The organism is Fervidobacterium riparium (assembly GCF_025370035.1).
GTDB classification, from domain to species: Bacteria; Thermotogota; Thermotogae; order Thermotogales; family Fervidobacteriaceae; genus Fervidobacterium; species Fervidobacterium gondwanense.
Window position 1 is genome coordinate 2,164,558 of record NZ_CP009277.1, and the last position, 57,671, is coordinate 2,222,228.

The 57,671-nt window shown below is 41.7% G+C and carries 56 protein-coding genes (2 of these 56 only partly in view); 11 read left to right on the forward strand and 45 right to left on the reverse strand.

Features of this window, described 5'->3' with window-relative positions:
- Both IB67_RS10285 and IB67_RS10290 read left to right on the forward strand, forming a co-directional pair.
- Window positions 1-1,149, forward strand: partial view of an FHA domain-containing protein gene (locus tag IB67_RS10285; RefSeq protein WP_072761045.1) — the 3' portion only. Its footprint begins 318 nt before the window's first position; only the last 1,149 of its 1,467 coding nucleotides appear in the window; the start codon falls outside the window, past its left edge; it ends in the stop codon at window positions 1,147-1,149.
- A gap of 27 nt (window positions 1,150-1,176) precedes the next feature.
- On the forward strand, window positions 1,177-1,872 hold the full coding sequence (locus IB67_RS10290) for a hypothetical protein (RefSeq protein WP_498875315.1): 696 nt from the start codon (window positions 1,177-1,179) through the stop codon (window positions 1,870-1,872).
- Here IB67_RS10290 and IB67_RS10295 read toward each other — a convergent pair.
- From IB67_RS10295 to IB67_RS10305, 3 genes are all read right to left on the reverse strand, one after another.
- Window positions 1,865-2,614 carry a transposase gene (locus tag IB67_RS10295; protein ID WP_498875164.1) on the reverse strand — a complete coding sequence of 250 codons (750 nt, stop codon included), beginning with the start codon at window positions 2,612-2,614 and terminating at the stop codon, window positions 1,865-1,867. The two genes, IB67_RS10290 and IB67_RS10295, sit on opposite strands and share 8 nt — an antisense overlap.
- Window positions 2,615-2,903: 289 nt before the next feature.
- A complete protein-coding gene (locus IB67_RS10300) occupies window positions 2,904-4,457 on the reverse strand; it encodes a hypothetical protein (RefSeq protein WP_178137730.1) in 1,554 nt (517 codons plus the stop codon).
- Entirely contained in the window at window positions 4,438-5,046 is a 609-nt protein-coding gene (locus tag IB67_RS10305) for a BTB/POZ domain-containing protein (RefSeq protein WP_072757312.1), read from the reverse strand. Before IB67_RS10305 ends, IB67_RS10300 begins: the two co-directional genes overlap by 20 nt.
- A gap of 115 nt (window positions 5,047-5,161) precedes the next feature.
- Here IB67_RS10305 and IB67_RS10310 point away from each other — a divergent pair, with 115 nt between their 5' ends.
- Window positions 5,162-6,040, forward strand: a complete 879-nt coding sequence (locus tag IB67_RS10310; RefSeq protein ID WP_072757313.1) for an Hsp33 family molecular chaperone HslO — start codon at window positions 5,162-5,164, stop codon at window positions 6,038-6,040.
- Here the strand turns inward: IB67_RS10310 and IB67_RS10315 are convergent.
- From IB67_RS10315 to leuS, 31 genes are read right to left on the reverse strand one after another with little or no spacing between them, the layout of a single operon-like run.
- On the reverse strand, window positions 6,026-7,816 hold the full coding sequence (locus tag IB67_RS10315) for a polysaccharide biosynthesis protein (protein ID WP_245789408.1): 1,791 nt from the start codon (window positions 7,814-7,816) through the stop codon (window positions 6,026-6,028). The two genes, IB67_RS10310 and IB67_RS10315, sit on opposite strands and share 15 nt — an antisense overlap.
- Window positions 7,813-9,084, reverse strand: a complete 1,272-nt coding sequence (gene murA, locus IB67_RS10320; protein WP_072757315.1) for a UDP-N-acetylglucosamine 1-carboxyvinyltransferase — start codon at window positions 9,082-9,084, stop codon at window positions 7,813-7,815. Before murA ends, IB67_RS10315 begins: the two co-directional genes overlap by 4 nt.
- A 26-nt stretch (window positions 9,085-9,110) precedes the next feature.
- Complete coding sequence (locus tag IB67_RS10325) at window positions 9,111-9,692, reverse strand: diguanylate cyclase domain-containing protein (RefSeq protein ID WP_072757316.1); 582 nt, start codon at window positions 9,690-9,692, stop codon at window positions 9,111-9,113.
- Between the two features lie 12 nt (window positions 9,693-9,704).
- Window positions 9,705-10,340, reverse strand: coding sequence for a hypothetical protein (locus tag IB67_RS10330; RefSeq protein ID WP_072757317.1), 636 nt, complete (start codon window positions 10,338-10,340; stop codon window positions 9,705-9,707).
- The gene (locus tag IB67_RS10335) at window positions 10,337-11,350 is read right to left on the reverse strand and encodes a rod shape-determining protein (RefSeq protein ID WP_072757836.1); all 1,014 of its coding nucleotides are present in this window, start codon (window positions 11,348-11,350) and stop codon (window positions 10,337-10,339) included. The genes IB67_RS10330 and IB67_RS10335 overlap by 4 nt, the downstream gene beginning before the upstream one ends.
- Complete coding sequence (gene alaS / locus IB67_RS10340; RefSeq protein WP_143145230.1) at window positions 11,350-13,950, reverse strand: alanine--tRNA ligase; 2,601 nt, start codon at window positions 13,948-13,950, stop codon at window positions 11,350-11,352. Before alaS ends, IB67_RS10335 begins: the two co-directional genes overlap by 1 nt.
- 53 nt (window positions 13,951-14,003) lie before the next feature.
- Window positions 14,004-14,852, reverse strand: coding sequence for a phosphatidate cytidylyltransferase (locus tag IB67_RS10345; protein WP_072757318.1), 849 nt, complete (start codon window positions 14,850-14,852; stop codon window positions 14,004-14,006).
- Complete coding sequence (gene uppS / locus IB67_RS10350) at window positions 14,845-15,537, reverse strand: polyprenyl diphosphate synthase (RefSeq protein ID WP_072757319.1); 693 nt, start codon at window positions 15,535-15,537, stop codon at window positions 14,845-14,847. Before uppS ends, IB67_RS10345 begins: the two co-directional genes overlap by 8 nt.
- On the reverse strand, window positions 15,537-16,091 hold the full coding sequence (gene frr, locus IB67_RS10355) for a ribosome recycling factor (protein ID WP_072757320.1): 555 nt from the start codon (window positions 16,089-16,091) through the stop codon (window positions 15,537-15,539). Before frr ends, uppS begins: the two co-directional genes overlap by 1 nt.
- 29 nt (window positions 16,092-16,120) lie before the next feature.
- Window positions 16,121-17,104 (reverse strand): 2-C-methyl-D-erythritol 2,4-cyclodiphosphate synthase, encoded by a 984-nt coding sequence (locus tag IB67_RS10360; protein WP_072757321.1) that lies wholly within the window; start codon window positions 17,102-17,104, stop codon window positions 16,121-16,123.
- A 41-nt stretch (window positions 17,105-17,145) separates the two neighbouring features.
- Complete coding sequence (locus tag IB67_RS10365) at window positions 17,146-18,129, reverse strand: DUF4899 domain-containing protein (RefSeq protein ID WP_072757322.1); 984 nt, start codon at window positions 18,127-18,129, stop codon at window positions 17,146-17,148.
- Window positions 18,130-18,180: 51 nt separating this feature from the next.
- On the reverse strand, window positions 18,181-19,428 hold the full coding sequence (locus tag IB67_RS10370) for a glucose-1-phosphate adenylyltransferase (protein WP_072757323.1): 1,248 nt from the start codon (window positions 19,426-19,428) through the stop codon (window positions 18,181-18,183).
- A 15-nt stretch (window positions 19,429-19,443) separates the two neighbouring features.
- On the reverse strand, window positions 19,444-20,559 hold the full coding sequence (glgD, locus tag IB67_RS10375; protein WP_339746943.1) for a glucose-1-phosphate adenylyltransferase subunit GlgD: 1,116 nt from the start codon (window positions 20,557-20,559) through the stop codon (window positions 19,444-19,446).
- Window positions 20,560-20,600: 41 nt separating this feature from the next.
- Window positions 20,601-21,350, reverse strand: coding sequence for a deoxyribose-phosphate aldolase (deoC, locus tag IB67_RS10380; RefSeq protein ID WP_072757325.1), 750 nt, complete (start codon window positions 21,348-21,350; stop codon window positions 20,601-20,603).
- A 4-nt stretch (window positions 21,351-21,354) separates the two neighbouring features.
- A complete protein-coding gene (locus tag IB67_RS10385; protein ID WP_072757327.1) occupies window positions 21,355-22,059 on the reverse strand; it encodes an MjaI family restriction endonuclease in 705 nt (234 codons plus the stop codon).
- The gene (locus IB67_RS10390) at window positions 22,007-23,323 is read right to left on the reverse strand and encodes a DNA methyltransferase (RefSeq protein ID WP_072757329.1); all 1,317 of its coding nucleotides are present in this window, start codon (window positions 23,321-23,323) and stop codon (window positions 22,007-22,009) included. Before IB67_RS10390 ends, IB67_RS10385 begins: the two co-directional genes overlap by 53 nt.
- Window positions 23,324-23,373: 50 nt before the next feature.
- Window positions 23,374-23,817 carry an SsrA-binding protein SmpB gene (smpB, locus tag IB67_RS10395; protein ID WP_072757330.1) on the reverse strand — a complete coding sequence of 148 codons (444 nt, stop codon included), beginning with the start codon at window positions 23,815-23,817 and terminating at the stop codon, window positions 23,374-23,376.
- Entirely contained in the window at window positions 23,814-24,245 is a 432-nt protein-coding gene (locus IB67_RS10400) for a YraN family protein (protein ID WP_084634283.1), read from the reverse strand. The genes smpB and IB67_RS10400 overlap by 4 nt, the downstream gene beginning before the upstream one ends.
- On the reverse strand, window positions 24,178-24,462 hold the full coding sequence (gene gatC, locus IB67_RS10405; protein WP_072757332.1) for an Asp-tRNA(Asn)/Glu-tRNA(Gln) amidotransferase subunit GatC: 285 nt from the start codon (window positions 24,460-24,462) through the stop codon (window positions 24,178-24,180). Before gatC ends, IB67_RS10400 begins: the two co-directional genes overlap by 68 nt.
- Window positions 24,446-24,691 carry a carbon storage regulator CsrA gene (gene csrA / locus IB67_RS10410; RefSeq protein ID WP_072757334.1) on the reverse strand — a complete coding sequence of 82 codons (246 nt, stop codon included), beginning with the start codon at window positions 24,689-24,691 and terminating at the stop codon, window positions 24,446-24,448. Before csrA ends, gatC begins: the two co-directional genes overlap by 17 nt.
- A 38-nt stretch (window positions 24,692-24,729) precedes the next feature.
- Complete coding sequence (gene fliW / locus IB67_RS10415) at window positions 24,730-25,182, reverse strand: flagellar assembly protein FliW (protein WP_072757336.1); 453 nt, start codon at window positions 25,180-25,182, stop codon at window positions 24,730-24,732.
- 30 nt (window positions 25,183-25,212) lie between these two features.
- Window positions 25,213-25,983 (reverse strand): alpha/beta hydrolase, encoded by a 771-nt coding sequence (locus tag IB67_RS10420; protein WP_072757338.1) that lies wholly within the window; start codon window positions 25,981-25,983, stop codon window positions 25,213-25,215.
- Between the two features lie 35 nt (window positions 25,984-26,018).
- On the reverse strand, window positions 26,019-26,477 hold the full coding sequence (locus tag IB67_RS10425; RefSeq protein WP_072757340.1) for a SoxR reducing system RseC family protein: 459 nt from the start codon (window positions 26,475-26,477) through the stop codon (window positions 26,019-26,021).
- 35 nt (window positions 26,478-26,512) lie between these two features.
- A complete protein-coding gene (locus IB67_RS10430; protein ID WP_498875516.1) occupies window positions 26,513-28,123 on the reverse strand; it encodes a DAK2 domain-containing protein in 1,611 nt (536 codons plus the stop codon).
- Window positions 28,124-28,140: 17 nt separating this feature from the next.
- On the reverse strand, window positions 28,141-28,470 hold the full coding sequence (locus IB67_RS10435; protein ID WP_072757342.1) for an Asp23/Gls24 family envelope stress response protein: 330 nt from the start codon (window positions 28,468-28,470) through the stop codon (window positions 28,141-28,143).
- Window positions 28,467-30,332 carry a 1-deoxy-D-xylulose-5-phosphate synthase gene (dxs, locus tag IB67_RS10440; RefSeq protein ID WP_498875517.1) on the reverse strand — a complete coding sequence of 622 codons (1,866 nt, stop codon included), beginning with the start codon at window positions 30,330-30,332 and terminating at the stop codon, window positions 28,467-28,469. Before dxs ends, IB67_RS10435 begins: the two co-directional genes overlap by 4 nt.
- Before the next feature lie 42 nt (window positions 30,333-30,374).
- Window positions 30,375-31,652 (reverse strand): serine--tRNA ligase, encoded by a 1,278-nt coding sequence (gene serS / locus IB67_RS10445; RefSeq protein WP_072757344.1) that lies wholly within the window; start codon window positions 31,650-31,652, stop codon window positions 30,375-30,377.
- A 5-nt stretch (window positions 31,653-31,657) separates the two neighbouring features.
- Window positions 31,658-32,704, reverse strand: coding sequence for an S-methyl-5-thioribose-1-phosphate isomerase (mtnA, locus tag IB67_RS10450; protein WP_072757346.1), 1,047 nt, complete (start codon window positions 32,702-32,704; stop codon window positions 31,658-31,660).
- Between the two features lie 33 nt (window positions 32,705-32,737).
- On the reverse strand, window positions 32,738-33,799 hold the full coding sequence (locus IB67_RS10455) for a potassium channel family protein (protein ID WP_084634285.1): 1,062 nt from the start codon (window positions 33,797-33,799) through the stop codon (window positions 32,738-32,740).
- Window positions 33,800-33,839: 40 nt separating this feature from the next.
- Window positions 33,840-34,838: a peptidyl-prolyl cis-trans isomerase gene (locus tag IB67_RS10460; protein ID WP_072757348.1), complete on the reverse strand. Its 999-nt coding sequence runs from the start codon at window positions 34,836-34,838 to the stop codon at window positions 33,840-33,842.
- A 42-nt stretch (window positions 34,839-34,880) separates the two neighbouring features.
- Window positions 34,881-37,337, reverse strand: coding sequence for a leucine--tRNA ligase (gene leuS / locus IB67_RS10465; protein WP_072757350.1), 2,457 nt, complete (start codon window positions 37,335-37,337; stop codon window positions 34,881-34,883).
- Window positions 37,338-37,695: 358 nt separating this feature from the next.
- On the opposite strand from leuS, the gene mgtE reads away from it, so the two are divergent.
- The 8 genes from mgtE to IB67_RS10505 are packed head-to-tail and all read left to right on the forward strand — an operon-like array spanning window position 37,696 to window position 46,199.
- Window positions 37,696-39,042: a magnesium transporter gene (mgtE, locus tag IB67_RS10470; RefSeq protein ID WP_072757352.1), complete on the forward strand. Its 1,347-nt coding sequence runs from the start codon at window positions 37,696-37,698 to the stop codon at window positions 39,040-39,042.
- Between the two features lie 30 nt (window positions 39,043-39,072).
- The gene (locus tag IB67_RS10475) at window positions 39,073-39,423 is read left to right on the forward strand and encodes a hypothetical protein (RefSeq protein WP_072757355.1); all 351 of its coding nucleotides are present in this window, start codon (window positions 39,073-39,075) and stop codon (window positions 39,421-39,423) included.
- A 3-nt stretch (window positions 39,424-39,426) separates the two neighbouring features.
- Window positions 39,427-42,204, forward strand: coding sequence for an excinuclease ABC subunit UvrA (gene uvrA, locus IB67_RS10480; RefSeq protein WP_072757357.1), 2,778 nt, complete (start codon window positions 39,427-39,429; stop codon window positions 42,202-42,204).
- On the forward strand, window positions 42,201-42,788 hold the full coding sequence (gene rdgB / locus IB67_RS10485; protein WP_072757359.1) for an RdgB/HAM1 family non-canonical purine NTP pyrophosphatase: 588 nt from the start codon (window positions 42,201-42,203) through the stop codon (window positions 42,786-42,788). The genes uvrA and rdgB overlap by 4 nt, the downstream gene beginning before the upstream one ends.
- Complete coding sequence (hutI, locus tag IB67_RS10490) at window positions 42,781-43,971, forward strand: imidazolonepropionase (RefSeq protein ID WP_498875316.1); 1,191 nt, start codon at window positions 42,781-42,783, stop codon at window positions 43,969-43,971. The genes rdgB and hutI overlap by 8 nt, the downstream gene beginning before the upstream one ends.
- Window positions 43,968-44,372 carry a NusG domain II-containing protein gene (locus IB67_RS10495; RefSeq protein WP_245789413.1) on the forward strand — a complete coding sequence of 135 codons (405 nt, stop codon included), beginning with the start codon at window positions 43,968-43,970 and terminating at the stop codon, window positions 44,370-44,372. The genes hutI and IB67_RS10495 overlap by 4 nt, the downstream gene beginning before the upstream one ends.
- 11 nt (window positions 44,373-44,383) lie before the next feature.
- Window positions 44,384-44,845 (forward strand): Gx transporter family protein, encoded by a 462-nt coding sequence (locus IB67_RS10500; protein WP_072757360.1) that lies wholly within the window; start codon window positions 44,384-44,386, stop codon window positions 44,843-44,845.
- A 40-nt stretch (window positions 44,846-44,885) separates the two neighbouring features.
- Window positions 44,886-46,199, forward strand: a complete 1,314-nt coding sequence (locus IB67_RS10505) for a GH1 family beta-glucosidase (protein ID WP_084634305.1) — start codon at window positions 44,886-44,888, stop codon at window positions 46,197-46,199.
- Window positions 46,200-46,243: 44 nt separating this feature from the next.
- On the opposite strand, the gene fliY is transcribed toward IB67_RS10505, so the two are convergent.
- From fliY to fusA, 11 genes are all read right to left on the reverse strand, one after another.
- Window positions 46,244-47,317 (reverse strand): flagellar motor switch phosphatase FliY, encoded by a 1,074-nt coding sequence (fliY, locus tag IB67_RS10510; protein ID WP_072757363.1) that lies wholly within the window; start codon window positions 47,315-47,317, stop codon window positions 46,244-46,246.
- Complete coding sequence (fliM, locus tag IB67_RS10515; protein ID WP_072757365.1) at window positions 47,314-48,303, reverse strand: flagellar motor switch protein FliM; 990 nt, start codon at window positions 48,301-48,303, stop codon at window positions 47,314-47,316. Before fliM ends, fliY begins: the two co-directional genes overlap by 4 nt.
- A gap of 43 nt (window positions 48,304-48,346) precedes the next feature.
- A complete protein-coding gene (locus IB67_RS10520) occupies window positions 48,347-48,871 on the reverse strand; it encodes a flagellar basal body-associated FliL family protein (protein WP_072757367.1) in 525 nt (174 codons plus the stop codon).
- 19 nt (window positions 48,872-48,890) lie between these two features.
- A complete protein-coding gene (locus IB67_RS10525; RefSeq protein WP_072757369.1) occupies window positions 48,891-49,763 on the reverse strand; it encodes an OmpA/MotB family protein in 873 nt (290 codons plus the stop codon).
- Window positions 49,763-50,551: a motility protein A gene (locus tag IB67_RS10530; RefSeq protein ID WP_072757371.1), complete on the reverse strand. Its 789-nt coding sequence runs from the start codon at window positions 50,549-50,551 to the stop codon at window positions 49,763-49,765. Before IB67_RS10530 ends, IB67_RS10525 begins: the two co-directional genes overlap by 1 nt.
- Window positions 50,551-50,754, reverse strand: a complete 204-nt coding sequence (locus IB67_RS10535) for a flagellar FlbD family protein (protein ID WP_072757373.1) — start codon at window positions 50,752-50,754, stop codon at window positions 50,551-50,553. Before IB67_RS10535 ends, IB67_RS10530 begins: the two co-directional genes overlap by 1 nt.
- 36 nt (window positions 50,755-50,790) lie before the next feature.
- A complete protein-coding gene (locus tag IB67_RS10540) occupies window positions 50,791-53,100 on the reverse strand; it encodes a flagellar hook-basal body complex protein (RefSeq protein WP_072757375.1) in 2,310 nt (769 codons plus the stop codon).
- A gap of 12 nt (window positions 53,101-53,112) precedes the next feature.
- Window positions 53,113-53,769 carry a flagellar hook assembly protein FlgD gene (locus IB67_RS10545; RefSeq protein WP_084634286.1) on the reverse strand — a complete coding sequence of 219 codons (657 nt, stop codon included), beginning with the start codon at window positions 53,767-53,769 and terminating at the stop codon, window positions 53,113-53,115.
- Window positions 53,741-56,494, reverse strand: a complete 2,754-nt coding sequence (locus IB67_RS10550; RefSeq protein ID WP_498875317.1) for a flagellar hook-length control protein FliK — start codon at window positions 56,492-56,494, stop codon at window positions 53,741-53,743. Before IB67_RS10550 ends, IB67_RS10545 begins: the two co-directional genes overlap by 29 nt.
- A complete protein-coding gene (locus IB67_RS10555) occupies window positions 56,491-57,432 on the reverse strand; it encodes a hypothetical protein (RefSeq protein ID WP_072757379.1) in 942 nt (313 codons plus the stop codon). The genes IB67_RS10550 and IB67_RS10555 overlap by 4 nt, the downstream gene beginning before the upstream one ends.
- A gap of 111 nt (window positions 57,433-57,543) precedes the next feature.
- A protein-coding gene (gene fusA, locus IB67_RS10560; protein WP_072757380.1) for an elongation factor G crosses the window boundary here: on the reverse strand, window positions 57,544-57,671 show its end. Its footprint extends 1,930 nt past the window's final position; 128 of the gene's 2,058 nt are visible here — the last part of the coding sequence; its start codon lies off the right edge, out of view — the gene reads right to left on this strand; the stop codon is at window positions 57,544-57,546.

Sequence of the window (57,671 nt, forward strand, 5' to 3'; positions counted from 1 at the left end):
GTAAAGGAGTTCTTTAAAGGTAAATTTTCAACAGTAAATTTCTATGACTATTTCAAAAGGGGGTATATGTACGAAGGTGGTGAACCTTCTAATACCAAAGACGAAATTTCAGATGTCGAATGGTATGCTGCTAAGAATACAAAGGTCGCTTATAAAAAGTTCCTTGATAGAGTTGTGAAACAGATTTTCGATTTCCAAGAGTATCTTTTCAGAAGGGGACTTATCCACGTTGGCATTTGTCCTTTTCATTTTTCTCTTGGTGTTGACTATGCAATAAAATTCTTTGGCGAAAGATACATCGTACGTCACAAGAATGGTGTAATCGATGACCCTGCAATTAGAGATGAGAGATATGGTTCGTTAGTCATTCCTGTTCATACTCCAGCAAAGCTGAGGAGATACTTAGAAGGTGAGGATGTCGAAGTTGGAGCTATCGAAGTATTCGCTTACCAGCTCGGAGTTCTGATTTTCAACACGCTTACAAGTTTTCGATACAATGGTAAAGAACTCAGTGAAGAACTAATTATGAAAGCTGATTTTGATATTGGTAGAAATGCAGCTGAGAGATTTAAGGATTTAATTTTGTCACTGACAAGTGAGGAGATTTTAAAAGCTTTAGATGTCTCGGATTTTGATTCACTTCGTAATGTTTTTTATGACAATCTCCACGAGTTGTTTGAACCATCTCTTGTAAGCAATATTGGGAATTCTGAATGGAAGGGAGATGAGATGATGCAAAGAGAATATATTTCGGATGATTTGTTTGAAAATCTTTTTGAAACTAAGCAAAATGCTGAAAAGAAAACTTTAACTGTAAGGGTGTATATCAATAAGGCATTGGTTATAGAAAAAATGTTTGGATATGATGAAGTCATAATTGGTAGAGCTAATCTTCTTAATTCGGTTGATGTTGATTTGTCAAAGCATGATCCAGACAAAATTGTTTCGAGAAAGGCCTTGAGAATTGAAAGAGATGTTGATGGATATTATGTAGTAAACACTTCGCACAACACTGTGGTGTATATAGCAGGTAACGGAAATAACAGAGTACAAGGTTTATTGAAGACAGATGAAAGAGTCAAGGTAAATGGGGTTATAAGGTTGGTGATAGAAGGAAAATTCGGCATTGAAATCGTCGAAATGGTATAAAGTCATCCGGAAAGAGTGGTGGTATACATGAAATTGAAACTCCTTGATACAAAAAGTTGGGAACTGGTCTCTGGAAATTCAGGAAATCAGCATTTAGTCAGAATAAATAAAGCTGCAAGGAGTTATAAGTTTTTCTTACTCAAAAATAAGAGAATTGACAATGTTAATTTCATTGGAATGGTTCCGATAGTTTCATCAGAAGAAGAGATTTTCTACAAAAGAAGGGTTATCGAAAGAAGTATTCGGATTTCAAATGAAGTGAAGATGGTGGAATTACCAGAGGTTATAGATTGCTTTGATGTGTTGACCTCAAGCGGATTCAAATTACCGATGGTTGTTACTGAATACATTAATGGAAGAAGTCTTATTGATTGTGTTGAGACGAATGGCTTGAATGGATACGAAGGCACGAATTGGAAAGATTATATCAATTTGCAAAGGTTATCTAGAATTCTCAAGAAATTGGTCAAAATCCAGGAACACTTTATGGAATATAACTTAGCACATATAGGCTTTTTCCCAGAGCACTTAATCTTGCAAGTAGATGATACTGTTCGAATAACAAGTTTTCGTTCGATAGTGGGGACAGAAGGTCAATACGTAACAGATAAGGCAATTCTTGAAGTTGAAAAATATGGCCCGTTATATCGCGAAGGGATTTCAGGAAGTATAATCTTCAATTATCAAATGAATAACACCCTGGCCAATGTAAAATCTAAGTGAACAGAACTGTGTATAGCTTCGGTTGTTTCTTCAGCATCCCTATCAAGTATGTTAACTCCTGCCCAATTAACCTTATCGTTAACTTCGTAAACAACGTCGCTTTGTTTATCTTCTCTATCACTAATCCCAGTTTCAACCTTTCAAAATAGTACTCTATCTCCCACCTCTTCCTGTATATCGCCCTCATCAGCTCACTTTTCATGAATTCTTCACCAGCTTTTCCCCTCGGCCTGATTATCTTTTCTCCTTCCCCTTCTGCCCTGAACTTTTTAACGTGATATCCCCTGTCTCCTATTATTAAACTACCTTTGCACCCTTTCGTCATTTCTATCCCTACGTCCCATTCTCGCCTCTCACTTACCTCGAAGTCCACTACTACTTTCTCTTTGCTGTTGTACAACGCATGCAATCTCTCTTTCTTATTTCTCAACTCGCTCGAATCTATCGCAAGTATGCTCCCTGCTACCTTCTTCATTATTCCTGATATCTTCGCTTTGTCTATATATTTCATCCGATACGTTAACGTCTGCCGAGTTGGTAACTTGTATGGATAATAGATATTCCCTCTCTTGACTTCATCGTAGAACTCCCTCACATACTGACATTTCGTCAAACACATTGCAATGATGACTCTTAATATGTCTAAATCCGAATATTTCCTCGTAAACATCCTCCTTGACCTCTTAAAGACAATTTTCGCAATAGCTTCTAATGATTTTTCTGGTATAATAACTTTGATCACGGGGAACTGTGCCTCCTTTCGTATTGATTGGTGTTCGGTACAATTTTGGCACGGTTCCCCCTTTTTGTTAACTCTCTTTTTTTATTTGTTAACTCATCCCTCCAATTTCACATCCCACTTTGGCCAGGGTCGAATTTCTTTAAAATTATACCACAAAAGTTTACCATTTGTAAAGTGTTTTTTCGAAAGGATTGAAAGTGGCTTAAATGTTACAATGTTACGAAAACAGATAAAAAACCGGGTAGTTTCACACCACCCGGTTGTTATCTAGATATTATTTTGTATTTCTTCAGAAATTATAGCTGACTTGTGCGGAGAGGAAGTATTTTTCAAAGTCGATTGTCTTGTACAAGAGCGTAATGTTTTTCCAATTCGCTTTCACGCTGAAAATGTTGTAAGTTCTTTCCCCAGCTTTTTCAGGAGTGGTTGCACCCGATTCTGAAACATTCCCAGCCCAGCTGTCCCAGAACCATTTCCATCTAATCGTACCGTTGTCGTCAACAAGGCCTTTTGTAAGCATGTTATACACAACTTCAAAGCTTAAATCCTGGATTTTTCCATTAAGCCCTGCGGAGAACATCTTCGCATCAGGTCCGTAGGTGAAACCGAGTGGGTAATCGAACATGAACCTGCCACCGAGATTGTTTTCAAGATCGAAGTGTCTTACGTTGATTCTGAGGTATGGCAAATAGTTCGTTACGTACATCCACTCTCCTATTTCATCGTACTCAGCCCAAATGGAAAATTCACCGAAATCGTATTGAGCACCTATGTTGTAAGATGAAGCACCGGGTTTGTAACCGGAGCCAGTTTCGGTAGGACCCACGACGTCATCTAAAACGTATTCTCCGTAAATTTTCAGTGAGTTCCACAAAATCGAAAAGTCCAAGCTCCCTGTCACGTTCCTGTAACCTTCGCCGTATGTGTTGTGGAAGATAAGTATTGGATTTATATCTATCAGATCAAGATGCTTTCCACCTACAACGTTTAGTTCACCCAGACCAAATCGTGTTTTCACATCTCCAACATTGCCGTAAAAATCAAACCTGTGTGCGATTATGTACTTCGACGGTTCGTAGAAATATCTTCCAGATGTGTGCTGGTCTGAGTAGTTCCTCTGAATATCATATTCTTGGTTCGAAAGGAGCGGATAAGAGGCTATAGCGTGGAACGTATAAATCATCGTTGGGAATTTGATCGTGAATGTCAAGTTGTCCTGATATGTCGTCGGTGAGATGTGGACAGGATATTTCGCATCTCCCCATTTGAGCGGGAATCTTCCGATTGAAAGGTAGAGATTATCGTTCGAGTAATAAATGTAACCCATTCGTGGAAAGTTCAGATCAACCGAGAGCTTTGAGATGTCGAGTGGATTTAGTGGATTGAACGGTACATTTGTGTGGTCTGATAGGGTAACGAGCTTGTTTGTGTATTCCTTTTCGAACGGCAGTTCGAGATACAGTGCGAAATCTCCAACTTTGTAGTCCAAAATTATGTTTATGAACGGTGGAATATCTTCTGATAAGTAGAACACGTTCTCAGCTGGATTGGCAGGAACACCCCACCAACCAGAGTACTTTGTCACAATCGAGCTCGACCAGTCGGCTGTGTAGAGTGCGAAGTTGATTTCAGTCTTTACGATTTCTTTTGTGCTTTGTTGGTTATCTAGATTTAGCCAATTGGCAGGAACAGGAAGTGAGCCGTAAGATGTTCCAATATTAGTATCGTAGATTAGATTTGCAAGAGATGTTTGAAAGAACAATAAAATTAACAAAAAAGCTGTGCACTTTTTAGTGCACAGTTTTATTCTTTGATTTGTCATTTTACAATCTTCTAAATGCATCGAGAACCGCCTCCGCAACTGCGCGTTCGTAATTTCCTTCAATTACAGCTGTACCTATAATGCCTTCTTCAATGTTGTTGTACTGTTTAGTGATGTGGACAAGTATGTATTTTTTGCCAACGAAGTACACTTCGGCGACATCGTCAAACGAGAGTGCAAAGTCATGGATTTCAGAAAGCGCATTTAAGACAGCATTGCCTATAATCCTCGGGATGTTGCGAGATGTCTTTGGACCTGAGAATTCGCCGTAGAATTCTTCTTCGCCATGTTCTATGGTCACGTTTACCCGTATGTTTCGCTCGTCTATGTTTTCTATTTTTAAGTTTGCTATCTGGTACGGTAGGATTTTTTGGGTCTTGACATCTGCTTCAACTTGTGCGATCGATATGATCTTTCTATCAAGTCTTATGCCCGTACTTGCAAGGACAACTGTCTCAATGTCTCTGACGAGCTGTTTGGGACTCTTGTCGCTTGTTGTGATGACGTGAATTTCATGGAGTGTCGAGTTGTCTCCCACAACTTTGACAGCCTTCACGCCAGGCACTTTCGATATCAGCTCTTCTACTTTTATGGCATCTAAGGTAGGCATACAATCCCCCCATTTTCACCCTTTACCATGTTAATTATACCACAATTTCCTTAGTGCAATACTAATGGTATAATTTTATGAAAATGATTGAAAAATATTTCAGGGAGGTAGTCGTATGGGGAAACTAATCCACGGGACAGCTTACAGCGGAATGCTAAGGTTTTCATTGATAGATTCTAAGGATATTGTCCAAACGTCTAAAGAGAAGCACGGCCTTTCCTATCTGCCGACCGTTGTTCTCGGACGGTTCATAACAGCATCAGGTCTGGTCGTGCCTTGGCTCGGTGAACGCGAGTCGATTACTTTTGTGTTGTCAGGAGATGGACCTGCGGGCAATGTTGTCGCACAATCGAATGCCGCAGGTCATGTGAGAGGATATATATCAAACACGAATTTTGAGTTGCAGCCGAATGAGATTGGTAAGTTCGATGTTAGACAAGCTGTTGGAAATGGCGAATTAACAGTTGTGCGAGATGTTGGGTTGAAGACACCGTACGTTTCAAAAGTACCAATAATCTCTGGCGAGATCGCAGAGGATGTGGCGTATTACTATACAAAATCTGAACAGATCCCTTCAGCATTTGCACTCGGTGTGCTGATGGACGCTTCCGGTGTCGTTCACGCAGGTGGGCTCGCGATACAGATATTGGACAGAAATCTACCGGAAGATGTAATTTCAGGTATAGAGAAAAGGTTGAATGGGTTTTCAATCAGTCATGAGCTTGAAAAGGCGAGTTTGGAAGATATAGCGAGATATGTTATAGGCGACGAAGGGCTACTCTTCGAAGAGAAAAACGTTGTGTTTAAGTGCTCGTGCAGTAGGGAGAAGGCCTACGAAGCGCTCAAGTTATTCGAGTTAGGTGATTTGTATGAGTTGTTAGCCGAAGGTAGAGCAGAGATCACGTGTAAGTGGTGCTCTGAAAGGTACGAGTTTGGATCAGATGACATTAAGGATGCAATCGAGCTGAAAAAATCAATATCAAAACAGGAGTGATTTTATTAGTTCAAGCGCTGAGTGCTCTTCTCCCTGGGTCCAAAGCTCCATCGCTCGATTGACCATTTCTTCTATTTCTGCATCTTTCACTTTCAGGTTATTGTATCTCACCCTCGAAATCTTTGGGTGATGTGTAGGTTCCGGAGTTTCATAGTCGTAAAATAGTTCTTCTTCAAGCTTTTCACCGGGCACGGCTCCTGTGTAGGTAATTTGTATGTCCGGCTTGCCCATGAGTTTTGCGAGGGTTTTCGCGACGTTCTCCACTGGTATTTGTTCTCCCATGTCGAGTACGTAGAGTTCTTTTTTATTCGCGTATGCCCCCGCCTGGATGACGAGTGAGACCGCTTCCGGAATACTCATCCAGTAGCGTTTCATCTTTGGATCAGTGATCGTGATAGGCCCACCTTTTTCGATCTGTTTTTTGAATTTCCAAAGGACACTGCCGCGACTACCAATCACGTTACCAAATCTGACAATTGAAAATCGTGTTGGACAGTCATTACTGATTGATAGAAGGTAGAGCTCTGCAATTCTCTTGCTCAAGCCCATATAGGATGTTGGGTTGACAGCTTTGTCAGTTGATATGAACACTAGTCGCTCTACACCGTATTTGCAAGAGAGCTTGGCTAGATTTATAGTTCCGATTACGTTCACTCTAAGCGCTTCATAGAGGTTATTTTGCATGAAGAAGACGTGCTTGTGCGCGGCGGCATGGAAGATTATTTCCGGATGGTTGGTTGATATAATGTGCTCGACGAATTTCGAGTCGGTCACATCTGCGATTATCGGGATGATTTCTACATTTTGGTTTCTTTCCCTCAGTTCGTTGTATATTTCATATATGCTGTTTTCGCCCCTGCCAAGTATGAGTAGTCTTTTCGGTGCAAAGTTTATAACTTGCCTTGCAATTTCTGAACCGATGCTCCCGCCTGCGCCGGTTATAAGCACAACTTTTCCGGAGATGTAGTCGCTTATCGATGACAAGTCAACTTTCACAGGCTCTCTACCGATGATGTCTTGTATCGATAGTTCTCTCAAATCTTCTATCGTTGGTTCTCTTGTCAAAAATTCCGAGATCGAAGGGAATGTCTTGACCTTCACCCTGCTCGTATCTACTTTTTCAGAGATCCGCGCAAGGACTTCTTTTGAAGCGGAAGGAATAGCTATCAGTATTTCATCAAGTTCAAGTTCAGCAATGTATTTGTCGAGCTCATCTATTCTACCGACAACTTGCACGTTCGCTATGGTCTTGTTTATCTTAGCTGGGTCATCGTCGAAGAACACAACAACGTTGCCGTAATTCGTTCTTTTGATTTCGTTGAGTAAAATAACTCCAGCATCGCCGGCTCCGACGATTCCTATTCTTTTGCCTGAAGATTTTCTGATGCTTAAAAGGTATTGGTACATCGTTCTTGCACTGAAGAGTAAAAAGTAACTACCGAGGAACGTGAGCATTCCAACAGACCTCGGCAGTACTGCGATTCTTGTAAAATGCAAAAACAGTATCGTCGATGCGTAGCCTATGAATAAGCCACGAAGAAGTTTAAGAAATTCGATAGGCTGTGCGTAGCGCCAAACAATTTTGTATGTGCCGTTTAGTAGGTTCGCCACGGCTGTTATGCCAATTAGCACAAAAACACCGGCTGCGTATTTTCGCATCTCTTGAAAATCCCATCCGAACCTCACAAAGAGGGCGGTAACACCAGAAAGGATTAAGAGAAGAGTGTCTATCAGAAAGAGCCAGGAATTTCTTCCTAAAGTGAGTTTATATTTCAAATCTCTGGGACACCTCCGGGGACGTATCTTAGTTTACCTCCGATTTTGCTGAATTTTTCAACAACATGCTCGTATCCTCTGAATATGTGTTCTACTTGTGTTACCTCTGTTGTCCCCTCTGCTGCCAAGCCTGCAATGACAAGGGCGGCAGTTGCCCTTAAGTCAGTACCCATTACTGTTGTGCCTTCGAGCTTCTCAACACCGTTAATGAATACCGTGTTCTCCATTATCTTCATGTCAGCACCCATTCTAACAAGTTCCCCAACATGCGCGAAGCGAGTTTTGAATACGTTCTCCGTAACTGTGCTCGTACCTTGTGCCAAAGCAAGATAAACAATTATCTGTGGCTGTAAATCTGTTGGGAAGCCGGGATAAGGCAGGACGTTTATGTCGCACGATTTCCATCTGTGCCAGGATTTCAGCTCTACAAAATTTGAGCCCTTCTTAACAATAGCACCCGTTCGTTCAAGTACGAACCAGAGTGCGTCGAGGTGTGATGGTTCAACGTCTGTTATCACACCTTCGCCACCTGTCGCAAGGAAGGCGATAGCGTACGTTCCCGCTTCTATCCTATCTGGAATCACTGTGTGCTCACATCCGTGGAGTTTGCGAACACCTTCCACAACTATCCTGCTCGTGCCTGCACCAGTTACCTTCGCACCCATTTTATTTAATAAATCTTGCAGATCGTTTATTTCGGGTTCCATTGCAGCGTTCTCGATTATCGTAATTCCAGGCAGTAGTGCAGCTGTGCTCATCACGTGTTCTGTTGCCCCTACGCTCGGGAATGGTAGATAAACGGTCACTTCCTCAGGTTTTGTTCCTCGTTTTGCCAATATTTCGCCATGATCGTACGTTACGTCGAACCCAATTCGTTTTAGACCCTCGATGTGGAAATCTACCGGGCGAACACCAATCGCACAACCACCGGGAAGCGGTGTGCTTGCTTCACCCATCATTACAGCGATTGGACCAAGCACGTTAAAAGATGCGCGCATCTTGCGCACAAGGTCATATGAAACGTGGGTGTGCAGTATAGGACCTGAGATTCTGATAGTGTTAGTATCCTTTTCAAAGATTACTTTTTTGCCAACCGTTCTGAGTATATCTACCATCGTCTCTATGTCAGCAAGGACTGGAACTTTATGGAGAACTACTTCTTCTTCCGTCAATAACGTGGCAGCCAAAAGTGGCAATGCGGAATTCTTAGCCCCAGATATCTTAACTTCACCACTAAGAACGGATTTTTCGGTGATTATCGAACCCATCGTCTTTTTTTCTCCTCTCCGAAAATCTATTCAACTGTTCTGACCAGTTCTTCAAGATTAGTCGAGTCGTCTGGATAGCTTGCAAATTTTATTGTTACATCGATATTATGTAGCGCCATAGCGTTTTCGATTCTTTCTCTAACCTTTTCAGCTTGTTCTTTTGTTATTTCTGTGAGCAATACCATGAACTGGTTTTCCGCGTACCTTCCAACGCTGTCAAGTGGCACCCTGACAAGCTCCTTGAGTAATTTCCCTATTCTCAAGAGAGTGTGTTCTTTCTCCATCTGGTCCATTTTCTCAAAGTTGTTGATGGTTATCGTCACGAGGGCATATCCGAAGTTCTCTTCAAATGCTTTCTGGTGATAATACGAGATGAGTTTTAAAAGGTGCTCCTGCGAGTACACCCTTGTAAGTGGGTCTATCATTCGTTTTGTTCCGACGTCTTTAATGAAATCGTCGAAAACTTCGAACTGTTTTTTCATAATCGAGGAATACTCATTCAAAAGTATCTCAAGTTCTGACTCCCGCATTTTTAATCTCGTCACTTCATCTTCGAGCTCCATGACTTTTCTGAGAAGTTCTTCTCTGCTTAATTCTTCGTAACCCATCTTCAGTCCCCCTCACTTTTGAGGATTTTCCTCACTACCTGTGTAATCTTCCAGCAAGATTACTTTACTTCTTATTTTTGGTATATTTATTAAAAATTCGCCCTCCTTGAATACACCTAAGTTGATCCCACGTTCTTTGAGCAACTTTCCGTATGGCATATATTCGGAAAGATAAACCATGCCTGAAAGTTTATCGACATCGATTGTTGGGTCTGGTATCGTTATTCTGTATTTCTTGTAATACCCAACTACGCTGAGGTCCGTCGCTGATATTGTGACAGGGAACTCGCTCTCCCACCATTTCGTCACATACCCAACTTGTCCCGTCTTTTCAACAAAGCCTATCAACTTGCCTTCCTCGTTGATTATTATACCTCTTTTTTTCAAATTGCGAACGTACAGCCCTCTGAGTTCCACGCTTAACACATCTAATAACTCTGGCTTTTTATTTTCAAATATCGTTATGTATTGAACTGTTACGTTTTTTTCAAAATAGTTTTCGAGACTTGTCTTCGCGATATAAAGCGGATATGCTGCATTTGAAAATACTGAATGTAGCAATTTTGCTATTCCGTTGTCTGTAAAAACATCAAGAAAGAATATTGTAAGAATAATTATGAACGTTAACGTCAGTTGATTAATCTTCATTCTGCAGTTTTCAACCTCGCCAGTATGTCGATTTTGTCAAGCACCATTCCGGCACCTTTCGCAACGCACGTCATCGGGTCTTCAGCCTGGTAAACTTTGATTCCTGTTTCTTTGGACAACAGATCTGTTATGCCTCTTAAAAGTGAGCCACCACCAGCTACAACGATTCCTCTTTCCGTTATGTCCGCAACGAGTTCTGGAGGCGTATTTTCAAGCGTAACTTTCGCAGTCTCAACTATCTGCATCGCTGTCGGTCTTATCGCTTCACGTATTTCACCACCAGTGAGTATGAGGCGCTTTGGAAGTCCACTTGAAAGTTCTATTCCAACAACTTCCGTTTGGAGTTCATCAAATTCTTTTAGTGGATAGACATTACCTATTTCTATCTTAACGCGCTCTGCTGTCCTCACTCCAATCGAAACTCTGTATATCTCCCTGACGTACTGTATTATCGCTTCGTCGAATTCGTCGCCCGCAATCCTTGTTGAGGTTGACGTGACTATTGAGCCGAGCGATATGACGGCTGCTTCTGTTGTTCCACCACCTATGTCTATAACCATGTTTCCCTGAGGTTCTTCAACCGGTAAACCCGCACCAAGTGCTGTTGCCATCGGCTCTTCTATCAAAAACACCTTCTTCGCGCCGGCTTCTTTTCCAGCAGTAAGCAATGCTCTGCTTTCAACTTCCGTAACGCCGACTGGAACGCCGATGACTACCCTTGGTCTGAAGAAAGAGAATTTTTCCTGTGCTTTGTTTATGAAGTACGTAAGCATCGCAAGTGCAACGTCGTAATCTGCGATAACTCCGTCTTTTAACGGCCTTATCGCTTGTATGTAACTCGGCGTTTTTCCAAGCATCTTCTTAGCTTCGACGCCAACTTTTATTATCTCATTCGTTTCTACGTTGATCGATATGACGGAAGGTTCGTTTATTACAATCCCCTTCCCCCTTACGTACACGAGCGTGTTCGCCGTGCCAAGGTCTATTCCGAGATCAGACCTGCCAAACATCATTGCACTTCCCTTCTGATTATTTTTTCAAACAATTCAAGTGCTTCAGGTATCTTTTCCTGCAACTTTCCGCCTGCTTGTGCAAATGTTGGACTTCCACCACCACCGCCGCCAAGGACCTTTGCAACAGCTTTGGCTATGTTACCTGCGTTGTATGTGCTTGTCAGTTCTTTTGGTACTTTGATTGTGAAGACGATTTTTCCTTCAAGTTTGGATATGAGCAGGACGATACCCTTTATCCTTTCAGAGACATCGTCAGTCAGGTCTTTCAGCACTTCAGGCTCGACGGAATCAAAGACAAACGATAGGTAATTGATTCCTTCGAAGCTCTTTGAACTGCTGGCTATCGTTTCCGGGTTTATGAGCTTTATTTTGAGGCTTGCAAGTTCCTTTTCGAGAGCTTTCTTTTCTTCTATTATCTTTTCGACTTTTACACTTATTTCGCTCATCGGCACTTCAAGGCGTTCTTTCAAGCTTTCCAAAATCGATTCGCGATTTCTCAAGTATTCGAGCGAGTTCATTCCAGTTATCGCTTCTATTCTCCTCACACCGGCACTAACCGCACTTTCGGAAATTATTTTGAAAAGTCCAATCTCTCCCGTGTTTCTAACGTGCGTACCTCCGCAGAGCTCTTCGCTGAAGTCTGCCACTTTTACGACCCTGACGAAATCTCCGTATTTTTCTTCGAAGAGAGCCATCGCACCTTCTTTAACCGCTTCGTCGTAGCTCTTCACTTCAGTGACAACCGGAATGGCTTGCAGAATTACTTCGTTTACCATATCTTCTATTTGTTTGATTTCTTCTTTTGTCAGTGCCTGGTAGTGAGTAAAGTCGAATCTCAATCTTTCCGGTTCAACAAGAGAACCTGCTTGGCGCACGTGTGTTCCCAATACCTTCCTAAGTGCTGCGTGCAACAAGTGGGTTGCAGTGTGGTTTCGCATTGTCCATCTTCTTTTTTCATCAACAGCGGAAAGTATCTTTTCTCCTACCTTTATCTTACCATACAGTTTACCTTTGTGGACAATTATACCCTCAACTGGATTGTACACGTATTCAACTTCAAATCTTCCGTTTGACCAATTTATAGTGCCCCTGTCTGCAACTTGTCCACCTTTTTCTGCGTAGAATGGTGTTATGTCAAGAACTAACTCACATTCCATGCCTTCTGTTTCGAGTTCTTCGACAAATTCGTTGTCCTTCTTGATCTTCAGGACAGTGCTTTCAGACTCCATCGTGTCGTATCCGACGAATACTGTTTCTAAATCAAGCGTTTCGTACCCCGTTTTTTGAGCAAATTCCACTTCGCCCTGGGCTTTTCTTGACCTTTCGCGTTGCTGCTGTAAGTATTTCTCAAACCCTGCCTCGTCGAGCTCGTAGTTGTTCTCCTGTGCGATGTCTCTGAGTATATCTATTGGAAAGCCGTATGTGTCGTAGAGCTTAAACGCGTCCTCAGCTGAAATCTTTCCGCTTGCAGAGACTATTTTCTGCACTAATTCAAGACCTCTCGAAAGGTTTGTAATGAACTTCTGCTCTTCCGCCTTAATGATCGTTTCTACAAAGCTCTGCTTCTCAACAATCTCAGGATAGACGTGCCCCATCTTTTTCACTACGCTGTCGACTATTTTGTAAAGGAATGGCTCTTTTGCACCGAGAAGTGCGCCGTGCCTGAGCGCTCTTCTAAGCACCCTTCTAAGTACGTAACCTCTTCCTTCGTTTGAAGGAAGCACTCCGTCTCCTATCATGAACGTGACTGCTCTGACATGGTCGGCGATAACCCTTATCGATACGTCTTTTTTCGGATCTTCTTTGTATTTTACGTTTAGCACGTTTTGGATGGTGTCAATTATAGGCTTGAAGAGGTCAGTATCGAAGTTCCACAGTACGCCCTGCATCATTGCGCTGATACGTTCAAGTCCAGCGCCGGTGTCTATGTTCTTTCTCGGTAACGGATGTAATTTGCCCTCTTCGTCTTGGTAAAATTCGGTAAAGACGAGGTTCCAAATTTCAATGAATCTGCCATCGGTGTTTCCCGGATTCGGTGTTCCGCCATCTTTCACGGGAACTTCTATACCTGTGTCATAGTGTATCTCAGAGCAAGGACCACAAGGACCGGTTGGACCAGCAGGTCCCCAGAAGTTGTCTTCTTTACCCATCCTAATTATTTTGTATTCCGGCACACCTATGCTCTTCCAGATTTCGAACGATTCGTCATCGTATTCGTATATGGTAACCCACAATTTTTCTTCCGGCATTTCAAGGACTTTAGTGACGAATTCCCAAGCCCATGCGATAGCTTCTTTTTTGAAGTAATCACCAAATGAGAAGTTTCCAAGCATCTCAAAGAACGTGTGGTGCCTCGGTGTGCGCCCAACGTTCTCTATGTCGTTAGTCCTAACACATTTCTGGCATGTTGTGACTCTCGGATATATCGGGTCGACTTTTCCCCAAAATATAGGTTTGAACGGTACCATACCTGCAACTGTGAACATGAGCTGCGGGTCGTCTGGAATGAGCGAAGCACTCGGGAGTCTCTTATGGCCTTTGGTTTCAAAAAATTTCAGATACGCTTCTCTAATCTCATCGCTAGTCATGTATTTCACAAAACTACACCTCCGCAATTATCTTGTATTATCATTTTCACTCGTCTTAGATTTTAGTAAAAAAACTTAAATAAGATATAGAGAATTGGTGTCATGAAGAGTAATCCATCGATTCTGTCGAGCATTCCGCCGTGTCCTGGCATCAGGTTGCCCATGTGCTTGACATTGTAGTGGCGTTTTATGGACGATTCGAATATGTCACCAAATGTATCCATAATGCCCGTTGTGATTGCAATTACGACAGCAAAAATCGGAGTTATGTGCATGTTCGATTTGAAGAGGCTGTTAGCAACGAATTGGTAAATCAGTATGTAAACAAACGTTCCGAAGATTCCTCCGTAGAATCCTTCCCAGCTTTTGTTTGGGCTATAGTAACTTCCGAATTTGTGCTTTCCCATAGTCATGCCAAACGCGTAAGCAAAACTATCGTATGTCCAAGAAAGCGTTAGCGTAAGCAGTGCTATAGCAGCTCCATATACATCGTACAGCGGGATAAAAAACGAAAGCAAAAAGCTTATGTATACAAGCGCCACTGAGTAAGCAAAATAAACTTCGGTTATTATCTCCCTATCTCTAACTTTGCTGAGTGCAACGATTATTCCTACCATGAATATAACGGAAAGTAATTCCATCGGGTATTTTCTAAAAGCTACGCCGTAGAGTATAGGATACGTTGTAACGATAGCAGAGTACGTTATCGCGAGCCAGCTGTTTATTCTTTTGATAGTCGTAAAAAAGAATTCACTCGAGCTTATTAAGACAATCGCAGCGACGAGTCCAACTAAGCTCTGGTACGAGACAAAGCAAAATACGACAAACGGTGCAACTATTAGAGCACTTATAATTCTTTGAATAGTCTCTTTCTTTAAAGAGCTGTTTTTCTTGCTCTCCACTTTACCCATTCCCCCTGATACCCCCAAATCTGCGTTCGCGCTTTCTGTAGGATTCTATGGCCCTGTCAAGCTCTTCTTCGCTAAATTCAGGCCAAAGCAAATTGGAAAAGTATAGCTCACTGTAGGCAATCTGCCAGATTAAGAAGTTGCTTATCCTCATTTCACCCGAAGTGCGCACAACAAGGTCCGGGTCTGGAACATCCGGTGCGTAGAGGTAGTTTTTGAAATTTTCTTCGCTGATTTCAGCTTTTTCTTCGAATATCTTTTTCACAGCATCGACTATCTCAGTCCTGCCGCCGTAGTTCAACGCCATGATTACTTGTATTTTTGTGTTATCTTTTGTCTTTTCTTCATACTCAATGCACTTTTCTCTAACGATGTCCGGAAGTCCGTCGAGCCGTCCAATGAATCTGAGCCTCACGTTTTCTTTCGACATGCGCTCGTAAAACTCACCTATTTTTTCAACAAGAAGTCCTAAGATGAATTCAACTTCTTTCGGCGGGCGTTTCCAATTCTCCGTTGAAAATGCATAAAACGTGGTGTATTTTACACCACGTGCTGCACACCATCTAACAACTTCTTCTATTTTGTAAGCTCCCACGTAATGGCCGTAGGTTCTCGGTTTGCCCTGTTTCTGCGCCCAACGGCCATTACCGTCCATTATGAACGCTATATGGGTTAATGGCTTGTCCATCAGAATTCCATAATCTCCTTTTCTTTCTTTTCAAAGAGTTTATCGAGCTCGGCTATGTATCTATCAGTCAAATTCTGAATCTCTTTTTCTAATCTTTTTTCATCATCTTCCGATATCTTTCCATCCTTTTTGTCGTCTTTCACATCTTTTAGTACATCACGTCTTATGTTCCTTATCGCTATCTTGCCCTCTTCTACTATTTCTTTTGCCTTCTTTACCCACTTTTGTCTCTGTTCGGTTGTTGGTGTTGGGAAGTTGATTCTCACAACCGTTCCATCGTTTACAGGTGTCAATCCGAGGTCGCTTGCAAGTATCGCTTTTTCAATGGCAGACAACAGGTTTCTCTCCCAAGGTTTAACTATGAGTTGGCGTTCTTCTGCCGTTACTTGGGCAACCTGGAGAACAGGCGTTGGTACTCCGTAGTAGTCTATTTTTATTTCTTCAAGAACTGCAGGCGTTGCCCTTCCAGTTCTTAAATGCTTTAGCTCTTCTGCGATTTTTTCGACGGATTTTTTCATCTTCTCTTCAGTTGACTTTATGTAGCTATTTACCATCTCCCACACCTCCATCGTTTTTGCAATTTTTATGATATCTTATCCACATTGCTCACGCAGATCGCAGTTATTCCTTTCATCTGCGATTCAGGGTATACGTCGTTTCCGCTCTTGAACTTCACAGACACAGGACATCGGAGTATATCTTCAAGTTTTTGAGATATATCCTTTCTGTAGTTTTTCAGTCTTATCGGTGAAATTATAACACAATCCACTGAAGATGGAAAGAATCCGCTTTTGTTAATCGTTCTTACAACTATATCGAGCATCTCTATACTGCTGCGTCCCCTGTTCTCGTCATTTTCTGGGAATATAGACCCGATGTCGCTTTTCAGCGTTACTCCAACAAGACTGTCTATTATGGCGTGAGAGAGAACATCGGCATCGGAATGCCCTTGGAGTCCCAAGTTCGAGTCTATTTCAACACCGCCGATGATGAGTTTCCTCCCCTCAACGAGTGGATGTGTGTCCCAGCCGATTCCACCCATATTTTCGTAGTCACAGAATTTTGAAAATCGCCTCAGTTTCGGGTGCACCGGTCTTTCTTCTGTAAAATTAAAACGAGCGAAGATATCGCTATCCAACGCATCGACTATTATTTTTCTGTAACGGCTTGATTTAATGTACTTATAAAGTAGCCACTCTTTTAATTCCCCCGCTAACGAAACTATGTACAGATCATCTATAGCAAAATCCATCAGCAGTCTTTGGATGATGTAGATCATCTTCGATCCAACTGGAACAATTTTGAAACCAAGAACGTTAAACCAGCGCTGGTATCCGTGTCGAAATTCAGCTTTTGTGGCATATAGAAGAACCCCTTTGACGTCACCATCACTCTCCAACACGATGCAGTTGCGCTTAATAAAAGGTGGTACATCCATGTCAAATGCCTTCTTTATATATTTCTGAGCATTCGAACCAAAAAGTTCATCGTAGAATTCTTTCTTTTCTTCGTAGACGAGGCTTACAACTTGTTTTATGTTATTTTCATTCAGCTGTGTTTTCCTCAATGTCTTCCACCCCGTAGTTCAAGTTATTTTTGCGCTGAACTTTATTTCATAAACAAGTATATGATTATCAGCAGTGCTCCAGTAACGAGGAGTGTGGTCATGAAAGATATTAGAAGCTCCGAACCGGTTGTTGGTGGTATCTCAACTTTTATAGACCTTGGAACCTTTTCAATATGCTCTTTTTGTTCAGTCTGCTGCCTTCTCTTTTTGATAAAATAAGTTTCATCACTGAGAATCTTAAGTGCTGGACTGATAAGAGCTTTAGCAATTAATCCTTCTGAAAGTTCCACTTTTACTAAGTAAAGGCTCCCGCCGCCTACTCTCACAAGTTCTTTGCTAAGAAGCGTTGCTTCAATTGAAAATTTGTCAGAATCGAAGTTTGGATAGAGCTCCCTCAGCTTTTTTTCGTATTTTCCGGGGTTTAAAATGACGACAGGAATTTTATCACCTATGTCAAACTGGACAATTGAAGTTCCGTTAATTGGGTCTATTACGGGAAATGCTTCTGGCAGATCCACTACATCCGCTCTTGTGTAAACCTTTACAACATTTTCATCAGAAAAATCTTCCTGCATGCTGAGAAACGTGTATGCAGAATATTCTTCAAGAAACATACCTTGAGCCCGTACGTCAACTTCCATCTTCGGGCTCCATTCTTCGAGCAGATCAGATATTATGACCTTCATAACTTCTGTATCCGACTCCTTCACGGCAGTCGAGAACTCAATACCAAGTGGAATTTTCCCCCTCCTGTTCAGCATGTTGTTAAGGTACGCTAAGAATGCGATAGTTACATCGTGCCCACCCGGTATTGCTTTTATCTCTTGTTTGGCTTTTTCGAGCTTTTCCTTAAATTCTCTAAGGTCTTCATTCAGTGTGATGCTGTCGATTATATTTGAATAACGCAAAGGAACAACCAAGAAATCAAAATCGGGTGCGCTGTTCGTTTTTCCAAAAAAATATCCAACTATGTCTTCTGCTGTTCCTTTACTTCGAGCACGAACTTTTATAAAATAAAGATCCACCTACTATTCCTCCCAGCAAGATTGCAAAGTATATTAAACATATCAAAGAAATTAAATGTAGTATCCGCCACTCTCTATCTGCGTTCCTTTCGGTACTATCCGGTCGTTGCCAATCACAACGTTCTTACCGAAGACACATTCTTCCTCCACAACGGTGTCCATTCCGATAACTGTTATGTGTGAATCGTAGACCTTTTTGTCGTATTTGCTCTCGGCAAATTCACCTATGCCTATCTTGCAACCGTTTTTGATTATGGTATTTTCCGCCACAATCGCATCTTCAATGTACACGTTATCTCCAATCTCAACTTTTGCCATTATGACGCTGTTTTTAATGACGCTGCCTTTGCCAAGTTTTACACCCTGAGCTATAACGCTATTTTCAATAGTTCCGTAGATTTCACAACCCTCGCTCACTATTGAATTCCTTACTTCGCCTTCAGGAGCTATGTATGCCGGTTGCATTTCTTCAGACCTTGTGTAGATGCGCCAATTCGGATCATGGATGTTAAACGGAGGAATGGGCCTCACGAGTTCAAGATTCGTTTCCCAATACGATCTTATAGTTCCTACATCTTGCCAATACCCTTCGAATGGGAATGCATACACACGGTCTGTTGTGAGGATATTCGGTATTATGTTTTTTCCAAAATCATGGTCGCTCGATTCGTTTTTCGCATCTTCGATGAGCACATCTTTTATGAATTTCCAATTGAAGACGTAGATACCAAGAGAAGCTAAGTTCGATTTCGGTTCTTTCGGCTTTTCTTGGAATTCAACGATCTTGTTGTCGATGTCCGTTATCATTATCCCGAATCTGTGGGCTTCGCTGAGCGGCACTTCCATACAGGCTATCGTCGCCAGTGCATTCTTCGATATGTGGTAGTAAACAAATTCGCTGTAGTCCATCGAGTATATGTGGTCACCAGAAAGAACGACAATGTATTCTGGTTCGTATTCGTCTATGAATTCGATGTTTTGGTAAACCGCATCGGCTGTTCCTTTGTACCATACGCTCTCAGTAAGCGTAGAATATGGCTGGAGTATCGTAACTCCTCCACCCTTTCTATCTAAATCCCACGGTTTGCCGATACCTATGTGTTTGTTGAGCAAGTGTGGTCTGTACTGTGTAAGCACACCTATTCTGTATATTCCTGAGTTGACGCAGTTGCTCATGGTAAAATCTATTATCCTGTATTTTCCACCAAATTGAACGGCGGGTTTGGGTATTTTTTCCGTCAGTACTCCGAGCCTCGTTCCTTGACCACCTGCGAGTATCAAACCAAGCACGTTCTGCATCCCCTTCACCCCCCGCTATATAACCATCCATTTTTCTAAGACCACAGGCTCAAAATCGCCGATCAGCATCTGCTCTGCGCGAACTACGCAGTTCTTGTCTATTATTGCATTTCTCACTATAGCCCCTTCTTCAATAACGCTATCTTGCATAATTATCGAGTTCTCAACTCGAGCACCTGCGCGTACTACAACTCCCCTGAAGAGCACAGAATTTTTGACATTTCCAGATATAATACAGCCATCAGCGACTATCGAGTTACTTACCTTCGCAGTACCCGTGAATTTGGCAGGTGGATAGTCTTTCAATTTTGTATACACCTTTCCGTACTTCACAAATAATTCTTCGCGAATTGCAGGGCTGTTGAGAACTTCCATGTTCATTTTGTAGTACTCTGCTATTCCTTTCTTGACATTTCTCCAGTATCCGCTGAACTCGTACGCGTATACTTTCAGCTTGGAAAGGTTTGGTATTATCACGTCAAGCAAAAGGTCGTATTTACCAGCTGGTACTGTATCATAAAGGAGCTCGAGCAACAAATGCTTGTTTATGAAGTAAATACCTAAAAATGCTTTTCTTGTCGAAGGATTCTGAACTTTTTCCTGTATCTGTGTTATCCTACCGTCTGGCTCAGTTGTTACAACCCCATATTGTGTGATGTCGTATGTTTCATCGAGTTCTTTAACTACGAGTGTTACATCGGCACCTTTGGCGAAATGGTAGCTGTAAATGTCGTTGTAAAGCATTTTATAGATATGGTCGCCGGAACCTATTATTACGTAGTCCTCATCGCCTCTTCTGAGCATCGTGGTGTTTTGGAATAGAGCATCCGCTGTACCACGATACCAGTACTCTCCGGTCATTCCAAGGTAAGGTTGAAGTATGTACAATCCACCGTGTTTTCTATCAAGATCCCATTCTTTACCTGAGCCGAGGTGGTCCATAAGACTGCGCGGGTTGTACTGGGTTAAAACACCTACTTTGTATATGCCGGAATTGACCATGTTGCTTAGCGTGAAGTCTATTGCACGGTACTTTCCAAAGACCGGTACGGCGGCACTTGCTCGTTTGTAAACGAGCTTACCAAGCGCATCGCTCTTGCCCCCTGCCAAAATTAGACCCAAAACTTTCATGCGGACCACCCCCTATTTATAGTGTTCAAATAACGATTTAATCAATATCCTCCCGAGGTACTCGTCTTTCTCGTGACGATAGCAACTCCCGAGCTCGTGCCTATTCTCGTTGCGCCAGCAGATAACATCTTTAATGCATCTTCGTAAGTCTTTACTCCACCTGATGCCTTAACTTCTATTTCACCATCAACCGCCCAGCGCATCAATTGAACGTCTTCGAATTTGGCACCGCCTGTGCCAAAACCTGTAGACGTTTTTACGAATTTTGCACCTGCAAGTTTTGAAATTACCGAAGCTGCAACTTTCTCTTCATCTGTGAGGAAGCATGTTTCGATTATCACTTTAACAGGTACTTTCGCCGCTTCAACAATTGATTTTATGTCATTGTACACGTATTCGTAATCGCCTTCTCTGAGTTTTCCGATGTGTATAACCATATCGATTTCCTGAGCGCCATTTTCAACCGCCCATTTTGTCTCTTCAACTTTCGAGTGCGTGCTCGTTGCACCGAGCGGGAATCCAACAACCGTCACTGTGAGCACATCCGAGCCTTTAAGCATCTGCGAAACCATAGGAACAAAGGATGGATTTATGCATACGCCTTTGAATTTGTATTCCAACGCCTCTTTGCAGACCGCTTTAATTTCCTCTGTCGTTGCGGTAGGTTTGAGATTTGTGTGATCGATGTAGGTGTTGATGTTGATTTTACTTGGATCTATATCTATGACGTCTGGTTTGTAACTTTCTTTGAATGATCTGAGTTTTTCTTCGACCTTTTTTCTTATATCCATGTTATCACTCTCCTTTTGTAATTTCATCTATTTTCAAATTCTTCAATCTCTCAACTTCATTTTTAATTTCTTCGACTACCTCAGGATTGAAAATCTCCTTCTTATCATTATTTTTGATTGAAAACACGATGAAAACTTTCCCCCCAAACTTTTCCCTAAATCTCTCGTGGCTTTTGTTCATTAATTCCTTCCACTTGTATATCTGTTGACTCTGTTGATAAGTTATCGGCTTTATTTGAATACCTATGTAGCTTCCTGAAACGTCTACATAGAAATCAACGTTGTACTTTCTGTCCCATTCGTCGGGTGCAGGTTTTATTGCAACATCGAGATGTTTTAACTCTAATTGGATTTTCTCGTGAATTGTATCAATCTCTGTAAGATACCCATCAAATGTTTTTTTCAAAACCAAATCTTCTATATACAAAATGCAGTCTTCTTCTGTTATTTCCTTCAACTCGGCTTGCATAACTTCCGTTATCTTTACATACAGTCTCTGTCCCAAATCTTTTATATACTCGTGAGCATTTTGTGTGTTGCCATTAGGCTCTAAAATTTCCTTTTTTATCTTATCGAAATAGAATAATTTCCATTCCTCGAGAGATTTTGGTTTGCACTCTCTAATCCATTCCGAAACAGGTCCAACTTTGCTTTTCTTATTTAAACCCCACCGGTTTGTAGCTATGTTCAGAATCCATTCTTTTGACACTTCGGATTTCCTCCCAAAGTCCTAAAAATTTGTTCTTATATCTGTGCTCAACTTCGAAATCTGGTACTGCAATACCTGATTTTATAAGGTAAGCGTTGATGAAGATCTTGTTTTTGAGATAAATGTATGCTATCAAAGTTCCTGAATCAACAATAACAGCACTTTCAAGCTTTAAAAACACATTCTTACCGAGCACATACTTTTGAAGGTATTCGATGGCTTCTTTCTTTTTTTCTATCTTTATTCCGAGAAACCTTACAGCAAGGCCCGTATCGAGTTTTAGTGTACATTCGTCAATGATATCAACTACTCTATACAGTCTTTCACCAGTGAATTTTAACTTATTTGGCTCTATCTGAGGTTTTGCATCTTTGATTCTTGGAACGTAATTGTTCGTACTTTGCTCTTTAAATTCTTGCTCCCTTTCAATTATCTGGATATTTTCCGACGTTAAGAAGATGTTTTGTCCTATGCCTATCTTTGTCTTTATCATCTCTAAAAAATCTTTGTTAATTTCGTATCCAATTACATTTCTATTAAGTTCCAAAGCAACCTTTGCGGTAGTTCCACTGCCTAAAAATGGATCTAAAACCGTATCCCCAACAAATGTGAACATTTTTATAAGCCTTCTGGGAAGTTCTTCCGGAAACATAGCTTCGTGACCTATCTGCTTTGTTCCACCAAATGTCCAGTGTCCTGAAAAGTATTCTTTCCATTCTTCCTTAGAAAGTTTCGAAGCTTCTTTTACCTCTTTTGGTACCTTTTTGTTATCGCCGGGTTTTTTGAATATGAGAATGTATTCGTAATCCAATTCTACAATACCGTTTGGGGGATATGGATATGAGCCCATTACATTGGCTCCGCCTGTCGTATTCATTGTGGTCTTTTTCTGCCAGATGATAGATCCCATGAAATCAAAACCTATATCTTCACACTGGGCAATTATCTCCGCATGTATGGGAATTACTTTGTAGCGACCATACACCACCGCTCTTGCGAATTGGTCTCCAACGTTTACACATAACCTTCCACCATTTCTCAACACACGGTAACTTTCTGACCACACACAGTAAAGCGAATTAAGATATTCGTGAAGTGTTTGACCATAACCTATCTGTCCATTCACACCGTAGTCCTTTATGTGCCAGTAAGGTGGAGATGTGACGATTAAGTCTACTTCTTCGTCGTTAACTTCCCTCATTTTTCGACTATCGCCGATTATTATTTTTGCTCTGGGTACGAAGTTGTTTTTCTGTGTCGACATAAAATCCTCAACTCCTGCATAGAAACGTGAAAAAGATATACGAGCTTATACTATCGTTTAATATATTCTTTTATTCTCTTTTCAATTTCCTTCTTCTTTATCTCTTCTCGCTTATCGTGGCTCTTCTTACCCTTCGCCACTGCGATCTCTACTTTAACCCTACCTTCGTTGTTGAAGTATATTTTCGTTGGTATCACCGTATATCCTTCTTGACGGATTTTGCCCCAAATTCTGTCTATTTGTTTTCTGTGGAGCAACAACTTCCTCGGTCTTTCTGGATCGTGGTTGTAGATGTTTCCAAATCTGTAAGGAGGTATGTGCAGGTTCAACAAAAATATCTCCCCGTCTTTGACCCTGCAGAACGAGTCTTTGAAACTGGCGCCGTGTTCCCTCAACGATTTGACTTCCGTTCCAACGAGCACTATGCCAGCCTCGTAAGTTTCATCTATTATGTAGTCAGTGTATGCTTTTTTGTTAGTCGCTATTACCTTCACACGAAATCCCACCCAATATTTTCGTAATGTGTTATCTTGCCATCGATTATCTCTATCACATCAATCCGAGTCTTGTAAAGAAAATCATCCCGCCTTTTTTTCTTCAGTTCTCTATGGATATAATATTCTGCTACTTTGCAGATTCTCTGGTGCTTGTTTTCGTCAACTCTTTCTGATGGTCTTATCTTTCGACCAGTACCGGATTTTACTTCAACAAAGACATACATGTTTCCTTTCTTTGCGATTATGTCGATTTCTCCGAAAGGTGTGCGGTAATTTCGACTTTCGATCTTGTATCCTTTCTTTTTAAGGTACTGTGCCGCAAGTTCTTCAGATTTCTGCCATTCTTTTACCTTTGAATTATCCGTAAATACCCGGGACTTTGATAAGCCTATTATCTTTTTCAGGAAAGTTCTCAATAATTCCATCGATGTTTTCAAACTCCACTGGTTCTTTTTCTCTTAAAATGCACGGTTCTTCAATAGGTGTGTACATTGGTTCAAGACCTTCGGTGTTGACTTCGGAAAGTATTTCGAAGTAGTTTATGATCTTTTGCAGATCGTTCTTCAGCCTGTCTTTGTCATCGAACGTTAGTCTTGATAGCTTTAGGAGATGTTCAACTAGTTTGTCATCTATCTTTATCATTTCTGAGTGCCTCCTTCAGTTTCATCACATTTGTCAATAAGTCCGCCGTACCTAAGGCAGCTTTATTGTGTGCAGCCACCGTGGAATAAATCTCCTCGCGATATATCTTAACGTCCGAAGGAGCCATTATGCCTATCTTGACGACGCCGTTTTCGATCTTAATCACCTTCACTTGTATGTTATCACCTATCAGTATACTCTCGCCAACTTTTCTCGATAGTACAAGCATAATTTTCACCACTTTCAAGTTTTTTACTCTTTGAGTGCCTATTCTTCTTTCTTTTCTTCGTCGGATTTCGTTGCATCCATTAGCGGGTATCTCATGTCGTAATTTTCAAGTATCGCTTGTATCCCTTTTGCTTTTTTGACGTTTATGACAATTGGTGCTTTCAAATTCACCGTTGCCTCTTGCGGTTTGCCAAGAGGTATCGTAACAATGCACCAGATTATCAATTCTGAAGGGTCTTCAACTTCAAGCTCCGCCACTTCCTGCTGGGATAGTTCTATCTCGTAATCTTCTTTGACAATCCATGGATCAATTATCGGGAAAGATACTTGTTCATCTTCAATACTCACAAGCCAGCTTATCGGAGCTGTTTCTTGCAATGATAATATGAAGAACTTTCTCAAATTCTCAAATCCCGGTATTCCGCCTGGAAATGTGATTATTTCATCATCGTTTATATCAAACTCGCCTAACCTTGTTTTGTAGATAGCCATGCTCTCTCCATTCCTTTCTATGACCTTCGCTTATCGCTCTTCAGATTTCCAATCTTTTATGTAGTAGAGAATTTTCTCATGGAAGCCGTCGGCATGTTCCGGATCTTCAAATAATTCGTGGTACCCTCCCAAAAATTCCTCAATCCTTTTTTCTGTTTGGAGCTCTTCGAAAAATCTCTTTGCGCCTTCCGGTGGTGTTACTCTGTCTTCTGTACCTATGAGCACAGCAACCGGACATTTTATTCGCTGGGCTTGTTCGTGAGCGAGTTCAACGTTCTTGAGCATGCTTTTTCCGAGTTTAATCGATATCCTGTCGTGAACCAATGGATCTGAGATGTACTTTTCAACGGCTTCTTTGCTTCTAGATAGATGATTTGGGTCTATACCGTTCTTCACCGTCATGAATGGTGCTAAGAATGAGAATATTTTGAGCATCATAACCTGGCTCGGCTTAGGTTCAAGATGTAGTGCCGGTGATGAGACCACAAGCTTTGAAATTTTTTGTGGTCTAAGCTCTGCATATCTTATTGCTATCAGCCCACCAAGGCTGTGGCCAAAGATCGCGAATTTCTGCGTCGATTTTGTTAGGTCGTCTATTAGCTCTATAATCTCCTCAATAGACGTGTGCCCCTTTATCCCCCCGCTCTTTCCGTGTCCCGGTAAGTCAAAACCGAAAACGCCAAAACCGTTTTCAGTAAGCAAGTTGATTAACCGTTCGTACCGTCCGATGTGTTCACCAAGACCGTGGACGATAGTCACCCATCCGTTTTTCGGCTCTCCCTTTTTGAATGTGTAAACCATTCAACCATCCCCCTCACGGGTTTTCTTTAAGCTCTTTAAGAATTTAGTGGCTCATTTATGTTGTCACTATGCCAAGATTGCACGGTTGCTCTTTTAACATCGATTACTTCAATTTTGTATTTTTTGTCATAAAGTCTCGTGAGCAGTGCGCCAACACCAGCAAATCCAATCCCAAGCACAAAGGAAATCAAATCTTGGAGTTTGAGGATGTATCCAATCAATACTCCTATTAGAAATCCGGCAAGTGGTATGCCATACACGATAAGTGATAAGATAGCTTCGTTGTGTTTCAAATCAACGATGACGGTGTCACCTGGCAAGACTGTTTTGAATTCTTCCTTCATATCGTCCTTCCGCACTCTAAGTGTGCCCTTTTCACCTTTTACCGAGCATGAGCCTGCCAAAGCGCAGGCAGAACAGCCTGCTTCATTGACCATTAAAGATAAATATACGTATTTATCATCAACGTTTACAACATTCATTACTTCCCTCATCCTATGCTCCTCTTTTCAATACGATTTTTAAAAACTTACTCAACTAACATTAAGAAAGGATAGTGTGGTTGCCCACCATCTAAAAATTCTATCTGCACATTCGGATATTTCTTCTTAGTATACTTCTCAACTATGCTCTGTTCGATAGGCGTTGCGTCCGAACCAACGAACACCGTTAGCACTTCCCGATCTTTTAAGTTGCATTTTTCGTACAGTTTGTCCAAAACGTTTACCAAATTTCTGTGATGCACTGCTAATTCTTTGTTAAGAAATCCGAGGTATTCGTTTTTCTTTATCTTTTCACCAGCATATTTCGAGTCTCTAACCGCGATTGTAATTGATATGGCAGTCGTTTTAGCAATGGCTTCGTTTATGCTGTTTTTTATCTCTTCAATTTCTTCTCCCATCTTGTAAATCATTGCACTAACACTCTGCTGGACATTCACAGTTTTTATTACTATTACATTGATCCCTTCGTTCTGAGCCACTTTCGCTGCTTGATCAGCCGCTAAGATTATGTTTGAGTTGTTTGGAAATACGAATATGTTGTCCGCATTCGCTCGCCTGATCGCATCAAGTATGTCAGCCATGCTCGGGTTCATCGATTGACCACCCGAGATTATTTCATCTACGCCAAGGTCTGTTAATACCTTTGATATGCCTTCTCCTGGCGAGACTGCAACAAATGCAATCTTCTTGCGTTCTTTCTTTGTATATTCTCCAACAACGTGTTCATGCTGTTCTTTCATATTGTCGATTTTAACCTTCAATAGTTCACCATGCTGGAGGAAAGTTTCAATTACTTGTCCCGGGTTATTTGTGTGAACGTGCAGTTTAATTACGTCGTCCTGAACAAAGAACACCACGGAATCGCCCATTGAATTAAGGTAACTTTCAAGCTCTTTTTTCGTCGCGTCTTTGATATCTTTTCTCGCTCTCACTATTAGTTCGGTACAGTACTGGTACGTTAATTCTTCGTACGCTATGGTGATTTCTTCCGAAGGCCTTGTCTCAACGCCTTGGAGGTTTATCGTTTTGTCACCAAGGATGTACATTTTGAACCCCTGAATTATGTAGTAAAGCCCCTTGGCGCCAGCGTCCACAACGTTCGCTTCCTTGAGCTTTTGCAGCAAATTAGGCGTCATTTTAACCGTATCTAACGCTATCTGTTCCATTTTCTCAAAGAGTTGCTCAAAACTTTCGCATGCGGCAAGTTCTTTTGAATGTTCGTCTAAAACTCTCACAACTGTGAGTATCGTACCTTCAACAGGCCTCAGGACAGCTTTATAGGCAACTTCTTTTGCACCTTTGATTCCCTTTACAAAATCTGCGACTGTTATTTTGTTCTTCTTCGATAAGGTATCGCAGAAACCTCTGAATATTTGAGAGAGTATAACTCCAGAATTTCCTCGAGCTCCCATCAGTGTACCGCGTTTAATAACATCAAGAACGTTCGACAGTTTTTCTTCTGTGGTGTTTTCGAGGTATTTACAAGCTTCAAGCATCGTTGAGCTCATGTTAGAACCGGTATCACCGTCCGGTACCGGGAAAACGTTCAGTGCGTTTATTTCGTCTCTATGTGCCAGCAAATTTTCGGTACCTTTCATGAAGATACCTTTCATCTCAACTCCATTTATTGTTGTAATCAAGCTACCACCTCATTTCATCTAACGCCAATTATGTGCACGTCAACTTCTGCGTTTTCACAGTTTGCAAAGGCTTTGAGTTTGTGCACCACGTTTTCTTCTATGTTTTTGCCAACCTCGGTGACTTTCGTGCCATATTCCACTTCGACGAATATATCAATTTTTAGGTGTCCGTATTCATCTTCTTCGACTCTTATCTTTCCTTCATCAGAAGAAAACCACCTGTTGAACCAGTTATCCGAACCAATGCTAATTGGTCCGTACGTTTCGAGGACAGCAAGGTAGACAAGTTTTCTAATTGCATTTACTGTAATCTCAATCTCTCCATATTGAGTTTGAAACTTCATACAATCACTCCCTTCACTTTTGTTATCTCTCTAACTCTTCTCTCAACACTACTACTGTCAAGTCCTACCAATTCGAGCAATTTTCCCCTTGGTCCATGCGTTATAAATTCGTCCGGTATTCCAATGTTGTATATATACGGCTTATTTGAAATTTCAGCCTGGCAATTCAAGTATTTGGAAACACTTTCTCCAAAACCGCCACTGAGGCTTCCTTCTTCCACTGTGAAAATATGGCTGTGTGTCGATATTATATGCCTTAGAAGTTGTTCATCAAGCGGCTTAACACTTCTCACTCCTATCAATGTCCAGTTGTTCCTTTTAGAAATTTCCAAGTACTTTTCTGCAAGAGTTCCTACGACAAGTAGCGCAATGTCTTTTCCTTCGTTCAGAATCTGCCAGCTAAATGGATTTATCTTCTCTATTTTACCACAGATTTCGTCCAAATTGCCAAATTCTGTATCCCTCGGGTACCTGATCGCGATCGGTCCAGTGTATTCGCTACTGTTTGTAAGTATGGTGTAGAGTGTGTTTGCCAAATCTTGTCCGCTGAGCGGCGTTAATATTTTCACGTTTGGAATAGGTCTCAAGTATGCTATGTCAAAAACTCCGTGGTGCGTAGGTCCATCTGTTCCCACTAATCCTGCCCTGTCTATTGCAAAAATAACGTTCAGGTTCTGCAAGGCGATGTCGTGAATTATTTGGTCATATGCTCTCTGCAAGAACGTTGAATATATTGCAACAACGGGCTTGTAACCCATTGTTGCAAGACCACCTGCGTACGTCACAACAGATTGTTCTGTTATACCGAGATCGATGAATCTTTCGGGAAATTGTTTGGCAAATTGTGTCAAGCCTGTTCCGTCTGGCATTGCTGCGGTGAGTGCTATTATTTTGTCATCTTTCTCAGCTATCTTTGTTAGAATTTTGCCAAAAAGCTCACTGTACGAATACGCAGCTTGCGGCTTTTCGAAAACCCCAGAGTCGGGATCAAACTTTTCAACACCGTGGTACTTCGTCGGGTTTTCCTCAGAGTGCGGATAACCCTTCCCCTTGATCGTGAATACTGTCAAGACTGTCGGGTATGGATAGTCTTTGATTTGCTTGAACGCTTCTTCGAGCGATTTTATATCGTGACCATCAACAGGACCGAAATGTTTTAATCCGAGCGATTCAAAGAAATCTTCGCCTACAAGTGCTACTTTGAGTGCTTCTCTTATTTTTCTCAGCTCAAATTCTACATTTTCGCTCATTCCGTGCTTAATTCTTTCTTTAATCGTAACGTAAATTTTGCTCGTTCTGAGCGATTCGAGGAGCATCGAAAGGCCACCAACGTTTTTTGAAATGCTCATCCCGTTGCTGTTGAGTATGATTTTTATCTTTGAATGCTGAGCTTTTACTTGATTCAAAGCTTCCAAGGCTTGCCCGCTTGTTAATGCGCCATCACCCATAACCACAACAACGTTAGCCTTTTCACCTTTCAGTTTTAAAGCTTTCTCTATTCCAAGCGCAGCTGAGATAGACGTACCCACATGACCTGCTCCGAATCTGTCAACTGGAGATTCGAATATGTTCGTGAATCCTGATATGCCACCGTAAGTTCTTAGTGTTTTGAACTCGTTCCATCGGCCTGTCAATAATTTGTGCGTGTACGCTTGGTGGCCAGTATCCCAGATGATGTAGTCTTTGTACGGGTCGAAGATCCTATAAAGTGCGAGTGTCAATTCAACTGTACCAAGATTGGAAGCCAAGTGACCTCCGTTTGCGGAAGTCACTTCTATCATGTATCTTCGTATTTCATCGGCAAATTTCTCCAATTCTTCGTAGCTCATTTCCCTAATTTTTTGTATCAGGTTCTCTTCCATTTTTGCCATTATTTGACTTATCTCCCTTTGCAGTGCACTTCATCACATCGGTCTAATTATGTCCGTTCCCATGTACGGTCTCAAGACTTCGGGAACGGTTATTGTTCCATCAGGATTTTGATAGTTTTCCATAATCGCTACCAATGTCCTTCCGATAGCAAGACCTGAACCGTTCAGCGTGTGAACGTAGTTCATCTTTCCATCTTTGGTTCTGTAACGCATGTTTCCTCTTCTCGCTTGGAAGTCTGTGTCGTTGCTGCACGAAGATATTTCTTTGTAGGCATTGTAAGACGGCAGCCAAACTTCTATGTCGTACGTCTTCGCAGCTGCAAAGCCGAGGTCACCCGTGCAGAGCATAACCACTCTGTATGGCAGTCCGAGGAGCTGGAGTATTGTCTCGGCATCGCGTGTGAGTTGTTCAAGGTCGTCGAAGGACCTCTCTGGTGTCGTGTACCATACGAGTTCAACTTTCTCAAACTGGTGTTGTCTTATTAGTCCCCTTACATCCTTTCCATAGCTTCCCGCTTCTCTTCTATAACATGGAGTAAATGCCGTATATTTCTTTGGAAGTTGATTTTCTTCCAATATCTCGTCTATGTGGAGCGCAGCGAGCGAGACTTCGGCAGTTGGTATCAAGAAGAGGTCGTCTTTTTCACATGTGTAAAGTTCTTCCGCGAATTTTGGAAGCTGACCTGTTGCTGTTATGGTCTCTCGTTTCACAAGATGTGGAACGTTAACTTCTATGTATCCATTCTTTGCATGCGTGTCGAGCATGAATTGTGCAATCGCTCTTTCAAGCCTTGCGATTGCGCCGAACATAACCGTGAATCTCGAACCGCTCAATTTCGCGCCTCTGTCAAAGTCGAGCATACCGAGTTCTGGTCCCAAGTCCCAGTGGGCTTTCGGTTCAAAATCGAACTTTCTCGGTTCTCCCCATCTGCGAACTTCGACATTTTCCATCTCATCTTTTCCTACTACGACACTTTCGTGCGGTACGTTCGGTATATATAGAGCGAGTTTGTACATCTCTTCTTCGAGTTCTTTTTGTTTTGCCTCGTGGAGCGCAATTTCATCGCCAAGTTTCTTGCTCTCGGCGATTATTTCGTTCGCTTCTTCGTTTTTGCCTTCGGCTTTCAATTTTGCAACACTCTTTGATAATTCATTTCTCTTTGCCTTGAGATTGTTCACAAGATTTACATAATTCCTCCATTCTTTGTCAAGTTCAACTATCTTGTCAATTAGTTCGGTTGAGTAATTTCTTTTGTTCAGCGCTTCGTAGAATATCTCCGGTGATTTTCTTAAAAGCTTAAGGTCTACCATATTGTTCACTCCTCAAAAAGTTTTTTAAGGTTCTCTTCGTAAGGTGGATACACCACGCCTTTTTCAGTGATTATAGCAGTTACGAGCTCGTGTTCGGTAACATCGAAAGCAGGGTTGTATATGTTAACGTTATTCGGTGCAATTCTCTTTCCACCGCATGTTGCGACTTCTTCGTGTGATCTTTCTTCTATCGGTATTTCTTTTCCACTCTTAATAGATAAATCTATCGTGCTCAATGGTGCTGCAACATAGAACGGGATTCCGTGCTTTTTGGCAAGCACAGCAACCATGTAAGTGCCTATTTTGTTGGCGACATCTCCGTTTGCCGCAATCCTGTCGGCACCGACTATTACGGCGTTTATTTTGCCCTGCTTCATTACCCATCCTGCCATGTTGTCGCTGATCAGTGTCACGTCGAAACCGTCTTTCATAAGTTCCCAAGCTGTCAATCTCGCACCTTGCAGGTAAGGTCTTGTTTCATCAGCATAGACTTTTATTCTTTTGCCCTGTTCTTTCGCAGCACGCAGCACGCCAAGAGCTGTACCATAGTCAACGGTTGCAAGCGCACCTGCATTACAGTGTGTCAAAACTGTGAAGCCATCTTCCAAGAGTGCAGCACCGTGCCTACCTATCGCCTTGTTCGTCTCTATATCTTCTTTTGCTATCTTAATCGCTTCGTCTTCAAGTGCTTTTGAGAGTCCTTCGAACTTTCCATGTTCAATTAGCCTTTTTTCCATTCTGTCGAGTGCCCAGAAGAGGTTAACAGCTGTCGGTCTGGTCTTAGCAAGCGTTTCTTTGACGCTTTTCATCTGAAGGACAGCTTGTTCGTAATTGTATGTTTTTCTTGTAATTTCCTTAGCCCCTAAAACGTAGCCAAACGCAGCTGTTGCTCCTATCGCTGGAGCTCCGCGCACAACCATTTCTTTTATCGCGAGTGCAACTGCTCTATAGTCAGCGCATGTGACGTAAACTTCTTCGAACGGAAGCCTCCTTTGGTCAATTAAAACTAACGTGTCACCAGTCCATTCCATCGTCATCGTCTTCAGCTTCATTTTTGTCCCTCCTGTCTATGTTTTCTGATTACTTTATTTTGCTTGCAAAAAGTCGTTTCTAAATCTGCTCAGACCTTCTTCTTCTCCAAATGCAATGAGTTTGCAATCTTTGCAGATTATCTCGTTTTTCGAAGGTCCAAGTACGAATTCTTCACCTTTTAACAACGCAACTATGTACACGTTATATTTTTCTTTGAGCCGTAATTCTTCTATCCGCTTGCCTTCGAGGTTTGTAGAACTGACGTCCACTATCTCCACTCTGAATCTCTTATCTCGTATGTTCAAAACGTCAAGGACGTTTTCCCGTTGTTTTCTTAATATGATTGTCTCAACCATTTTCACTCCCGCAATCTCTGCGGTTGCAATCGGATGGTCAACACCTGCGTATATGAACTTTGTTAAATTGTTTATATTGCTTATATTAGATACCACGTATATATTTGGGTTCATGTTCTTCGCAGTTAGCGTGACAAAGATGTTTAATGCGTCGTCAGGTAGTGTTGTAATCAGCGCACGTGCTTGTTTTATGCCAGCTTTCAGCAATACATTCTCATTCGTTGCATCGCCGTTTATGAATACAAGCTTTGAACCATCTTCGATTAGTCTTTCTCGAATTTCTTTTTCCGTGATATTCGCATCGATGCCAACTACATCTTCTTTGAAACGCAAAAGCTGATTCACTACCTGAGTTCCTATGTTTCCGATTCCAACAACGATAATATGATTATTCATCTTCGACACCCTTTTCTCAGTTCGCCTCACCTTAAAAAGTTGCGTTAGTTCGCCTTCTACCAAAAGTGCTGTAATGTAAGAAACACTGTACAGAACAACGGATAACCCAGCTAAGATTAGAAACAACGTAAATATTCTTCCGGTACTTGAGATCGTGTCGGGCATTCCGTATCCAACTGTAGATATAGTTATGCCCGTAAAGAACAGTGCGTCGAGAAATGAAAGATCTTCAAAAACCCAGTAGTAAATAGTCCCGACAAAAAAGACTGCGAAGATACTTATAAGATGCTTTATTAGTCTCCTCTTAATTTCATTTCTCAACACTTGTGCTTCTAAGATATTCTTACCAGTCCCAGTTCCCATCCACGCTTCCCCAGATATTTACCAGGCGTATTTCCACCACTCAGTTCTTTACGATACTGCTCTTATAAAGGATATCTATCTTCGCTTTCTTGCTGAATGCATCAAAATCGGTCAATACTTTTTGTTTAGCCTGCTCCTGTTTTTGGCTGAGTAGAGCATTCTTGATTTCTTCCTTGACCTGATCCAGCGATTTGGTTCCTCCAACTTTTATGTCGCGCACTTGGATAACATAGTACTCGCCTGAAACTTGCTGGACTGGTAGTGCCGTACCTTTTATTGCGCTGTTCACGTAGATCCAGAGTGCTTGCGGTAGCTTCGTCGTATCGTTCTGACTTACCATTCCATTCACTGTCACAGTTATGTTGTATTTTTTGCTGATCTCTTCAACCGCAGTTTTTTTAACAAGCTCTTGCCTTATCGAATCAGCTAAGGCTTTGTCTTTTGTCTTAAACACTACTAAGTCGTACTGCGTGCTTACGGTGTATTTGTCTTTGTTCTTATCATAATACGCCTTGATTTCATCGTCTGTGACTGCGATATCTTTCAAATAGAGAGCATAAACATTCGCAAGGCTGAGTGCGTACGTTCTTTGGAAATATAGTTTCTGCCTGTAATCGCTCAAAGTTCCCATGCCGAACTGCATGAGGTAGTCGTTGAACTGCTGTTCTGTCATTTTTAGGTCAGTTAGTAATTTCTTTATTTCGTTTTCTACGTCCGCTTTTACCGTTTTTTCATCGGGCTGTACTTTCAAGCTTTCAGCAAATTGTATGAAGAGTATCTTTTTTATAAGTGTATCGAGTACTTTCAGCTTGTACCTTTCGAGGAGAACTAAACCCTCTTGTGATGTTGTCAGCACACTGTAGAATATTTCGTTCGAACTCTGGATTTCCATTAAGAGTTTTTGGATGTTCGCTTCCCTGTTCCATTCGTCCATCGTTACGTTTCTTCCATTTACTATTGCCACCACGTCTTGCTGAGCTAAAGATATGCTACTTAAAACGATTGTTGTGAAAACAACAACTAGCAGGAGTTTCTTCATCCGTTATCCCCCTTTCGATATCCACCTGAATTTGAATCTTTCTTATTTTATAACTATATTCACCAGCTTGCCAGGAACGTAGAACGTATTTACGATTTGTTTTCCTTCGAGTTGTTTTTTCGCACTTTCAATAGCCATCTGTTTTATCTCTTCTTCATTCGCATCGGCTGGTACAACTACTTTGCCTCTTACTTTTCCATTCACCTGAACGACAACGGTTATCTCTTCTTCCTTCAGTGCGCTCGGATCGTATTCAGGCCATCTTTCCTCCACGATAAGCGACTCTTTTCCAATATCGTGCCACATCTCCTCTGCCATGTGCGGTGCGAATGGGGAGAGTATTAGTGCCAATTTTTCTGTAATCTCTCTGAGAAGTTCTTTGTTCGGTGTTGCAGTCTTTTCAAGGTAATCAGAGAGCTGGTTGTTGAACTCCATCAATCCTGCAATCGCCGTGTTGAACTTGAATCCGCCTTCTATGTCTTCTCTTATCTTCTTTATCATCGCGTGGAGTTTTCTTCTCAGGCTCTTTTCCTCTTTGCCGAATTCTTTTGTTCCAGCACCTTCAGAGTTAATTAATTCAATCATTTTGTAGTAGTTATTCCACAAACGTTTTATAAATCTGTGTACGCCTTCTATACCAGCATCATTCCATTCTGCGTCTTTTTCCGGTGGAGCCATAAAGAGTATGTACATCCTCAGCGTATCTGTTCCGTACTTTTCGATCATTTCGTCAGGCGAAACAACGTTGCCTTTAGATTTACTCATCTTCCATCCATCTTTGTATATCATTCCCTGCGTGAAGAGGTTCTTAAACGGTTCGTCGAATCCAACGTATCCGAGATCATAGAGTACTTTCGTGATGAAACGAGAGTAGAGCAGGTGAAGAACAGCATGTTCAACTCCGCCGATGTACTGGTCAACCGGCAGCCAGTAGTTGACGTCTTTGGTGTCAAATGGTTTGTCGTCGTCTTTCGGATTCACGTATCTCAGGTAGTACCATGAGCTGTCTACGAACGTATCCATCGTTTCAACTTCTCTGTGCGCAGGTCCCCCACATTTCGGACATGTTGTGTGTTTGAATTCTTCGCTGAGCGTGAGTGGTGATTGACCCGTTGGCAAGAATTCTACGTTTTCAGGCAGTTTCACCGGCAAGTCTTTTTCCGGCACAGGAACGATTCCACATTTTTCACAATAGACAACCGGAATTGGTGCTCCCCAGTATCTCTGCCTTGAGATGAGCCAGTCTCTGAGTTTGTATTGTACGCTTCTTTTTCCATAGCCTTTTTCTTCTATGTATTTACTTACTTCTTCAATTCCTTTCGTGCTTTCCAATCCGTCGAATGGACCGCTGTTAACCATTATGCCTTCTTCTTCGTACGGTTTTTCTTCTACGTTCCATTCCCCATCTTTCGGTTTTATAACCTGCTTAATCGGTAAGCCGTACGTCTTAGCAAAATCGAAATCCCTCTGGTCGTGTGCAGGGACTGCCATTATCGCACCAGTTCCGTATTCGTAGAGTATGTAATTGGCTACGTAGATCGGTATTTTCTCGCCGTTGAGTGGGTTTATGGCATATCTTCCAAGGAATACGCCTTCCTTTTTGGCTTCAAGGCTCGTTCTCTTGAACCTGTCTTCGAGCGCAACTTTAGCCAAGAATTCTTCGACCTCTTTTTTCTTGTCTTCTGTAACAAGTTCAAGCACGAGCGGCGATTCAGGAGCTATAGCCATGAATGTAACACCATATATCGTGTCGGGTCTTGTTGTGAATATCCTTATCTTCTTATCAAGCCCATCGACTGGGAAATCCACTTCCGCCCCGGTGCTCTTGCCTATCCAGTTTCTTTGCATCGTCTTTACGTGTTCGGGCCAGCCTGGTAACCTGTCGAGTCCTTCAAGCAGTTTTTCGGCATAGTCAGTAATTTTGAAATACCACTGCTCAAGATACTTCATCGTCACTGTCGTGCCACATCTTTCACATTTTCCATCTTTTACTTGTTCATTCGCAAGCACTGTTTGACAGCTCGGGCACCAGTTAACTGCGCCGGGTTTCTTGTAAGCAAGTCCTGCTTCGTAAAGCTTCAGAAATACCCACTGCGTCCATTTGTAGTAATCTTCCGTACATGTAATAACTTCTCTATTCCAGTCATACGTAATTCCAAGTTTCTTTATCTGCCCTCGTATTACCTTTATATTATCGAGTGTCCATTTTTTCGGGTGAATTTTATGTGCGATCGCTGCGTTTTCTGCTGGAAGTCCAAATGCGTCGTAGCCAAACGGATGTAGGACGTTGTAACCTTGCATTCTCTTGTACCTCGCAACGATGTCGCCAATTACGTAGTTCTTGACATGTCCTACGTGTAATGTTCCGGACGGATAAGGGAACATGACAAGGGCATAATACTTGGGTTTATCAGAATACTGAGGCGTGTCGAAAACTTTCTTTTCCTCCCATACTTTCTGCCATTTTCCTTCTATCTCTTGCGGTCTATACTCCTTCATCTGCTTTCCCTCCATTTGCGATTTTCTCAAATTGCAACTCAGTTCTTGATATATTATAACATATCTTCGATTTTTTTCACTTATTGTCACTGAAATAGTTGGATGTCGGAATTATGTTGTAGATGTCCACAAAATTATACATTTGTTTACAGAAAATTCATTGATAAAAAGTTCTAAGTAAAGCATTATTTTGATATAATTAAGTTGCAATAATTCTTCCATTTGTTTGACCACCAGAACAGCTTTATAACCGCAAAAAAACTGTATATGAAGGAAGGTGATTCTCTGTGGAATATCCGAGTTATTCCAGTAACAAGCCACCATAAACCAACAAATCTATAAGGAGGAGGTACTCACGATGAAGGTCAAACTACAGGTAGACCTCAGGAAACTCATCGAACGCGGCGATTTTCGCACCCTCAAGATGCTACTGGAAGACCAGGACGCCAATGTAGTTTACGAGATGATAGAAGAACTGCAGACATCGGAAAAGGCGATTGTCTTCCGCTTACTTCACAAAGAGTTAGCAGCGGAGGTCTTTTCCAAACTTGAGCCCGATGAACAAATTGAACTTATCAGAATGCTCACCGACGACGAGATTAAGTCCCTCTTTAAGAACATGGATCCCGCCGATAGAGCCGACTTGTTAGACGAGTTGCCCGCTGATGTTGTTACTAAACTGCTTTCTTTCTTGCCAAAGAGCGAGAGGGAACAGACAATAGAAGTACTGAATTACCCTGAAAATTCCGCAGGGCGTTTGATGTCGCCTTATTTTGTGTACGTGACAAAGACGATGACAGTCGAAGAGGCTCTGACTAAGGTGCGCAAGTTTGGAAAAGATGCTGAGACTATTTACACTATTTTCGTGGTCGAAGAGGATAGAACTCTGCTTGGGACTCTCCAGCTTGAGGATTTGATCTTTAGTGATCCAGATACTCCGATCGAAGAAATCTACTCGCCGGATCCCGTTTATGTCAAGACGACAACAGACCAAGAAGAGGTTGCAACAATTATGAAAAAATACGACCTCAACGCAATAGCTGTCGTCGATAACGATTTGAGGCTTGTGGGTATCGTAACAGTCGACGATATAGTTGACATCATAGATGAAGAAGCAACTGAGGATATTCACAAGATGGCCGGTATGAGCGCTATTCAAACATCTTATTTTCACACGCCAATATTAGTGTTTATTAAGAACAGGCTACCGTGGCTGATTGGATTGTTACTACTGCAGAGCGTAAGCGCTTTTATTATCCACAAATTCGAGAGTGTTTTGGCTGCGATACCTATCATCGCCGCGTTCATGACCACGATGGTAGATGCTGGCGGAAATGCTGGTAGTCAAAGTAGTACGCTCATTATAAGAAGCATGACGCTTGGAGATGTCGATCTGAAAGATTGGTTCAAGGTTTTTGTGAGGGAACTCATAATCGGCTTAATTATAGGCGGTGTCTTGGGTGTCGTTTTGTTCGTTCGAGGTCTTTTGATTTCAAATAATCTCTTAGTTAATCTCTCAGCTGGTATATCGATATTGCTCGTCATAATCTTTGCTAACGTTATCGGAGCTATGTTGCCGTTTCTTGGAAGGCTCATGAGGATAGACCCAGCAGTTATGGCAGGTCCACTGATTACCACAATCGCAGACCTTGGGGGTATATTGATTTACTTCTTGACTGTTAGCGCTATAGTCAACATTAAATAATATTCATAAGCTCTTACTGGGGGGAGCTGTATGGAACGTGAAGAGATTGAAAAGAAACTTCTGGAATCAATTGGAAAATTTGAAGAACACATCGAAAGGTATGAAAAGGAAATCGAGCAGTTGAACAACAAGCTCGAAAGGTTTGAAAGCGAACTTGACGATACATGGAATACTTTTCGAACGATCTTTTTAACATTGGTCATAATGTTCGTGATAGCAGCGATCACTTGGTTTTTCCCGTTCCAAGCCCGTGCGTACGGTTATCTTTCAACCGATGATGTGCAAAGAAAATTGGTAGCTCTAAGTGTAGAAGTACTGCTATTCGGTATTTTAATATTGTTAATGCTGGGTTCGGCACTTTCAAGGAGGTTTAGAAGATAGTAGATGGATAAATTGATAGTTAAGGGTGCAAGAGTACACAATTTAAAGAATATAGATGTTGTGATTCCAAAGAACAAGCTCGTTGTAATTACCGGGCTTTCCGGTTCTGGCAAGAGCTCTTTGGCAATGGATACCATCTTTATAGAAGGACAAAGGCGATATTTGGAGAGTCTATCAACGTACGCGAGGCAGTTCATAGGCGAATTGAAAAAGCCAGACGTTGATAGCATTGAAGGGCTTTCTCCAACAATTGCGATAGACCAAAAGAGCGTATCTCACAACCCGAGGTCGACAGTTGGAACCGTAACAGAGATATACGATTATCTGAGGGTACTCTACGCACAAATTGGAGTACCTCATTGTCCAAATTGCGGTAGTGAGCTTCAAAAGATGTCTGTTGATGAGATAGTTTCGCATGTTGTTAAGCATTTTCAAGGCAAGAGAGTGCTGATACTGTCTCCAATCGCTCGAGAAAAGAAGGGGACTTTTAAGGAAGAATTCGAAAGCTTCCTCAACAGAGGGTTCACACGCGTAGAGGTAGACGGGCAAGTTTACAGGCTCGAGGAGGTACCCGAGCTCAATAAAAACGTCAGGCACAATGTGAGTCTTGTGATAGATAGAATTGAAGTTTCAGGAGAAGACACACATAGGCTATTTCAATCGATCGAGCTTGCGTTAAAAGAGGGAAATGGCTTTGTTTTGGTTAGATCCGAAAGCGATGAGCATCTGTATTCTGAGAAACTTTCATGTCTTTCTTGCGGATTTTCGATGCCGGAGATCAATCCAAAGCTCTTTTCTTTTAACGCTCCATACGGAGCGTGTCCTGACTGTCACGGGCTCGGTTTTAAGCTTGAGGTCGATGAGGATTCTCTATTCGAAGAGGAACTTCCAATCATTCAGGGTTTGAGGATCGGCCACAAAGCTGATGGATGGCTACCCAGAAGGCTGGAACGCATCGTCAGAGAATACGGCGGAAATGTGGATAAACCCTTCTTTGAACAGCCATTAGAGGTTAAAGAGGCTGTGCTTTACGGCACTGAATATTTCGAAGGAATCGTTAGACTTGTTAAAGAGAGGTATGAAGAGTACACATCTGAAGAGATGCGCGAGTGGATCGTTGACAATTTCTTCGTTGAGCGCACTTGCCAGACGTGCAAAGGCAAAAGGCTTAGAAGGGAAGCGTTGAGCGTTACAATCGATAACTTAAGCATTATCGATTTCACCGAACTGCCGATATCAAAAGAGCTAAAAATAATCAGGAATCTGCCTGAAAAAATTACGCCAAAGCAGTATGAGGCAATAAGGGAACTATTACAAGAAATCGAAAAGCGCCTTGATTTCCTTGAACGCGTAGGACTTGGGTATCTTAGTCTTTCGAGAAATGTGAGAACTCTTTCAGGTGGTGAGGCGCAGAGGATAAGGCTCGCGACACAGATAGGCTCAAAGTTAACCGGAGTGATATACGTTTTGGACGAACCAACAATCGGGTTGCATCAAAGAGATAATAGTAAATTGATTTCAATGCTTAAAGAATTGCGGGACCTTGGCAACACGGTTATAGTTGTGGAGCACGATGAGGAAGTAATAGAGAGTGCAGACTATATTGTCGACATAGGTCCGAGAGCTGGTGTGAACGGCGGAAATGTCGTGTTCCAAGGTCCTGTCACGGAGATATTGAAGAGTGAAAGTTCGTTGACCGGCAAGTATCTTTCTGGAAGGTTGAAGATAGAGGTTCCAAAGGAAAGGCGGAGAGGAAACGGTAATCACATACGCATAGTAGGGGCAAGGCACAACAATTTGAAAGATTTGACCGTCGAGTTCCCGCTCGGAACTTTCATCTGCGTGACTGGGGTGAGCGGTTCTGGGAAGAGCTCTTTGATAATCGATACGCTTTACCCAGCAATCTCCAATAAGCTCCACAGGACAAGGCACGAGGTTGGAGAACACGACAGGATAGAAGGGCTCGAGAATATAGATAAGATTATTGCGATAGACCAGTCGCCAATCGGCAGAACCCCTCGCAGCAACCCAGCAACATACACGAAGGTTTTCGACGCTATAAGAGAGCTTTTCGCGATGACACCAGAGGCAAAAGCAAGAGGATACGATAAAGGACGGTTCAGTTTCAACGTTAAAGGTGGCAGGTGCGAGGCTTGTACAGGTCAGGGCGTTGTGAAGATCGAGATGATGTTCCTGCCCGAAGTTTACGTTGAATGTGAAGTTTGTAAAGGCAAAAGATACAATTCGGAAACACTTGAGGTCACGTATAAGGGAAAGAACATCGCAGATGTCCTCGATATGACAGTCGAAGAGGCACTCGAGTTCTTCAAGAACATACCCACAATAAAAGACACACTACAGGTGCTTTATGATGTGGGACTCGGATATATCAAACTCGGACAGCCTGCTACAACTCTCTCCGGTGGTGAGGCGCAGCGCGTTAAGCTCGCTTCTGAGTTGAGGAAGAAAGCGACTGGAAGAACGCTTTATATATTGGACGAACCAACAGTTGGGCTACACTTTGAAGATGTCAAAAGGCTCATTGAGGTTCTAAATAGGCTCGTTGATAAAGGAAACACCGTAATTGTTATCGAGCATAATCTTGACGTAATAAAGTCTGCTGATTATATAATCGACCTCGGACCTGAGGGTGGAGATGCTGGCGGCTATTTAGTAGCGTCAGGCACGCCCGAAGAGGTCGCGAAAGTCCAGAATTCTTGGACTGGGCTTTACTTGAAAAAGATTTTGAATTCTGCGAAGATGGGGGAAGAGGCTTCATGATAATCTACGTAGCATCGAAAAACGCACATAAGGTTCTTGAAATCAAGCAGATAGCACCTGAGTTTGTAACGTTGGAACCTATCAACACAGAGCTCGATGTTGAAGAAACAGGGGAGACTTTTACAGAGAATTCCATTATAAAGGCGCTTGATTACGGAAAGGAAATACGCAAGCCAGTGATAGCTGATGACTCCGGGCTTTCAATAGATGTACTCGGCGGTTTTCCCGGCGTGATGAGTGCACGATACATGGAAGGTGCACCCTATACTGAGAAAATGGAGAGTATTCTACAACTGATGAGAAATTACGACGACAGGCACGCAAGGTTTGTTTGTAGCGCCACATATTTTAATCCTGAAACAAATTTTCTTCTTTCCGTTGAGGGTTACGTAGAGGGTACGATAGCATATGAGATACGCGGAGATAAAGGTTTTGGATACGACCCTATTTTCATACCAAACGGGTACGATAAGACATTCGGAGAGTTGGGGGAAGAGGTTAAGAATGTTATTTCCCATAGAAGTAGAGCTTTCAAGAAATTGTTTAGTCTGCTCTTGAAAATAGGAGAGATTAAGTATGAATAGCATGTTTGTAATACATGCCGAGCGAATTCTAACCCCTTCATCGCCCGGTCCAGTTAGAGGAAATAATATGATGAAGATTTCGGAGTTCTTCGATAGTGATATAGTTATCGAAGATGGCGTGATCGCGGATATTCGAAAGCACAAGTCTGCAGATGTGAAAGCCAACCTTGTAACCCCTGGTCTTTTCGATGCGCATACGCATATTCCGTTCGTTGGTTCACGCTCGAAGGAGTTCTACATGCGCTCAAGGGGAAAGACATACATGGAGATTCTTCAAGCCGGCGGAGGGATCCACTGCACGTCTTCTCTTGTTAAAAATGCAAGCCTCGAAGTACTTGTTGAAATTTCCAAGGATTTTGTAAGAAAATTCACTGAACACGGGGTTGTTGGTATAGAGTGCAAGAGCGGATACGGGCTTGATAAGGAAAATGAGATAAAGCAGTTAAAAGCGATAAAATTGTTGAGAGATGTTGTGCCTAACAAATTGTCAGGAACTTTCTTAGGATTGCACGCAAGACCAAAGAATATACCTATCGATGAATATATAGACGAAATGAAAGCGTTGTTAAAGTACATAAAAGAAAATTCGCTTGCTGAAAGCGTTGATGCATTCTGCGATAAAGACGTGTTTCTGCCAGATGAAATCGAAGATTTTCTTTTGTACGCGAAGTCAGTTGGTTTGAAAATAAGATTACATGCAGACGAGATAGAGAATGTCGGAGCCACGAAGCTCGGTGTTAAAGTCGGAGCTGTTAGCGTTGACCATGTTTTGAAGATAGGCAGCGAAGATATATATGTGCTCTCGAATTCAGACACAGTTGCTACGCTTATGCCTTCAACGAGTTTCTATCTCGGTGAGAGCTATGCGCCGGCAAGAGATTTAATCAGTGCAGGTGCCGGTATAGCTCTGGGATCAGATTTCAACCCAGGGTCATCGCCGATATATATGCCAAGTTTCGTGATGCACCTTGCGATAAGGTTCTTGAGGATGGAGCCTGAGGAAGTATTGAACGCGTATACTGTTAATTCTGCATACGTGGTTGGTTACAAATCTGGACTGATTGCACCAAACTATCCAGCCGATTTGGTTATTTGGAAGACCAGCGAGTTTTTGGACATACCATACATGTGGCAGGAGAATTTCGTAGAACATGTTTTAATCAACGGAAGGATGGTAGCTTGAGAACAAAGAGCCGCAGCAGACCGTTTTTCTCAAAAACAGATTTTTTGATAATCGCTATGCTATTAATCTTTTCAACCACTGGATATATGTTTTCAAAGTATGCGGAAAAGTCAGTTGGTTTTTCCAAAAGTGTTGTTGTTCGAATTAGCGGTGAAGAGGTGTATAAGTTTTCCAAGCCTGGCGAGTGGAAGATTTACAATAAGAGCGGCAAGTATGTAACAACGCTTCATTTCGACGGTGAGAAGGTCTGGGTTACAGATTCAGATTGTCCTGATAAGATTTGTGAAAAGACTGGGAAGGTTGGACCGGGAGGTAGTATCATTTGCGTGCCGAACAGAACGATAATAGAATTCGAAAAGTCAAAATTCCAGAAGGATCTAATAGACACAGAAAGCTGGTAATTTTCTCCTTAATGGTGGCTCTGAGCAGTGTGGTGTACGTAGTGGAGAGCGTTATTCCATTTCCTGTTCCGGGCGGCAAGTGGGGATTTTCCAACTTTCTTGTTTTATACCTTTCGGCATTTTCAACGCTTTCAGATGCCGTTCTGCTTGCGGTTTCAAAATCACTACTCGGCTCTGTTCTGTCCGGTAGTATTTTTACACCCGGTTTTTTCATGGGATTCTTTGGTAGCATCACAGCAGCTTTAGTGCAGAGCGTTCTCTCAAGACTGACACCATTTAGTGTGCTTGGTTTAAGCATTGTCGGGATGGTAACGAATAATCTAGTACAGTTCTTAGTTGGGAGTGTCTTGATAGGTTCGAGGGCGATATATGTGCTGTTGCCGTTAGTGCTGGTACTCGGAACGTTTTCTGCGGTAGCTAATGCATACCTCGCAGTGCAAACAAGTAAGATTGTCGATAATAGGTTCAGTTAATATTTCAAAATACAATATTGCAGAGGGGGGAATAAGTATGATAAAGAGATCCGATTTTCCGAAAAATTTTGTTTTTGGAACCGCAACGGCTGCTTATCAGATAGAGGGGGCAGCAAACGAGGATGGAAAAGGTCCTTCGATTTGGGATATTTTTTCGCATACCCCGGGCAAGATCATGACTGGTGAAAACGGGGATGTTGCCTGCGATCACTATCATCGTTTTAAAGAAGATGTCCAGTTAATGAAAGAGATAGGTTTAGACGCGTACAGGTTTTCAATCTCGTGGCCCCGAGTCATGCCCGACGGGAAAAACATCAACCAAAAAGGTGTGGATTTTTACAACAGGTTAGTCGACGAGTTGCTTGAACATGACATAACCCCGTTCATAACACTGTACCACTGGGATTTGCCATACGCACTGTACGAAAAAGGCGGATGGCTAAATTCAGACATCGCAATGTACTTCCGCGCCTACGCGACTTTCATGTTCAACGAACTCGGAGATAGAGTTAAACACTGGATAACTCTCAACGAGCCATGGTGCTCTTCGTTCCTTGGATATTTCACCGGCGAACACGCTCCCGGGCATAAAAATCTTCAAGAAGCGATTGTAGCAGCTCACAATTTATTGAGATCACACGGTCACGCTGTCCAATCTTTCAGAGAAGAGGTAAAAGATGGAACTATCGGACTTACTAACGTCGTTATGAAAGTAGAACCCGGCGATTCAAGGCCAGAGAGTTTCCTCGCAGCTTCGCTAGTCGACAAGTTTGTAAACGCTTGGTTCCATGACCCTGTTGTCTTTGGAAAGTATCCCGAAGAAGCCGTCAAGGTTTATCAGGAACGAGGGCTTCAGGTAATGGAAAACGACATGGACATTATATCTACTCCTATTGATTTCTTCGGTGTAAATTACTACACGAGAACGCTTGTCGTATTTGATACAACTAATCCGTTGGGATTTTCGTACGTCCAAGGCGACTTGCCGAAGACCGAGATGGGCTGGGAGATTTATCCGCAAGGCTTATTTGATATGCTTGTCACACTGAAAGAAAGATACAGATTACCTCTTTATATAACAGAAAACGGAATGGCTGGACCAGATAAGATAGAAAATGGAAAGGTAAAAGATACCTACAGAATTGAATATTTAGAAAAACATTTTGAGAAGGCATTGGAAGCGATAAACGCAGGAGTGAATTTGAAAGGTTATTTCATCTGGTCTTTGATGGATAACTTCGAATGGGCTTATGGGTATTCGAAACGCTTCGGAATAATATACGTCGATTACAACACGCAGAAACGTATTTTGAAAGACTCTGCGTACTGGTTGAAAGATTTCCTCATATCGTAAACCAAAAGAGCCCCATTAGGGGCTCTTTTCATATTTTTCATTTCTCATTTCAGTCCGTACAACCTCTCTTTTGGGCTGACTATCTCTGTTATCCTTACGCCGAAGTTTTCGTCGATAACAACAACCTCACCACGTGCGATAAGTTTGTTATTCACATATATGTCAACCGGTTCACCTGTGAGTTTATCAAGCTCGATAAGTGAGCCGATTCCAAGTTCCATGACTTCTTTGAGTGTTAATTTTGTTCTGCCAAGCTCAACTGTTACATTGAGCGGTACATCGAAAAGCAGCTGCAACCTTTCATCTATAACTTGCGGTTTTTCTGCCTCTTCTGCTCTTCCAAAGTCTTCAAATTGCACTGGCCTTGCAGCAACCGTTGGTTGTTCCCTCCTTGGTTGAGCAAATGTCTGAGCTTGTGCTGAGGCTTGTCTTTGGGTTTCAACTTTTTGTTTAGATTTTTCAGGTTGTTGCGTCGCACCAAAGATCATATCGTACAATTTTCTGACAAACGGGATAGGCATTGCCATGAAAAATCTTGCTTCTTTCAGTCCTTCTATCGTCATGGTAAAGGTTGCCTTTGCAACTTTATCACTTTCATTTCCAATTGGTGGAAATTTGATGTTTTCGTCGTCAAAATTCATTATTTCAGTATTTGGTGGCGTGATGCTTACGGGTTCCTTAATCATGTCAGAAAGTGAAGTCGCGGCTGAGCCCATCATCTGATTCATCGCTTCACCAACCGCACTCAATTTAAATTCATCGAGTTCCTCATTTTCTACTTGCCCGACGCCACCCATCATGATGTCTGCTATTTCTGCAGCCAGTATTTTTTCTAGAACTAATGCATTCAGCCCTTCAACACTTCCTTCAAAGTGAATTGTAACGCAAACTTTTTCCCCTCTGATTTCGTTTCTAAGTTCTCTTAGTGTTTTTACTTCAACTTCTGGCGTGGAAATATCAACTTTTCTTCCCAATATATTCGATAAAGCAGTAGCACCGGCACCGAGGATTATATTTCCAACCTCGCCAACCATGTCTTTTTCTATGTCTGTAAGAGCTTCAACTTGTCCAAGCAGCGCGTCTAATTCTTCTTGGCTCAAAAAATCGTTTCCCATCATTCTTCTTCACCTTCCTCGATTACCTCGGTAACTTTAACAGCATAATTCCCCTTATACTGTCCTGGTTTGCCGAGGAATTTCGTTCTTCCGTTGATTTCAACGCGAATTGGATCCGTGTAGTGTTCTCTAAGCCTTATGACGTCGCCAACTTCCAAAGTTAGCACTTCACCAAGTGTCAATGTAGTTTCACCTATTACAGCGATAACTTCGAGTTTTGTCTTTTGCAGGTTTTCTTTTAAATTATCTATATGTTCTTTCGTAATTTCTTTCTGCTTGATTTTAAACCAGCTCTGCGTTGTGAGTTTCTCACCAATCGGTTCAATAACCGATGATGGCCAGCAGATGCTCATGTACCCTTCAACTTTTCCAAAATTGACGAAGAATGTTATCGCCAAAACCATCTCGTTACTCGGTACAATCTGGACAAACTGCGGGTTGGTTTCCGTTGATTCGACAACCGGAATAAATGGGTGAATGGAGATCCAGGCTTGAGACAGTGAAGTAAGTATATTTACAATCTCCTTTTTGATTATTCCCGTTTCTATTTCAGTTGGCACACGTTTAACATCGGCAACTTCTCCAGGTCCTCCGAGAAGAACATCCAGAATGCCGTAGAATATCTCAAGGCTCATGTTAAATATGGCGCTACCGACAAATTCACGTGCTGTATATATCGTTATGAACGACGGATTGCTTATGGATTTCATGTATTCATCGTACGTGAGCTGATCGATACCAACAACGTTTACGGATGTAAACGACCTCAATTTTCCAGAAAGATATGTCGAGACACTTCTGGCAAAGTTCTCGTGAATCATCTGAACAGTTCTTATCTGCTCTTTTGAGAATTTTTGAGGACGCAAAAAATCATACGTGCGAACCTTTTTCTCTTCGCCCTCTTTCTTTACTTCTTCTATATTCACTTCTCCTTGAGAAAGCGCAGATAATAACCTATCTATTTCCTCTTGGCTAAGAACATCGGACAAGGTTTTTTCCTCCCGATAAGTCGTATAGTTTTTGAGATGTTCATCACTGGACAGTACTTATCGCTTTTATGTATATATATACATTAAGTACTCCTAACTTCTCTTTTTCGCCAGTAAAACCCGTAATTTGATTAACAGCTTCCCTTATTTGCTTTTTCAAAAGATCTAATCCCGCCGGGGTAACTAAATCGAATCGTTCTTTACTCAAGAATATGGTACTTAAAGCATCCATTATTTCGTCATTTTTCTCACCGACAGCTGCCCTACACGGCTCGCTGCCGACAAGCAATGTTAGTGAGTCTACAACAACAACATCACGCCCACCTTTAAGCATGAAGGTTTGGTATTTTCCAGCGGTTATAACAACCGCTTTAATCTGTGTAGGTGCGGCTTGCTCAGCTTGTTGTTGTTCTTCTTGGCTTGGTTGCTTATTTGATCCCAAAACAAAGAAAACTGCCAAACTTACAACCAAAGATATGACAAGTGGAATTGCCACTAATTTTATTATGTTAAATAACCCGCCTTTCTTTTTTCCACCTTGCTCTTGTTGTTCCATTTCTTCAGGCATCTTTTCTTCCTCCCTTTTATCAACTACCCCTTGTTTCTCGTTTAATTACTATTTCTATCTTTCGATATCTGGCTCTGGTGTTTTCGACATCTCTGTTATACTTTGACGTTAGTTCTGACCGTTTTGTTTGATATTCTTCCGTAGATATTTTACCACTTTCGTAGTCACTTTGAAGTTTTGAAATATCGTAATCGTAATTAGCTTTAATAGATTTCAATTCTTTGTTGACATCAACGTCGCCTCTTCCAATTGGGACAAACCTGTCTGGCGAGTAAAAGTAGTCTATATCAAATAGTCCAGAACGAACCTCTGCATATCTTAAGACGTATCTTTTTTGCTTCAGTTCAGTGAGCATGAAGTTAACAACACTCGATGCTCTGGCGCTGCTAAGGTGCCAGTTGGATGGATATATCGAGTCTGGTGTCGTGGGTCTATCGTCGGCATATCCTCTAACTTCAATTATGTTCGAAGTATACTCAAGTATCACCGCTCCGAGTTTCTCTATTATCTCTTTCGCCTCAGCAGTGAGTTTAGCACTCCCTGTTTCGAAAATCTTGAAGTTTGTTAATGTAATGAACGTCCCCTCGTCACGCTCTTCAATTGTTACCTTTCCTTTGTATTCTTCGGAAATCCTGAGTAACTCTTGGTATACGCCGGGTTTTTGAGATATGAGCGCCTCTTCGCTAACAGTTTGACCACCTGTTAATACGCTGGGCGGGTTGCCGCTCAGAGCTAATGTTAAACCCACAACAATCTGTTGAAACTTACCTGGGCTTATGCTCGACATCGCAAATAGCAAAACGAAAAATGTCAGTAACAACGTGACCATGTCGCCATATGTATTGAGCCATTCAGGGACGGACTTGCAAACACACTTTTCCTTTTTAGCCATTATGCACCAGCCCCTTGAATCTGGGCTTCGTATTTCACTTTTTCTGCACTTGGTAAGTAAGACTTGAGCTTTTCTTCGAGCACTCTTGGGTTTTCACCAGCTTGTATGGATATTACACCTTCAAGTATCATGCGTTTAGATAATTCCAAATCTGCCGCTCTTTTTGCAATTTTTTCTGCAATTGGAATTCCAACGATGTTCGCAAGAATTGAACCATACAATGTTGTTATGAGAGCAACTGCCATTGACGGTCCAAGTGTTTCAGGACTGTTCAAGCTCTTCAACATCTGGATCAAACCAACGAGCGTTCCGATCATACCGAATGCCGGTCCAAATGTACCGAGTGAGTCGAAGAAACCTTTCTGGTCCATCATCTCAGCAGTGGCCATGTCTATTTCAATCTCCATCATAGTTCTCAATACTTCTGGCTCTGTACCGTCCACAACAAGTTGTACAGCTTTTTTGAAGAAAGGATCCTGGATTTCTTCTAAATTCGCTTCAAGTGAGAGTAAACCTTCTCTTCTCGCTTTTTCAGAGAATGAAACGAGTGTACGAAGATTTCCGACGTAATCGATCTTCGGTTCTTTTATCGCACCCATTATAACCTTGACTATACCAAAAACAACGTTTTTCTTGTTTGCCGTTATTGCCGAGGATAGCGCCCCACCGACTGTAATGACCAAAGATGGTATGTTAATGAACGTCGCAAAGTCGCCTTGACCACTTATTATACCGTAAACCATCATTCCGAAACCAACGACAACACCTAAAATAACAGTTATGTCCACTATTCATCACCTACCAAAGGTGGTAAGAATACTTTTTTCTTGTATTCCATGATCCTGTTCACCACTTCTTGAACTGGTTCGAGAACGATGTACTTTCTACCGTTGTACAACGTTATCGTTGTGTCAGGATTCGCCTCAATTTTTTCTATGTATTCGGCATTGAGGTAGAACTCTTTCCCGTTCATCCCAGTTACTTTTATCAATTATCTCACCTCGAATTTCGCGTGAAGTTCACACTATTATCTTCTGAGGTTCACCACTTCTTGGAGTATTTGGTCCGCTGTTGTTATCGTTCTCGCGTTCGCTTGGAAACCTCTCTGTGCAATAATCAATTTCGTAAATTCTTCCGAAAGGTCAACGTTAGACATCTCAAGCGCACCTGCGACAAGCGAACCAAATCCGCCTTTTCCTGGTTGTCCAATGCGCATCGTTCCGCTGTTTGCACTTTCACCGTACAGCGAGTTGCCAAGTTCAAGTAAACCAGCTGGGTTGTTGAATGTAGCAAGTGCTACCTTTCCAAGCACGTCAACAAGCCCGTTTGTGAATGAACCTATGATGTCGCCATTTTCTGATATGGAGAACGACTCAAGAACACCCTGCGCATTCCCATCTTGCGATTTTACAAATGCATCTGCCAATGCGGCAAATTGTGTCATGCTGTTTAGGTCTAACTTTATCTTAACTATACCATCACCATTTTCACCTGCGTTGAAAAGAATTGCATCTATGTTCTCGCCTTCCGAAATCTCTCCAGTTGCCGGGTCAAACGAATTGACGCCAAGCAACCTTCCAGTCTTGTCGAATCTCAATACCCCGAAGCTGCCATTTGTTATTTCTGTCGCCGTATCATAATTAGATAGGTATTTGATGTTTTCACCGGAAGCGCTTCTGATTCTAAATGCCCAGGCATTCTCATGTTCACCATAAACGGAGGCAAGTTTTACAAAATCAATGTATAGCGTGTACGGATTTCCAAGAGAGTCGTAAACCTGGGTTGATGTCGTGTAGAAGGGTGATTTAAACGATACAACAGAGAAGTTCGTCGGGTTGTCCGCTTCGTAGAACCTCGGCTCGCCAGATCCCGGGATTGTCACCAAATCAACTTTCGATGGCTGGTAAATTTCGTCGATGTATGAATTTCCGTTCACGAGGTTTGAGTCGTATATTGTGTTATCCCCATTTGTAAGCAGTACGTTATACGTACCTATCGAATCGCCCGTAACAGAGTCTCTAAGCACTCTTACCACACCGTATTTTCCCTGCGTGTATTCGAAGGAAACTTTTCCATTAGCTCCATCTTGAACCGCAGTAACTATTTCTGACCCAAATGTCTTTCCGTTTATTTCAATCCTTATCCTGTACTGCCTTCCAGCAACGAGAGATGCGTCAGATAGGCTCTGAGTACCGGCAGAGTTTATGTCAGCTGAAAGGCCTGTCGATGTTCCATCTAAATTTTCTATGTAGTACCTTACTGTATAATTTCTTGTGATTTGGCCATTAACTGTTGATGCAACGTTGGAAGAATCGAATTCCAAACCGATCGGGGCAACCTCTTGCGTTGAAGCTGCGATTTCAACTGTATAAGTCTGTCCGTTGATGAGTTTTTCAGATGTGATTGCTTCAGTTACCGCACCGTTCAGAACGTTTCTCGAAAGCGTATCAACAATCTTTCCCGAGCTGTCCCTGATTATGAAAAGGTAATTTCCATCCTGCTGTTGAATTGGATCTGTTAGGGAGATGGCGCCACTTGATGCCGTACCAGTGAGTTTCTGCTTTATAGCGCCGGCGTTAACAATATTGCCAAATTTGTCAAACTTCATGTATATCTTTCCATCTATTTTATCGTCTATATTAGCATCTATCTTACCCTGGTAAATCTGGTAGTCACTAAACGTATCTTCAAGCCCTCCAAAGTCCCTCTCAAACGTTACCTTAGTATTGATAGTTCTGCCTCCATAACCATTTATAGCAATCACAAATTTTTCAGGTCCGACGCGCGCATCGAGGTTTCCAGCAAGTGACATGCGAGATGTTTGTTTCGCTGGCATGCTCAAACCAGAAGATATCTGGATGCTATCAATTGGTTTGTTTGTATCAACAAACCTTCTGCCAGACATCGGATCTACTTCCGCTATCCAACCTTGGAGTTTCAAACCAGTCGTCGGCTGGACTATAGTACCGTTTAAGTCAAGATCAAAGTTGCCAGCTCTTGTGTAGAAGTATCTCTGACCATTCGAAAGGATGAAGAAACCTTCACCTTGGATAGCAAGGTCCGTCTTCTTACCTGTGTTCTGGAAACTTCCTTGATTCATTATTTTGTCTATCGATGCGACCCTTATACCGTAACCAATCTGCTTTGGGTTCGTACCACCAGTGCTGTCTGACGCCCTTCTTGACATATCGAGAATCTGAGAGAAGTTCGTCGCGTAGGTTACCCTTGCACCTTTAAAACCTATCGTGTTCACGTTGGCAATGTTGTTGCTAACAACGTCTATTTCCTGTTGAAATCCCTGAAGTCCAGAAACACCGCTGTAAAGTGACCTCATCATATATTATCACCCCTAAGCATAGATTTCTGATATTTCTGATATATCGTAGATCTTGCTGTTCACGACAACATTGATGTTGCTCCCGTCAAACTGCACACCTGAAACAACACCGCTCTCAACGCTCGGGATTTCTTCGAAATCCCCATTGCCAGTTGATTTAAGGATTTTGAATACGTATTTTCCGTCTTTTACCTTGACACCTGTCTCGTCTTTTCCATCCCAAGCAAGAAGTTGCATACCTGCTTCTACGTTACCTAGTTTTTGTTCTTTAACGAGCTTCCCGTCCTGGGTGTATATCCTCACAACGATGTTCGCTGGTTCGTTCAAAGTAAACGTTTTGGTTTCAGGAACGCCGTTTGATACCATTATCGTGTTCGTCTTTACAACGGCAGTCTTTCCAATCATGGAGACTGCTTGCGTTCTGTAAAGTTGCGCTGCTGTGTCTACGAACGTTTGAACGGATTTGCTCATGTTCATTATCTGTTCAAGCGACGAGAGCTGGGACATCTGAGCTATAAAGTCCCTATCTTTCATTGGCTCGAGTGGGTCCTGATTTTTGAGTTGAGTTGTCAACAACCTCAAGAATGCCTCTTTGTCTAAGTCCTTTTTCGTCGTGCGCTCAGTCACGCTTGAAAAGAGGTTAGACGTTGCGTTCACGTTCATCATCATCTGCACTCACCTCTTGTTTGTAACTTTTCCTTCTATTTTCCTCTTGATTATTTTGATCTTCACCCTGGTTCCTCTGATACCTTCCCTGCTCGTAATTGTTGTCTTCTTCTTTCATCTTGATTTCAACATTTCTCACTTCGAAATCGAGCGATGTAAGCCTGTCTCTCAAATGGCTCGCGTTCTTTTCAAGCAGCTCCTTACTCTTTTCATTTTCAGCCACAAAGACTATGCTTAAAATCCTTCCTTCTTTTTTTAGTTCAACGTCCAAGTTTCCAAGATGCTCCGGATGCAGTTTCATACGTACGTTCTCTTCTAATCTTGTGGACAAACCGAATTCTCTTATCCTTTGGTATATCTCTTCAAGGTTCTGAGCATTCTGCAAGCGCTCTGCAAGTTCGAATCTGTTTGTACTTTGGTACGTCTGCTCTATTCTCGTTTCTCCATTCTTGTACGTCAGCTCAGCAAGTCGTTCAACAAATTTGTTCGAAACGTTCGGCTTTTCAATATTCCTGCTCTGTCTTTCCTCTTCTTTAAGTTTGTATTCAACTTCGAAGGATTTTATCTCTATTTTATTTTTCGATGGTTCCTGCATATTATTCCTAATTGTGATACTATCATTTTTTCCAGTAATATTTTCGTTATTTGAATTCTGTAAATTTCCTTGGTTTTCAATATTCGAGCCCCTCAGTTCTCTAACTGTGGAGTCACCAACTGCTTTGTCCGATTCGTTTCTTTTCATAAGTGTGATTGTGGCTACAACTTCGGACAGTTTTTTCACATCAGTGTTCGTGTCGTCTTTTGTTGTGCTTTTTTGAACGGGTGAATCTACATCTTTTGGCAAGTTCTTTTTAACGATGAGTTCACCATTTACCAATGCAACTACGGTATTTACTTCAGCCTCATTTCCAACTGATCCAGTTTTTTCACTACTTAGTAGTGGAAAACCAACACTATCCGCTTGTGAACTTTTCGGATTTATTGATAATGCCGACAAAATTATCGATTTCTGATTATTGGGCTGACTTATGATGCTGTGATCCGTTCCTTTCTTATCTTCCTTTTGGAATTCCATAAGCTTAGTGGAAATTGCTTTCGCCAAGTTTCCAATTTCAGGACTCATTAAAGGAGAATACGAGATAGTTTCAGTTTCACCAAAGGCTTTATTGTTCGATTTAATCATTGACTTAATGGATTTCTCGTCTTGCACGCTTATTTTTTGCGTTCCATCGTGTGTTTTTAAATGACTCGAGCTGAATAGTAGAGTAACATCTTCAGCAAATTGCAAGTTTGTAGTGATTTCTTCGATCTGCGTTAGTACTGGGTTCCCAACAGTTAGTGCACCACTGTTCCTATGAACCTCTAACCTGGAATTGGTTTCGAAAATCTTTTGATCTCTATCCGGAATGTTAGTTTCACCATTGCCATAATTGTGAACGTTACTTACACCGTTATTCTTTCCATTTTGATTAGTTTGACTACTTATCGGAGACGTGTGCGCGTACTGAACACCGCTCAGAGAATTGTCTTGACCAACGTTTTTAGACAACCTACTTGATGCCAAATCGCTCGCATTTTTTTCTGTGCCTTTTTGAACCTCTCCATTTGTCTTATCATTATTCCCAACAAAACCGCGCTCTACTTTAGATTCGTTCTTCGGCTCGTTCTGTGTAATCTTCCCGGTAGCAGAAATGCTATTATCGACTAATTTACTCCTGTTCTGATCTGTATCTTGTGAAATGACAGTTTTAGAGGTTATTGTTTCTTTGACATCTTCTTTTGCTGGGGAAGTCATTGAAGTATTATTTGTCCTCTGTTCAACCGAAGTATTCACTACCTTGTTTTGAAGATTAGCTTTTGAATTATCAGTTATAGTTTTCTTGAGCTCGCTCTCAATGGTCGGTTCAAGATTTTCCGCTACATTTTTTGCAGTTTTTTCGACATTACTGATAATATTTTTTTGAGGGGTACCGGACAAGAGTTCCTCCGATTCGTTTATATTCTCGCTTTGCGTGGAGCGTTTAGTCCCCTGCTGGATAGTGGGGACGTCTGTAACACTCTTAGTCTGTGCGTTGGCAACGGTAATTGTTTGTTCCTCGTGCAGAGTTTCTTTGAACTTTTCAGTCAGGAATTCTTTCAACTTGGATTTTAGTTCCTCAGTGTTAGATAAATCTTTGTCAACGATTTCAGAATTATTGAGAGAGCCTGTATTATCATTCATCTTTTGAGCTTCCAATGAATCTGAAGAGTTTTCAGAATCACCTGCTTGTAGTTTTTTAAGTTCAATTATTTGTTTTTCTGGCTCACCTTTATTATCTGCATCACTTATTCTCTTGTCTCTTAGAGGTGCCAGTAACATCTCTCTAACCAAATTCGACTTTTCACTCTTTGAAGTTAATACATTGGTTTGATCTGTTGATTTGTCCGTTTCTAATTCTGATATATTTGGGCTATCAACATTCATTTCTTTTGAATTTTGAGTTCTATCTAACACTTTACCGGGCTGAACAACTTTTGCATTATCAGGTTTAATATTTTGTTCAATTTTAAGATTTGCGCTTTCAGAACTACTATCTTGTGTCAGGTTGTTTATTAGCTCATTAGTAACGCGTTGCAAAACGACTTCAAAGGGCTCTCCATTTTGGAGCCCTTTATTAATTTCTCCAATTACGCTTTGTACTTTCTCTGAACTTCCCAAAATCTTCGTTAAATTTATGAGGTCAATCAAAACTTCACCCCCAGGTTCAAGACTTCTATAAATAGTTTTTCGTCTTTATCCTTAATATCTTTTAGAAGTCTTACTCTTGTTTGAGCATCTACCTTTGATAGTATGTACAAAACCAATTGTGGCTTTGAACTAACTTTGCTTATCACATTCCAGATCTCATCGTAGCTCAGTTCGCTCAAATACATGACAAGCCCTTTGTTGAAACCGCTGACATCTATCAGCTGTGCTTCAAAGTTTACAAGTTCTGAAATTTTCGATTCCAGCTCTTGAATCTTCATCTCTATATCGCTTACAATCTGGTCGACTCCACCTATTTTTTCAATCACCTGTGCTGCTTTCTGCGGATTCACGGCGGTGAGTTCTTGAATCATCTCTGCTCTTGTGTCGGCCGGTAATTTAGAAAAAACCAGCGCCAGTGTTTCAATCGACATGTTTTCCGCGTTCATTAACCTGCGCAGCTGCACGGCATCTGAATTTAGGAAAGTTTCCACTATATCGTTTAAGCGTTTTAGTGAGGTTGTATCGGCAACTTTTGTCATCTCCTCTTTCAGTCTCTGTTCCTTCCAACTTTCTTCAATAGATTTGAGAGCCTCAAAGAGCTTTTTCGTTTCTTCTTCTTTCTTATTTAGCTCTTGTTCTTTTGTTTCAAGCTCTTTTATTTTTTCTTCAAGTGCTTGCGAATACGCTTGGTAATTCTTTTCGAAGTACTCTCTCGCAGTCAACACTTCTATCGGTTCGTATTGCACAAAATTCTTCACGAAAGGAACCTTAGAAAACAGCAAACTCATGTAATTACGCCACGCTTGAAATGGAGAAGCTTTTTCTCCATAGATTTGTTTTGTCAGGAAGTTGGAGTATCCGTACAAGAATAACAATGCCAAAACAGATAGCGCAATTAGAATTCCAATCGCTATAAACTTTATTTTTCTTGTTTTCATCGGTCCACCTCCATTTTAAGTATTCTCCAAATGTGTTTAATATTCCTACATAAAAAGAAAAAGTCGGAGGTTTTGCCCTCCGACTTATCTCGTTGTATTGCTGTTTGGTTATTATTCTTCCGCTTGTTCTTCGAGGTACTTCTTGCGCTCTGCAATTATCTTTTCTTGGATGTTTGGTGGAACTACATCGTACTTTTCAAATCTCATCGTGAAGTAGCCTCTACCGCTTGTGATAGATG

Excerpts from the sequence above, each read along its gene's own strand:
- leuS (WP_072757350.1), bottom strand. The coding sequence starts at position 37,337 with ATGAAGGAGTATAGACCGCAAGAGATAGAAGGAAAATGGCAGAAAGTA.
- IB67_RS10455 (WP_084634285.1), bottom strand. The coding sequence starts at position 33,799 with ATGGGAACTGGGACTGGTAAGAATATCTTAGAAGCACAAGTGTTGAGA.
- frr (WP_072757320.1), bottom strand. The coding sequence starts at position 16,091 with ATGGTAAATAGCTACATAAAGTCAACTGAAGAGAAGATGAAAAAATCC.
- IB67_RS10475 (WP_072757355.1), top strand. The coding sequence starts at position 39,073 with ATGGAACGTGAAGAGATTGAAAAGAAACTTCTGGAATCAATTGGAAAA.
- IB67_RS10390 (WP_072757329.1), bottom strand. The coding sequence starts at position 23,323 with ATGTCGACACAGAAAAACAACTTCGTACCCAGAGCAAAAATAATAATC.
- IB67_RS10310 (WP_072757313.1), top strand. The coding sequence starts at position 5,162 with ATGGGGAAACTAATCCACGGGACAGCTTACAGCGGAATGCTAAGGTTT.
- IB67_RS10400 (WP_084634283.1), bottom strand. The coding sequence starts at position 24,245 with ATGGAATTATTGAGAACTTTCCTGAAAAAGATAATAGGCTTATCAAAG.
- rdgB (WP_072757359.1), top strand. The coding sequence starts at position 42,201 with ATGATAATCTACGTAGCATCGAAAAACGCACATAAGGTTCTTGAAATC.
- murA (WP_072757315.1), bottom strand. The coding sequence starts at position 9,084 with ATGGGTTCGATAATCACCGAAAAATCCGTTCTTAGTGGTGAAGTTAAG.
- csrA (WP_072757334.1), bottom strand. The coding sequence starts at position 24,691 with ATGCTTGTACTATCGAGAAAAGTTGGCGAGAGTATACTGATAGGTGAT.
- serS (WP_072757344.1), bottom strand. The coding sequence starts at position 31,652 with ATGGTAGACCTTAAGCTTTTAAGAAAATCACCGGAGATATTCTACGAA.
- gatC (WP_072757332.1), bottom strand. The coding sequence starts at position 24,462 with ATGATAAAGATAGATGACAAACTAGTTGAACATCTCCTAAAGCTATCA.
- IB67_RS10460 (WP_072757348.1), bottom strand. The coding sequence starts at position 34,838 with ATGAAGAAACTCCTGCTAGTTGTTGTTTTCACAACAATCGTTTTAAGT.
- IB67_RS10555 (WP_072757379.1), bottom strand. The coding sequence starts at position 57,432 with ATGAAAACAAGAAAAATAAAGTTTATAGCGATTGGAATTCTAATTGCG.
- IB67_RS10525 (WP_072757369.1), bottom strand. The coding sequence starts at position 49,763 with ATGGCTAAAAAGGAAAAGTGTGTTTGCAAGTCCGTCCCTGAATGGCTC.
- deoC (WP_072757325.1), bottom strand. The coding sequence starts at position 21,350 with ATGGATATAAGAAAAAAGGTCGAAGAAAAACTCAGATCATTCAAAGAA.
- IB67_RS10520 (WP_072757367.1), bottom strand. The coding sequence starts at position 48,871 with ATGCCTGAAGAAATGGAACAACAAGAGCAAGGTGGAAAAAAGAAAGGC.
- IB67_RS10335 (WP_072757836.1), bottom strand. The coding sequence starts at position 11,350 with ATGTTTGGCAGGTCTGATCTCGGAATAGACCTTGGCACGGCGAACACG.
- IB67_RS10370 (WP_072757323.1), bottom strand. The coding sequence starts at position 19,428 with ATGCAGAACGTGCTTGGTTTGATACTCGCAGGTGGTCAAGGAACGAGG.
- glgD (WP_339746943.1), bottom strand. The coding sequence starts at position 20,559 with ATGAAAGTTTTGGGTCTAATTTTGGCAGGGGGCAAGAGCGATGCGCTT.
- fliY (WP_072757363.1), bottom strand. The coding sequence starts at position 47,317 with ATGATGGGAAACGATTTTTTGAGCCAAGAAGAATTAGACGCGCTGCTT.
- fliW (WP_072757336.1), bottom strand. The coding sequence starts at position 25,182 with ATGGCTATCTACAAAACAAGGTTAGGCGAGTTTGATATAAACGATGAT.
- uppS (WP_072757319.1), bottom strand. The coding sequence starts at position 15,537 with ATGGACAAGCCATTAACCCATATAGCGTTCATAATGGACGGTAATGGC.
- IB67_RS10300 (WP_178137730.1), bottom strand. The coding sequence starts at position 4,457 with ATGCATTTAGAAGATTGTAAAATGACAAATCAAAGAATAAAACTGTGC.
- IB67_RS10435 (WP_072757342.1), bottom strand. The coding sequence starts at position 28,470 with ATGAAGTTTCAAACTCAATATGGAGAGATTGAGATTACAGTAAATGCA.
- IB67_RS10425 (WP_072757340.1), bottom strand. The coding sequence starts at position 26,477 with ATGAGGGAAGTAATGAATGTTGTAAACGTTGATGATAAATACGTATAT.
- IB67_RS10345 (WP_072757318.1), bottom strand. The coding sequence starts at position 14,852 with ATGGGTAAAGTGGAGAGCAAGAAAAACAGCTCTTTAAAGAAAGAGACT.
- mgtE (WP_072757352.1), top strand. The coding sequence starts at position 37,696 with ATGAAGGTCAAACTACAGGTAGACCTCAGGAAACTCATCGAACGCGGC.
- IB67_RS10330 (WP_072757317.1), bottom strand. The coding sequence starts at position 10,340 with ATGAAGATTAATCAACTGACGTTAACGTTCATAATTATTCTTACAATA.
- hutI (WP_498875316.1), top strand. The coding sequence starts at position 42,781 with ATGAATAGCATGTTTGTAATACATGCCGAGCGAATTCTAACCCCTTCA.
- IB67_RS10305 (WP_072757312.1), bottom strand. The coding sequence starts at position 5,046 with ATGCCTACCTTAGATGCCATAAAAGTAGAAGAGCTGATATCGAAAGTG.
- IB67_RS10290 (WP_498875315.1), top strand. The coding sequence starts at position 1,177 with ATGAAATTGAAACTCCTTGATACAAAAAGTTGGGAACTGGTCTCTGGA.
- IB67_RS10545 (WP_084634286.1), bottom strand. The coding sequence starts at position 53,769 with ATGATGATGAACGTGAACGCAACGTCTAACCTCTTTTCAAGCGTGACT.
- IB67_RS10325 (WP_072757316.1), bottom strand. The coding sequence starts at position 9,692 with ATGGGTTACGAAGAATTAAGCAGAGAAGAACTTCTCAGAAAAGTCATG.
- IB67_RS10500 (WP_072757360.1), top strand. The coding sequence starts at position 44,384 with ATGGTGGCTCTGAGCAGTGTGGTGTACGTAGTGGAGAGCGTTATTCCA.
- mtnA (WP_072757346.1), bottom strand. The coding sequence starts at position 32,704 with ATGAAGCTGAAGACGATGACGATGGAATGGACTGGTGACACGTTAGTT.
- IB67_RS10420 (WP_072757338.1), bottom strand. The coding sequence starts at position 25,983 with ATGGTTTACACATTCAAAAAGGGAGAGCCGAAAAACGGATGGGTGACT.
- dxs (WP_498875517.1), bottom strand. The coding sequence starts at position 30,332 with ATGGAAGAGAACCTGATACAAAAAATTAGGGAAATGAGCTACGAAGAA.
- uvrA (WP_072757357.1), top strand. The coding sequence starts at position 39,427 with ATGGATAAATTGATAGTTAAGGGTGCAAGAGTACACAATTTAAAGAAT.
- IB67_RS10540 (WP_072757375.1), bottom strand. The coding sequence starts at position 53,100 with ATGATGAGGTCACTTTACAGCGGTGTTTCTGGACTTCAGGGATTTCAA.